Source organism: Curtobacterium sp. MCLR17_051, assembly GCF_003234395.1.
Lineage (GTDB): Bacteria > Actinomycetota > Actinomycetes > Actinomycetales > Microbacteriaceae > Curtobacterium > Curtobacterium flaccumfaciens.
In genome coordinates this window covers 1-54662 of sequence record NZ_QKTA01000023.1, presented here as the reverse complement: position 1 = coordinate 54662, position 54662 = coordinate 1, and the positions used below count along the sequence as shown (strand labels likewise).

Below are 54662 nucleotides of genomic sequence, written 5' to 3'. Positions count from 1 at the left end.
GCCGTGACGTCCTGGTCCGTGGCGCCGCGGGCATGGTCGCCGTCGCCGGGGTCGGTGCCGGTGCCGGTGCCGCCGGCATCGCGGCGTCGCGCAGCAGCTCCGCGAAGCCGATCTCCGCGGCGCCACGGACCAGGACGTCACGGCCGAGTGCCGCCGGGACGATCCGGAGCCGATCGGTCATCGCGGCCATCGTCTGCGCCCGGACGTCGGTCTCGACCCGGTCGCCGACGTGCCCGAGCAGTGCACCGAGGAACCCGCCGAGCACGACGACCTCGGGGTCGACGGTGTGGATGGCGTTCCGCAGTGCGGTCGCGAGTGCGGTGACCTGTCGGTCGACGACCCGCTCGACCTCGGGCCGGCCCTCGGCGAGCGCCGCGGCGAGCGCGTCGAGGTCGTCCGGCGGGGTCCCTGTGACGGCGGTGAGGGCGGAGCGTGAGGCCTCGGTCTCCAGGCAGCCGACCGCACCGCAGTCGCAGCGGATCCCGTTCGCCGCGACGAAGGTGTGCCCGAGCTCGCCCGCGTACCCGTCGGCGCCGCTGAAGGGCCGGCCGGCGCTGACGATCCCGCCGCCGATGCCGCTCGCGCCACCGTTCAGGTAGACGAGGTCGTCGACGCCGCGGGCGCTGCCGTACAGCCGTTCCGCCCAGGCGCCGAGGTTGGCGTCGTTCGCGGCCCGGACCGGCAGCCCCAGGCGTTCCGCGAGCGGTGCGGCGAGGGGTTCGTCACGCCAGCCGAGGTGCGGGGCGTCGCGCACGGTGCCGTCCTCGACCCGGACGATGCCGGGCACGGCGACGCCGACCCCGACGATGCGGGCCGCCGGTCCGGTGCGGGCGAGGAGTGCTGCGAGGACCCGGGCGACGGCGTCGATCGCCTGTGCCGCGGTGGGAACGGTGGTCTGCGGCTCGACCAGCCGGTCGCGGACGGTGCCGTCGAGTCCGACGAGGGCGACCCCGACAGCGTCGATCTCGACCGTGACCGCGGCGGCGAGGACGTCGGCGGACGCCCGGACGACCCCGCTCGGCCGTCCGACTCCGGCACCCGGGGTCCCCGCGGCGGGGGTCTCCTCGTGCACGAGCCCGGCGTCGACGAGTTCCCCGACGAGCGCGAGGATCGTCGAGCGGTTCAGGCCGGTGCGCCGGGTGAGCTCGGCGCGGGTGACGGGGCCGTCCTCGTGGACGAGCCGGAGGACGCGCGCGGCGTTGCCCGGCGTCGCCGTGGGCTGCCGTGCCATGGGTCCTCCTCGGTGGTGGGTGGGGTCTTGGGTCGTGGTCGGCCGGTCAGCGCGACTGCGAGAACGCGGCGTCGAACGAAGCGTCCGGCGGCGCGATGGTACCGAGCTGCCGGACGAACGCCAGCGCCTCGGGCCCGCCGACGAGCCGGTCCATGCCGGCGTCCTCCCACTCGACGCTGGTCGGTCCGGTGTACCCGATGTGGTTCAGCACGCGGAACACCCGCTCCCACGGCACGTCCCCGTGGCCGGCGGTGACGAAGTCCCACCCGCGCCGGGGGTCGCCCCACGGCAGGTGCGAGGACAGCCGACCGTTGCGCCCGTCGAGCTGCTTCACCGACTCCTTGCAGTGCACGTGGTACACCCGGTCGGCGAAGTCGAGCAGGAACGCCGCGGGGTCGAGGTCCTGCCAGACGAAGTGCGACGGGTCGAAGTTGAACCCGAACGCCGGCCGGTCGCGGAACACCTCGAGGGTCCGCGCAGCGGTCCAGTAGTCGTAGGCGATCTCGGACGGGTGCACCTCGAGTGCGAACCGGACCCCGACCTCCTCGAAGACGTCGAGGATCGGTGACCAGCGGTCGTGGAAGTCCTGGTACCCGGCGTCGATCATCCCCGGGGGCACGGGTGGGAACCCGGCGACGGTCTTCCAGATCGACGAGCCGGAGAAGCCGGTGACGGTGTCCACGCCGAGCGCCGCGGCGGCACGGGCGGTCCACTGCAGTTCCTCGGCCGCACGCTGCCGCACGCCCTCGGGGTCGCCGTCGCCCCACACGTGCGGCGGGACGATGTCCTCGTGCCGCTGGTCGATGGGGTCGTCGCACACGGCCTGGCCGACCAGGTGGTTGGCGATCGTCCAGACCTGCAGCCCGTTGCGTTCCAGGATCGCCTTGCGCTCGGCGACGTACGAGGGGTCCGTCGCGGCGCGCCGGACGTCCAGGTGGTCACCCCAGCAGGCGATCTCCAGCCCGTCGTAGCCCCACTCGCCGGCGAGCCGGGCGACCTCCTCGAAGGGCAGGTCGGCCCACTGTCCGGTGAACAGGGTGACCGGCCTGGAGGCCCGGGTCGTCTCCGTCGTGTCGCTCGCGTCCGTCGTCGTCATCGTCGTCGTCCTTCTTCGCGGTGGTCGGGTTCCGTCACCAGGATCCGGGTGCGGACCCGGCGGGGACGGTGGCGGGTCGCTCGACGCGCGAGTGCACGTCGACGACCGAGTGGTCTCGGGCGGCGGCGGAGACCGCCTCCATGACCTCGAGCACGTGGAACGCGAGGTCACCGGAGGCTCGGTGCGGCCGGTCCGTCGCGATCGCGTGGGCCATGTCGGCGAGGCCGTAGCCGCGGCCGGCGTCGGCGTACCCGGCGGCGACCGGCAGGTCGCGCCAGGAGCGGTCGTCGGCGGTGGCGATCGACACGGTGTCCGAGAACCGGTTCGGGTCCGGGACGCCCAGGGTGCCGGCGGTGCCGTACACCTCGAACAGCGGGGCGCGGGTTGCCCAGACCTCGAACGAGACGGTCACGGTGGAGACCACGCCGCCCTCGTGCTCGAGGATCGCGACGACGTGGGTGTCGATGTCGACCGGGATCGACGTGCCGGCGTTCGGCCCGGTGGCGATCGTCCGTGCACGGGTGGAGCGGCTGCCGCTGCCGCTGACCCGGACGACCGGCCCGAAGAACGTGACGAGGCTGGTCAGGTAGTACGGCCCCATGTCGAGGAGCGGTCCGCCGCCCGGCTGGTAGTAGAACGCCGGCGCGGGGTGCCAGAGCTCGTGCCCGGGGGCGCTCCAGGCGACGGCGGCACCGACCGGGGTGCCGATCGCACCGTCGTCGAGGGCGGCCCGTGCGGTCTGGATGCCGGTGCCGAGGACGGTGTCCGGGGCACTGCCGACGCGCAGGCCGGCGGCGCGGGCTGCTTCGAGCACCGGTGCGGCCTCGGCGGTGGACATCGCGAGCGGCTTCTCGCCGTAGACGTGCTTGCCGGCGGCGAGGGCCCGGGTGGCGATGTCGGCGTGCGCGGCCGGGATCGTCAGGTTGAGCACCACGTCGACGTCGTCGGCGGCGAGCAGGTCGTCCACGGTGGTGCCGCGAACACCCTGTGCCGCACCGACCTGCTGGGCACGGGCGACGTCGAGGTCGGCGACCGCCACGAGCGACAGCCCGGGCAGCGCCGGGAAGTGCTCGAAGTACTGCTGGCTGATGACCCCGACGCCGACGACACCGACGCGGAGCACCCCTTCGTTCACCGTGCTGCCCACAGGAGTCCCCGTTCGATGATGGTGCGGAGTGGCTGCGACTCGACGACCTCGAGGCGGTGCCCTGGTGCGGAGACGAACACGCGGCCCTCGCCCCACTGCCGTGTCCAGATCGCCGGTGCGGTGACCGGGCGGTTCCAGGCGTCGAAGTCGCGCGCGTCCTGGGTGGTGGTCGCGAGGACGTCGTTGTACTCGTCGGACAGCACCCAGTACTGCTCGGTGACGAGGTCGAAGTCCTCGATGCCCTGCGTGATCGGGTGTTCGTGCCCGAGGTCGGTGATGTGCACCGTGTAGGGGATGTAGTTGTCGGACTGTTCCCCGACGCGCTCGTCGGGGTGCTTGCCGGCGTGGTGGGCGAACTGGCCACCGACCATGTGCAGGTAGTCGGCGGTGTTCCGGAACGCGTCCGCGATGCCGCCGTGCCAGCCGGCCAGTCCGGCGCCGCCCAGGACCGCGCGCTGCAGCCCGGCGAACTCGTCGTCGGCGATGGTCGACATCGTGACGACCTGCACGATCAGGTCGACCTCGTCCATGACGGCGGCGTCGGCGTAGACGGCCGTCGAGTCCGACACCCGGACCTCGAACCCGTTCTCGCGCAGGAACGGGACGAACAGGTCGGTGGTCTCGACGGGCTGGTGGCCGTCCCACCCGCCACGGACGACGAGCGCCTGGCGGGTCTGCTCGGCGGCGCTCACGACGTCGCCGTCCAGGTGCTGCCGGCGGCGGCGCTGCGTTCGACCGCGTCGAGGACCCGCTGTACGTGCAGGCCGTCGGCGAACGAGGGCGACGGGTCGGTGCCGGCGACGATCGCGTCGACGAAGTCCTTCACCTGGTGACTGAAGGTGTGCTCGTACCCGATGAGGTGCCCGGTCGGCCACCACGCGGCCATGTAGGGGTGCTCGGGTTCGGTGACGAGGATGCGGCGGAACCCCTGCTCCCCCGCTGGGGCGTTCGACTCGTACAGCCGGAGCTCGTTCATCGCCTCGAGGTCGAACTGGATCGCGCCCTCGGACCCGCTGATCTCGAGCGTCAGACCGTTCTTCCGCCCGGTCGCGTAGCGCGTGGCCTCGAACGTGCCGATCGCACCGTCGGCCGCGCCGCCGTCGAGTCGTGCGGTGAAGAACGCGGCGTCGTCGACGGTGACCTGCCCGCGCTCGCTCGACGCGGTGCCGGAGAGCCCGACCCCCTCGGCCATCAGCGGACGCTCCGTCACGAAGGTCTCGAGCGTGCCGGAGACGGTGGCGAGCGACGCGCCCGTGACGTGCTCGACCAGGTCGATGGCGTGCGCGCCGATGTCACCGAGCGCACCGGAGCCGGCGAGCGACTTGTCGAGGCGCCAGGTCATCGGGCCGTCCTCGTCCGCCAACCAGTCCTGCAGGTAGAGCGCGCGGACCTGGCGCACGGTGCCGATCCGGCCGTCCTGCACCAGCTGCCGCGCGAACGCGATGGCCGGCACCCGGCGGTAGCTGAACCCGACCATCGCCCGGACACCCTGCGCACGGGCGGCGTCGGCGGCGGCGGTCATCGCCTCGGCCTCGGCGACGGTGTTCGCGAGCGGCTTCTCGCACAGGACGTGCTTGCCGGCCTGGAGCGCGGCGATCGCGATCTCGACGTGCGAGGACCCCGGGGACACGACGTCGACGACGTCGATGTCCGGATCGGCGACGACGGCGCGCCAGTCGGTGGACGCCGCCTGCCAGCCGTACTGCTGCCGGGCGGCCTCGGTGCGTTCGGGATCACGCCCGACGATCACCGCCATCTCCGGCTCGGCTCCGAGGTCGAAGAACCTGGGGGCGGTCCGCCACGCCTGTGAGTGTGCGGCTCCCATGAAGCCGTGCCCCACCATCGCGACCCGCAGTCGTTGCTGCACCGTCGACTCACTTGCCATCCGCTCGCTCCTTTGCGATCACGTGCTTGCCACAGCCAACACTACCGCTTATGTTGGGCGCGGCAACATTTTGTTTCGACGACGAACGGTGACCACCATGGCAACGACGCCCACCCGTGCAGACAAGTTCTCCTTCGGTCTCTGGACCATCGGCTACAACGGCTCCGACCCCTTCGGCGGGCCGACCCGACCCGCCCTCGACGTGGTCGAGGCGGTCGAGAAGCTCGACGAGCTCGGGGCCTACGGCCTGACCTTCCACGACGACGACCTGTTCGCGTTCGGTTCCACCGACGCCGAACGCCAGACCCAGATCGACCGCCTCAAGGGCGCGCTCGAGTCGACCGGCCTCGTCGTGCCGATGGTCACGACGAACCTGTTCTCCGCCCCGGTCTTCAAGGACGGCGGCTTCACCTCGAACGACCGCCAGGTCCGCCGCTTCGCGCTCCGCAAGGTGCTCCGCAACATCGACCTCGCCGCCGAGCTCGGCGCGTCGACGTTCGTGATGTGGGGTGGCCGCGAAGGCTCCGAGTACGACAGCGCCAAGGACGTGCAGGCAGCGCTCGAGCGGTACCGCGAGGCCGTCAACCTGCTCGCCCAGTACGTCACCGACAAGGGCTACGGCATCCGGTTCGCCATCGAGCCGAAGCCGAACGAGCCCCGCGGCGACATCCTCCTGCCGACCCTCGGCCACGCGATCGCCTTCACCGAGACGCTCGAGCGCCCGGAGATGTTCGGCATCAACCCCGAGGTCGGCCACGAGCAGATGGCGGGCCTGAACTTCACGGCCGGCATCGCCCAGGCGCTCTACCAGGGCAAGCTCTTCCACATCGACCTCAACGGTCAGCGCGGCATCAAGTACGACCAGGACCTGGTGTTCGGCCACGGCGACCTGCAGAACGCGTTCTCGCTCGTCGACCTGCTCGAGCACGGCGCCCCGCAGGGCGGCCCGGCGTACGACGGCCCCCGCCACTTCGACTACAAGCCCAGCCGCACCGAGGACATCACCGGTGTCTGGGACTCCGCATCGGCCAACATGCGCATGTACCTGCTCCTCAAGGAGCGTGCGCAGGCGTTCCGTGCCGACCCCGAGGTGCAGGCAGCGCTCGAGGCCTCCAAGGTCGGCGAGCTGTCGACGCCGACGCTGAACGACGGCGAGTCGTACGACACGTTCCTCGCCGATCGTTCGGCCTACGAGGACTTCGACGCCGACGCGTACTTCGGCGGCAAGGGCTTCGGCTTCGTCCGCCTGCAGCAGCTCGCCATCGAGCACCTGATGGGCGCGCGGAATTGAAGGCAGACGCGCCAGCGGCTGCATTCCGCGCGCTGAGGCGGCCTGCCGCCGAGGGGGCTGACCTGGTCGCCGGCGTCGACTCGTCGACCCAGTCCTGCAAGGTCACCATCCGTGACGCCGCGACCGGTGCGGTCGTCCGCGAGGGACGCGCGTCCCACCCGGACGGCACCGCCGTCGACCCCCGTCACTGGTGGGACGCCCTCGGTGCCGCCGTCGCGGACGCCGGCGGCCTCGACGACGTCGGCGCCGTCGCCATCGCCGGGCAGCAGCACGGCATGGTCGCGCTCGACGCCGACGGGCACGTGGTCCGCGATGCCCTGCTCTGGAACGACGTCCGCAGTGCGGACGCGGCCGCGCAGATGGTCGGCGAGCTCGGCCAGGAGGCGTGGGTCGCCCGGACGGGGCTGGTGCCGGTCGCGTCGTTCACCGGTACCAAGCTGCGGTGGCTCCGCGACGCGGAGCCCGAGAACGCGGCCCGCGTCGCGGCCGTGGCGCTCCCCCACGACTGGCTGTCGTGGCGGCTCCGCGGCCACGGACCGGCGGACGAGAGCCCGCTCGGCCCCGACCTCGACGCCCTGGCGACGGATGCGTCCGACGCCAGCGGCACGGGGTACTGGGACCCGGTGCGCCGCGAGTACGACCCGGAGCTGTTCGAGCTCGCGCTCGGGCGGCCGATGCGGCCGGCGTCGATGGGTGACGACGACGCCGTGGTCGTGCCCCGCGTGGTCGCTCCCGACGAGGCGATGGGCACCCTGTCCACCGACGTCGAACTGCCCGGCGGCGCGGTCGCCCGGTCCGGCCTCGTCATCGGCGCCGGACTCGGCGACAACGCCGGGGCAGCGCTCGGCCTGGGTCTCGGCCCGGGTGACGTCGCGGTGTCCCTCGGCACGAGCGGCACGGTCTTCGGGGTCAGCGACGCCGAGGTGCGTGACCCGAGCGGGACCGTGGCGGGCTTCGCCGACGGGACCGGGTCGCGCCTCCCGATCGTCACGACGCTCAACGCGGCCCGCGTGCTCGAGGTGATCGGCGGCCTGCTCGGCGTCGACCACGACGCACTCGGCGAGCTGGCGCTGCAGGCGCCGGCCGGGGCCGACGGCCTCGTCCTGGTGCCGTACTTCGTCGGCGAGCGCACGCCCAACCGGCCGGACGCGACCGGATCGCTGCTCGGCATGACGCCGGCGACCACCGACCGGGCGCACCTGGCCCGGGCAGCCGTCGAGGGGATGCTCTGCGCCCTCGCCGACGGACTGGCCGCGGTGCAGGACACCGGGGTGACCGTCGAGCGGCTGCTGCTCATCGGCGGCGCTGCGCGGAACCCGGCGGTCCGCGCCGTCGCCGCACAGGTGTTCGGCCGTGACGTCCTGGTGCCGGAGCCCGGCGAGTACGTCGCCGCGGGTGCTGCGAAGCAGGCCGCGTGGGCGCTCACCGGCGCACTGCCGACGTGGGACACCGCGACGACCACCGTGCCGTCCGACCCGCACCCCGAGGTGCTCGAGCAGTACCGCGCCGCGGCGCGCTGACCGACGCACCGGATCCGACACTCCCCGCCCCCGGCGCCCTCCAGCAGGGCGCCGGGGGCATCATCGTCCCCGGAGGACCCCCATGCCACTGACCGACCTGCCCCTCGACGCGCTCCGCACCCACCGCTCGGACGTCCGTCGTCCCGCCGACTTCGACGCCTTCTGGGCGGACACGATCGCCGCCGCCCGGACCGCAGGCGAGGGCGTCGAGGTGACCCTCGTGCCGGCCGAGACCCCGGTGACCGGGCTCGTCGTCGAGGACCTGACGTTCCCCGGGTTCGCCGGTGACCCGGTGCGGGCGTGGGTCAACCGTCCCGTGACCGACGACCCGGGCGCGCTGCCGGTCGTCGTCGAGTTCCTCGGCTACGGCGGTGGCCGTGGTCGCCCGGGCGAGCGCGTGCACTGGGCCCTCGCCGGCTACGTGCACGTCGTGATGGACACCCGCGGCCAGGGCTCCGGGTGGTCCGGCGGCGACACCCCGGACCCGCACGGCTCCGCACCGCACGCCAGCGGCTGGATGACGAGCGGCATCGGCTCGCCCGCCGACCACTACTACCGCCGCGTCTACACCGACGCCGTGCGGCTCGTCGAGGCGGTGCGCACGCTGCCCGGGATCGACCCGGAGCGCATCGCCCTGACCGGCGGCAGCCAGGGCGGCGGCATCACGATCGCCGCAGCGGCCCTGGTCGAGGCACACGTCGGACCGGTCGCCGCGGTGCTGCCCGACGTGGCGTTCCTGGCCGACTGGCGGAACGGCACCGACGTCGCGGTCGGCGGGCCGTACCTGGAGCTCGCGCAGTACCTCGCCGTCCACCGCGACGCGGCCGACACCGTGTGGGCGACCGCCGCGTACCTGGACGGGGTCAACCACGCCGCCGGCATCACCGCCCCGGCGCTGTTCTCGGTCGCGCTGATGGACGACGTCGTGCCGCCGCGCACGACCTTCGCCGCGTTCAACGCCCTCGGCTCCACCGACCGCGAGATCGTCGTGTACCCGTACAACGGACACGAGGGTGGCGGCTTCCGGCACTGGGAGCGTCAGGCGGCGTTCCTGGCGGACCGGCTGCAGCGCTCCGTCAGATGAAGTAGTGGTGCCGGTGGTGGGGGCCGGCGCTCCCGCCACCGACGTCGTAGTGCACGGTGAGGGTCTGCTCCCAGTCGCGTCCGCGGTGATCGCCCCACTCGAACAGGATGCTGTCCGGCACGACGTCCGGCTGGTGGAGCAGGACCCGCTCCGCCAGCCCGATCAGCCGCTGGTGTCGGGTACGCACGGATCGGCGCTCAGGTGCTCGTCTGGAGCGTCTTCTTCGGGTACTCGTCGAAGCGCTGGAAGTACGTGCTCGAGAACCGCCCCATGTGGCGGAAGCCCCATCGGTGCGCGACCTCGGCCACCGTCGTCTGCGCGCAGTCGGCGAGCTGGAGCGCGATCCGGACCCGGTCGAGGCGGACCTGCAGCAGGTACGTCATGGGGCTCACGCCGACGTGCTGCACGAAGTTCTCCTGGAGCGTGCGGGAGCTGACCCCGACGGCCCCGCAGACGTCCGCGAGCTGGAGCTGCCGGTCGCAGTGCTCCGCGAGCCAGGCCTGTGCGAGCTGCACGGTGTTCACCGTCCGGCGCACCGGCCGCGCGTCGGGTTCGGCGTCCGCCCCGCCGAAGGCCCGCAGGACGGACTCGGCCAGCAGCACCTGTGCGGACAGGTGGCCGCCCGGGTTGCGGTCGGGGTGCAGCGCGTTGACGGCGACCGCATCGATGCGGGCGAGCAGCTGGGACACCTCGGCCTCGGTCGGGCGGGATCGCAGTCGGCCGGCGAAGCGGTGGTCGAACACGACCCCGTTCACGGCGTCGAGGAAGCCACCGTCCACCCGCAGCACCTGGACGGTCCCCGCCGGCACGAGCAGCGTGAACGGTCGGTCCGTCGGCAGCAGCACCGGCACGCCGGGCCGGGTGGGCGCGTCGTCGTCGACCCGCAGGCACCCCGCGGTCGACCACGCCAGCACCGGTGTGCCGTCCGGCGTGAACGAGGCGGCGGTGGTCGTCGACACCGCCGACGACAGCAGTGCGACGTTGTGGTGGCGCACCGTCCGGTGGCGGAACGCGAACCGGTCGGTGGGCGCGAACCGGACGTCGCGACCGTCGTACACGGCACGCACCGTCCGGACGGCGTCCGCGGTGGTCCGGCCGCATCGCTCGGCGGTCCGGGGCGCGTTGCCGACGGCGACCCGCGGGACGGTGTCGCTGCTCACTGGCCCGACCCTCGCCGGGCGCGGAGGTCCACGAAGGTGAACCGCTCACGGTCGACGTCGTCCTCGGACTGCACGATCCACCCGCGTCGGGCAGCGCGTGCCCGAGCCCGGTAGGAGGTGATGTGGACCGGGGCGACCCCCGGTGCACGCTCGTAACCACTCATCAGATCCTCCGATCTGTCCCCGTGCCTCCGACCCTGTTCGGAGGGGGACAGTTTGAGTACCTCTTGGACGATAAGCGCCCTCACCGGGGTCCACAATGACCCCCGAACGGGTGCGATCCACATCCGCGCACGCCGGATAACGGCGGCGTCGTGGCGTCGGAGGCCGATCGGCCCGACCGACTCGTACTCTCCACGTATGGACCAGGCACCGACCACGGCGAGTGGTCCCGAGCACGGCGGAGCACGGCTGTCCCGCACCGTGCACGAGGCGCTGCGGTTCGTGCACGCCCACGCCCGCGAAGCGATCTCCGTACCGGACATCGCCGCCGCCGCACACCTGTCGACCCGCGGCCTGCAGAGCGCGTTCCGACGGGAGCTGCAGACCTCACCCGCGTCGTACCTGCGCGGGGTGCGGCTCGAGGGCGTCCGCCGCGACCTGCTGTCGATGACACCGGCCGACCGTCGCACCATCGCGGACGTCGCCAAGCACTGGCACTTCAGCAACGCCGGCCGGATGGCGGCCGAGTACCGCGCCGCCTTCGGCACCGCACCGTCCGCGGCGCTCCGGTCGTTCGACCCGGAGGACCCGGACCCCCGCGCCACGTCGGACCTCGCCGGGTCCCCGGGCGAGGGATCACGCTTCCGGATCGTGCTCGACTGCGAGGTGGAGGTCGACGACGCCGACGCGACTTTCGCCCATGCCCTGCGCCGTGCCCAGGGCGACGACCGCCCGTGGCACGGCTACGACCCCGACGGCAGCACGGCCGACGTCGTCGCGTTCCTGCTGGCGAACGCCGTCCGCGGGGTCGCCGAGGACACCTCCGGCCTCCGGCTGCGTGCGGTCAACCCGATGCTGCGGGCGCCGGACGAGCACGGCGGGTACCCGTCCGCCGAGCTCCCGCCGTGGTCGGCACCGGCCGTCCCGCCGTCGGGCATCGGCCCGGACCGGGACTGATCACGCCGTCGATGGACGGAATGCGCCACGCTTCGTGGATCCGCGGCAGGATGGACCCCGCGGGCCCGGCACGTGCGGCGGGCCCCGGCGAACGGAAGGCAGCGCCATGGGCCAGCTCATCTACGACTCCCAACCCCTCGAACTCCGCCTCGACGACCGTGCCCTCACGCACCTGCAGATCGTCATCGTGAACCTCATCCGCCGCGGGGAGAGCTTCGTGTTCTCGTGGAAGGACGACCCCGCCGTCGGGGGCGGCCGCAGCAGCATCTGGATCCACCCGTACTGCGGACTGCACTTCAAGTTCGCCGGCGGCAAGTCCCCGAGCGTGAACCGCTCGTGGCTCGACGAGCTCTACGCCAGCGCGGCGAGCGGCTCCGGCCTCGTCCTGAGCCCGGAACCGACGGACGCCGAGGGCCCGGTCTCCGCCGACGACGTCGCCGGCGCCCCACCGGCACGACCCACCACGACCATCAGCGCCTCCTGACCGGGGCGCCGACGACGCGCCCCGACCGGGCACGAACGACAGGATGCCCCTCCCCGTGACCACCACCCCGCGTCGACGCCGCTCCGCGCTGCTCGCCGCCACGCTCACCGCCGGACTCGCACTCGCCGGCTGCACGGCCCCGACCGCCGCCCAGGCCGACGGGTTCGACGTGACCGGTTTCCAGCCCGAGAACGCCGACACCGCCCTGGTGGACGCGGACGCCACCGCGATGGACGTGGTCGGCGTCGACGGCCTGCTGGTGAACCGCACCGGCACGAAGGCCACCGTCCCTTCGCGTGCCGCCAAGGCCCAGCGCAACCGGGCGCACGCGAACGGGCTCACCGCGCAGCTGCTCGTCAGCAACTACTCCGAGGCCGACGGGGACTTCAGCGAGCCGATCGCGCGGAAGCTCCTGACCTCGCCCGCGAACCGCGCCCGGGTCGTCCGATCGCTCGCCGCCGACGTGGCCACGGGCGGCTGGGACTCGGTCATGATCGACCTCGAGGCGCTGACCCCGGCCGAGAAGCCCGGCCTCACCGCCTTCGCCCGGGAGCTCCGGGCCGCCGTCGGCGACGACGTCCGGCTCGACATCGCCCTGTCCGCGTCGACCACCGCCGCCGGCTACGCCCGCCTCGGCTACGACGTGCGCGCCCTCCGCGCCCCGCTCGACCACCTGACGCTCATGGCCTACGACCAGCACGGCCCCTGGGAGCCGGACGCACCCGGGGCGGTCGGGTCGCTCGCGTGGTCGTCGAAGGCCGCCCGCGCGCTCGCGACGCTCGCTCCCGCCGACCAGATCGTGCTCGGTGTCGCCGGGTACGGCTACCACTGGAAGGGGAAGCGTCCGGCCGGTCAGCTCTCCGACGCCCAGGCCCGGCTCCGGGTCCGGAAGGCGGGCGCGACCGCCCGCTGGGACGCGACGGTCGGCGAGTGGACCGCGACCCTGCCGAGCGGTGAGGTGCTCTGGTGGTCCGACGCACGCTCGCTGCGCGAACGGGTCGCGCTGGCGGAACGGCTCGGCCTGACAGGCGTCGCCGTCTGGTCACTGGACCTGTCCGACCGGATCGAACCGGTCGGGTGACCGCGACCCGCTGACGGGACAGGAGGCGCGGTGCGAGCCCGCACCGCGCCTCCTGTCCGTCACCCGGTCATGCCCAGGACGCGTGGCCCGTCACCAGGTCAGACGAGCGACCACTCCACCAGACGGGGGTCGTCGAGGGCGACCTCGTGCACCGCGCCCGTCACCGCGACGGTGGCGCGCTCCGTGGCGGTGCCGGGGACGGGGTGTCGGACCGGCCCGTCGCCCGAGGCGACGATCCCACCCGCTGCCACCGGGCCTCCCGGCCGGGACGCCGCCGCGTGCGACGCGACCCAGACCTGCACGTCGCCGGGTTCGACCACCTTGCGCATCCGACGGTCGGTGAACGCGAAGCGCTGCACCGGGACGCGGAAGCGGACCCGCGCGGACTCCCCCGCGGCGAGCGCGACCCGCGCGTACCCGAGGAGCTGCACCTCGGGCCTGGTGACGCTGCCGTGCACGTCGTGTCCGTAGAGCTGGACGACGTCCTCGCCGTCACGGGACCCGGTGTTCCGGACCGTCACCGACGCGGTGAAGACGCCGTCGGAGCGGACGTCCGGGTCGACGACGAGCTCGTCGTGGGCGAAGTCGGTGTAGCCGAGGCCGAAGCCGAACGGCCGCACCGGCGTCGAGTCGGCGGCCGTGACGTCGGACGGACCGCCGAGCCGCGGGTGCAGGTACGTGAACGGCTGCGCACCGGCGGACCGGGGCAGGGACAGCGGCAGGCGGCCCGAGGGCGAGGCCGCGCCGGTGAGCAGGTCGGCGATCGCCAGCCCGCCGCCCTCGCCCGGGAAGAACGCCTGCACGACCGCGGCCGGACGCGGCTGGTCGCCGTCGAGCGCCCAGCCGATCGCGTACGGCCGGCCGGTCAGCAGCACCATCACGGTGGGGGTGCCGGTCGCGACGACGGCCTCGACCAGCTCGCGCTGCACGCCGGGCAGGTCGAGCGACTCGGTGTCGTTGCCCTCGCCGACCGTGCCGCGGCCGAAGAGTCCGGCCTGGTCGCCGACGACGACCACCGCGACGTCCGAGGCGGAGGCCACGGCGACCGCGTCGGCGAAGCCGGCCCGGTCGTCGCCCGTGACGGCGCAGCCCGCGGCGAAGCGGACCGCCGACGGGCCGAGGGCCCGGGTGACGGCTTCGCGGACGGTCGGGATCGCGAAGCCGAGCGGCAGGTCGGGGTGCGAGGCGAGCACGTGGTTGGCGAACGAGTAGCAGCCCTGCAGGGCCTCGGCGCGGTCGGCGTTCGGGCCGATGACGGCGACGGACGCCCCCGGTGCGAGCGGGAGGACGGGGGTGGTGCCGTCGGCGGTGGCGCTGCCGCTGTCGGCGGTGCCGCTGTCGTTCGACAGCAGCACGAGCGACTTCGCCGCCAGCTGGCGTGCGAGTGCCTGGTGCAGCGGGGTGTCGAGGTCGATCCCGGTGGGAGCGTCCTCGGCGAAGGCGTCCGGTTCGAGCAGGCCGAGCCGCTCCTTCTGCCGGAGCACCCGGAGCACGGCACGGTCGACGAGTGCCTCGTCCACCTGCCCGCTGCGGACCCGCTCGACGAGCGGCGCGAGGTACGCGTCACCGGTCGGGAGCTCGACGTCGATGCCGGCCTCGAGCGCCAGCGCCGCGGCCTCGCCACGGTCGGCGGCGATGCCGTGCATGACCTCGAGGAACGCCACCGAGAAGTAGTCCGCGACGACGGTGCCGTCGAAGCCGAGCCGGTCGCGGAGCAGGTCGGTGAGCATCTCGCCGTTCGCCGCGACGGGCACGCCGTCGATCTCGGCGTACGAGTTCATGACGCTCCGGGCGCCGCCGTCGCGCAGCGCCATCTCGAACGGCGGCAGGTAGACGTCGGCGACCTCGCGGGCCCCGGCGTGCACGGGGGCGTGGTTCCGCCCCGCCTGCGACGCCGAGTACCCGAGGAAGTGCTTCAGGGTCGCGTCGACCCCGGCGGACTGCAGCCCGCGCACGTACGCGGTGCCGACCGTGCCGACCAGGTACGGGTCCTCGGCGATGCACTCGTCGACCCGCCCCCAACGCGGGTCGCGGATCACGTCGAGCACCGGTGCGAGCCCCTGGTGGACGCCGAGCTGGCGCATGGAGGCACCGATCGCGGCGCCGACCTGCTCGACGAGCTCCGGGTCGAACGACGCGCCCCACGCCAGCGGGGTCGGGAACGTCGCGGCCTTCCACGCGGCGAGGCCGGTCAGGCACTCCTCGTGGACGAGTGCCGGGATCCCGAGCCGGGTCTCGCGCTGCAGGCGGCGCTGTTCGGCCCAGAGCCAGGCGGCACGTTCGTCGGGTTCGACGGGACGGGTGCCGTAGACGCGGGTGAACTGCCCGATGCCGTCGCGGGTGATGTCCGCCAGGGTGCTGCCCTGCTGCACGGCCGCCATCTCGCCCTGCATGGGGGCGACGACGCCGTTCTGGTCGAGCCAGTAGCCGACGAGCTGGGCGACCTTCTCGTCGAGGGTCATCACGGCGAGCAGGGCGTCGGCGCGGGGTCCGGCGGCGGCCCCGGTCGCGTCCGTCGCGGTCGCGTCGGTCGCGGTCGTCACGTCCGTCGTGCTGTCGGCCTGGAGGCGCGGATCGCGTCCGGCGGTCCGCGTCGCGTCGGTCGCGGTCACCCCTTCACCGCCCCGGTCAGGCCGCCGACGATGCGGCGCTGGAAGATCGTGAAGAACACGAGCGCCGGGATCATCGACATCGAGGTGAACGCGAGCACCTTGGCGGTGTCGACGGAGTACTGCGACGAGAACGACTGGACCCCGAGCGGCAGGGTGTACGCGGCCTCGTTGTTCAGGATGAACAGCGGCAGGATGTAGCTGTTCCAGCTGGCGATGAACGCCAGGATGCCGACCGTGACGACGCCGGGCAGCGACAGCGGCACGACCATCCGGAAGAAGAACCCGAGACGGCTCGCTCCGTCGATCGACGCGGCCTCCTCGAGCTCGTCGGGGATCGCCCGGAGGAACGGCACCAGGATGATGACGGTGGTCGGCAGCGCGAACGCGATCTGCGGCAGGATCACGCCGGCCAGGCTGTTCGTCAGACCGAGGTCCTTGACGAGCAGGTACAGCGGGGTGATCGCGACGGTGATCGGGAACATCAGGCCCGCGGCGAACAGGGCGTAGAGCGCCCCGCGGCCGGCGAACCGGTAGCGGGCGAGCACGAAGCTCACCATCAGCCCGAGCACGACGACCCCGAGGGTGGTCGTGACGGCGCTGATCGTGGAGTTGCCGAGCTGCTGCCAGAAGATGCCGCTGGACAGCACGGACCCGTAGTTACCGAACTCGAACGGTGCCGGCAGCCCGGCGGGGCTCGTGGTGATCTGCGAGTTGGTCCGGAAGCCGCCCAGCACGATGTAGAGCACGGGTGCCAGGTTGGCGGCGACGAACAGGATCGCGACGACGTAGGTCAGCGGGTTCGCGCGTCCGATCGCGGCACTGGACCGGCGCTCCCGCACGGCCCGGCGCCCGGGGGCGACGATGCTCGTGGTGGCCATCAGTTCTTCCTCTCGGTGAGTGCACCCGCGGTGTCGCGGCGGAGCACGAAGCGCTGGTAGATCAGGGCGACCACGAGCGAGATCACGAACATCACGACCGCGACGGCGCTGCCGAAGCCGAAGTTGCCCGAGGTCCGGCCGTTGGCGACCATGTACGTCGCCATCGTCGAGGTGCCCGCGGTCGACGCGATGTACTGCCCCCAGATGATGTAGACGAGGTCGAACAGCTGCAGCGAGCCGATGATCGACAGGAACGCCCAGATGCGGATGGTCGGGCCGAGCAGCGGCAGCGTGATGCGCCGCTGGATCTGCCAGTAGCCGGCGCCGTCGATGGCGGCGGCCTCGAACAGCTCCTCGGGGATGCTCTGCAGGCCGGCGAGGAACAGGATCACCGCGAAGCCGATGTACTTCCACGAGATGATCACGAGCAGCGTCCAGATGGCGATGTCGGGGTTCGACAGCCAGTCCGCACGGAGTCCGCCCAGGCCGATGCTCTGGAACAGGTCGTTCACGGCGCCGTTCGACTGGAGCATCAGGCTCCACCCGGTGCCGACGATCACCTCGGAGATGACGTACGGCACGAAGACGAGCACGCGGACGAGCCCGCGGCCGTGCATCTTCTGGTTGAGCAGCAGCGCGAGCACGATCGCGATCGGCCCCTGCAACACCAGCGAGAGCACGACGATGAAGCCGTTGTGCATCAGGACCGCGTGGAACGCCTTGTCCTGGAAGATGATCAGGTAGTTCTGCAGCCCGACGAAGTCGGTGGGCGGGCCGTAGCCCTGCCACTTGAAGAACCCGTAGTAGGCGGCGAGCGCCACGGGCAGGATCACGAACGTGACGAAGACGATGACCGCGGGTCCGGCGAGGACCGCGATCTCGACGCGCTTCCGCCAGTCCGCGATGCGGCGCTTGGTCCGCCGACCGGCGGGGAGCGGCGAACCGCTCCCCGCCGGGGACGTCCCCGCGGCCGTGTCCGACCCGGTGGTCGGAGTCGTACCGAGCGAGGTGTCGAGGGTCATGCTCAGCCCTTGGCCGCAGCCTGGTTGGTGGTCTCGACGATGTCCTTCGCGCTGCCCTTGTCGGCGAGCAGGTCGACGACGCTGGTGTTCAGCGCGTTGCCGACGTTCTGGCCGTACAGGGTGTCGAGGTACTGCGAGACGAACGGCGCCTCCTGGTAGGCGGCCAGGGCCGACTTCAGGTAGTCCGAGTCGACGACCGACTGGGCCTCCTTGTTGACCGGGATGGCGTTGAAGGCCTTGTAGTAGGCCTCCTGGTTGTCCTTCTGCACGATGAAGTTCAGGAAGTCGGTGCACGCCTTCTTCGGGGCCTGTGCCGAGCAGGAGTTGCCGTCGACACCACCCATCATCGACTTCGGGTCACCCTTGCCACCGTCGATCGCGGGGAACGGGAACCAGCCGAGGTCGGGCAGCGGCTTGGCGTCCGGCGTCAGCGACGCGATCACGCCCGGGTCCCACGCGCCCATGAGCTCCATGGCCGCCTTGTGGTTGGCGAGGAGACCGGCGGAGCTGCCGGCGCCCTGCTGTGCGGCGGTGGTCAGGAAGCCGTTGTTGAAGGGCTTGGTGGCGTTGAAGTCCTCGAGCTGCTCGCCGGCCTTCGTCCAGCAGGCGTTGTCGAACTTCAGCGACTTCGCCGTGTCCTCGAGGGTCTTCTGGCTGCACTCGCGGAGCGCGAAGTTGTAGTACCAGTGGGCGGCCGGCCAGGCGTCCTTCGCGCCGACGGCGACGGGGTCGATGTCCTTGGCCTTGAGCTTCGTGATCGCGTCGTTCAGCTCGTCCATGGTCGTGGGCGTGCCCTCGATGCCGGCTTCCTTGAACAGGTCCTTCGAGTACCAGATGCCCTCGGGGAGCACCGCGCCCGGCATGGCGTAGGTCTTGCCGTCCTTCTCGTACCCGGCGAACGTGCCCGCGCTGATGGACTTCTTCGCGTCGGCGCTGATGGAGTCGGAGATGTCCATGAGCTGCCCGGCAGCGATCATCGCGTCCATCTTGCCGCCGCCGCGCTGCAGGAACACGTCGGGGGCGTCGCCGGAGTTGAGGGCGGTCTGGAGCTTGCCGTCCAGGTCCTCGTTCTGGATCGCCTGGGTCTTGATGGTGACGTTCGGGTACTTCTCCTCGAACGCCTTGACCGTCGAGGCCCAGTAGGCCTTGCCCGGTCCGGTGGTCGAGTTGTGCCAGAAGGTCATCGTGACCTTCCCGCCGTCCTCGGAGGCATCGCTGCCCGCCGAGCACCCACTGGCCACCAGTGCTGTGGCCCCGATCAGCGCGATGGCTGCCGCGGCACGGATCTTCCTCGTCATCGTGGAACTCCTGAAGTGTCGTCGTTGACATGCGCGACATCGACTGCCGCTGCGGAGAGCATGCCTGCTGCTCCTGGCCCATGTCAATCGATATCGATAACGTTTTCTTTACCGTTCGCATGGTGCCGCAGCGGTACGGTGTGCACATGGACTCGGCACTCGGCGCGCGTCCCGGTGCCGGCCGGGTGACGATCGGCGACGTGGCGCGGGTGGCCGGGGTCTCGATCCCGACGGTGTCCAAGGTGATCAACCAGCGCGACGGGGTCGCACCCGCCACGATGCTCCGCGTGCAGCAGGTGGTCGACGACCTGGGGTACGAGACGTCGCTGGTCGCCCGGAGCCTGCGGAGTTCGCGGACCGGGGTCGTCGGCATCCTGGTGCCCGAGTTCGAGCCGTTCTCGACCGAGCTGCTCCGCGGCATCTCGCGGGCGGCCACCGGCACCGGCTACGAGCTCCTCGCCTACGCCGGCCTGATGACCGGCGCCGACCGACCCGGGTGGGAGCGCCGGTCGCTGTCCCGCCTGTCCGGCACCCTGATCGACGGCGCGATCGTCGTCACCCCGACCACGGCACTGTCGAGCTCGTCGATCCCCGTCGTGGCGATCGACCCGCACACCGGGCCGGAGGGGCACGCCACCGTCGACGCGGACAACGAGGCCGGCGCGGTGCAGGCCGTCGAACACCTGCTGTCCCTCGGGCACACCCGCATCGCGCACCTGCAGGGACGCGCCGACCTGGCCTCCGCCCAGCTGCGCGCCGCCGGGTACCGCTCGGCCCTGACCGCCGCGGGCATCACGGTCGACGAGTGCCTGCTGCGTGACGGCGGCTACCAGGAGGACCAGTCCGCAGCCGTCGCCCGCGAGCTCCTGACCCTCGCCGACCGCCCCACCGCGGTGTTCGCCGCGAACGACTCGTCGGCGATCGGTGTGCTCCGCGCCGCGGCCGAGGTCGGGCTCCGCGTCCCCCAGGACCTGTCCGTCGTGGGCTTCGACGACGTGCCGCAGGCGTCCACCACGACCCCGCCGCTCACCACGGTGTCGCAGCCGCTCGCCGAGCTCGGGTCGCACGCCGTGCAGATGCTCCTGACGATGCTCCGTGGCGAACCGACCACGGACCACGTCCGGCTCCCCACGACCCTGCGGGTCCGGGCGAGTACGGGCCCCGCGCCGAGGCCGGCGCCCGGCCGCTGAGCACCCGCCGCCGTCAGCGGCGCAGGGTCTGCTTCGGGTACTCGCCGAACCGGGCCGCGTACGCCGCCGAGAACCGGCCGAGGTGGGCGAACCCCCACCGTCGGGCGACGTCGCCGACGACCCCGGCCTGCGGGTCGAGCTCGAGCAGTTCGCCGCGCACCCGGTCGAGCCGGACCTCGCGCAGGTAGGTCAGCGGCGACACGTCGAAGACCCGGCGGAACGACTCCTGCACAGACCGCACGCTCAGGCCGGCGACCTCGGACAGCTCCTGGACCGTGACCGGCTCGGCAGCGTGCGCGTGGATGTACTCCACCGCTGCCCGCAGCCGGGCGTTCCGGGGCAGGCCGAGCACCGCGGGCAGGTCGTCGGCCTGCGGCGGGAAGGTGTCCAGGAACGCGGTGGCAGCCGACCGCTTGGCCGCGTGCCACGCGTCCGAGTCGGGGCCCTCGGCGCGAAGTGCCCGGGACAACGCCACGAGCGCCCCCTGCCAGCGCTCGGCGGTCTCCGGTTCCGGCATGCGGGTCGGGTCGAACCGCAGCGGTGCCGCTTCGACCTCCAGGTGCTCGAACGCGACGCGGTGCACGTACTCCCGCCCGAAGTGCACCAGGCGCTGGTCGTGGTCCTCGGCCGTGAACACGAAGTCGTCCTCGGGCGGCAGGAGCACGGGGACGTCCCGGCGCAACTCCATCCGGACGCGCCCGGAGTCCAGGTGCGCGGTCCCGCTGGTGATCCACGTCACCACGTAGTCGGCACCGACGGGCACCGAGCCGCGCACGGCACCGCGGAGCTGCGAGCGCCGGATGCTCACGTCGGAGTCGCCGACAGCCGTGTACCGGTACGAGAAGTCCTCGTCGATGCGCCGGACGGACCACCGATCGGCGCCGTGGACGGCGGCGAGGTCGCGCTCGGCCGAGTCGGGGTCCCCGCCGGAGACCTCGAAACGGACCGGTTCCCCGGCGGGTGCAGCGGACTGTGGACTCGGGACGGGGTCAGCCACGGTGCCCCGCTCCCGATGCCGTCACCCGCACCGTTCCACGCTCCGCGTTATGTGGATACGCTGGTGCGGTGACTGCGGCGTATCGTGACCCGGACGAGACCCGTGTAGAGGGGACGTTGTCGTGAGCGATGTCGACCTGAACGCGGCGCTGACCCGGCTCGAGGCCGCGGTCTCCGAACTGCGCGGTCGACTGCGCGACGAGCTCGGCGTCTCCGGCGGTGATCTGACGCTGCTGCAGTTCGTCTCGCGTGCCGAGGAAGCAGGTCGGACGGTGCGCGTGAAGGACCTGTCGAAGCACCTGGGGCTCACCGGCCCGGCGGTCACCGGCATGGTGGACCGCCTCGAGCACAGCGGACACCTCAGTCGTGTCCCGAACCCCGACGACGGCCGCAGCCGGTACATCGAGCTGACCGATGCTGCCCGCCGCGACTACGCGCGCGCGATGGACGGCACGAACAAGCACCTGCACGACCTGATGGCCTCCTTCTCGGAACGGGAGCGGGCCAGGTTCGTGCGGATCATCGACCGCATCGTCGCAGCCGTCGATCTCGGCGCACCGAGCCCCTGACGGCAGGGTACGGGCGGTCAGGACGGCGCTCGGACGAATGTCCAGCATGCGCAGCTAGGTAAGTTCTCTACCTATCTCCGCATGCCGGACACCCGTCACCCCTTGACGGCTCCGGAGGTCAGACCGGACACGATCGAGCGGCGGAACACGAGCACCAGGATGACGATCGGCACCGTCGCAGCGACGCTCGCGGCGAAGATCTGCGCGAACGGCACCGTGAACTGCGTCCCGAAGAGCGCGATGCCGACCGGGATCGTCCGGAACGAGTTCTCGCTGTTGAACGTCAGGGCCATCAGGAACTCGCTCCACGAGGCCGTGAAGGTGAAGACGCCGACCGTGAACAGGCCCGGCTTCGCCATCGGCAGGATCACCGACAGCACGGTCCGCCAGGCCCCGGCGCCGTCGATCTCGGACGCCTCCTCGATCGTCGACGGGATCCCCTGCAGGTAGTTCCGCATGATCCAGATGGCGAACGGCAGGTTGAACGCCACGTACGGCACGATCAGCCCCGGGTACGAGTTGAGCAGCCCGAGGTTGCGCTCGAGCAGGTACAGCGGCGTCAGCACCGCGATCGCCGGGAACACCGACAGCATGAGCAGCGAGGTCATGATCGCCGTCCGCCCCCGGATGAACCGGCCGGCCAGGGCGTACCCGGCGAGGAACGCCAGCGCGAGCACGATCACCGTGGTCGACACCGACACGATGACGCTGTTCACCATGTACTGGCCGAGCGCGTTGTCGCGGAAGGCCACCACGAAGTTGTCGAAGGTGAACGACTGCGGCCAGACGGTGGGCGGCGACTGCCCGATCTCGGACGCCGGCTTGAGCGACGTCGTGACGAGCCAGTAGAGCGGCAGCGCGGTGAGCACCGCGATGACGACACCGCTGACGTTGACGGTGTTGACCCACTTGCGCCAACCCTTGCGCACACGTTGACGGGGCATCAGTCGTCCCCTCCCTTCGCCTGGTTCCGGAACGCCCGGAGGAACAGCAGACACCCGGCCGCGACGATGACCGCGGTGGAGGTCGCGATCGCCGCGCCCGGTCCGATGTTGATGTCCTGGAAGAGCACCTTGTAGCCCATGATCGCGAGCGACTGGGTGGCGGTGCCCGGTCCGCCGTTCGTCAGCACGAACGGCAGGTCGAAGACGCCGAACGCCTGCAGGATGCGGAACAGCACCGCGATCGTCAGGGTCGGGGTGAGCTGCGGCAGCACCACGCGCCAGAACGTCTGCCAGGTGCTCGCACCGTCGAGCTCGGCGGCCTCGTAGTGGTCCTCCGAGATCTGCACGAGCCCGGCGAGCAGGATGATCGCGACGAACGGCGTCGTCTTCCAGATGTCCGCGACCATCAGCCCGGTGATCGCGGGCACCGGTTCGCCGAGGATCACCGGAGCGTCCCCGAACAGGCCGAAGAACCACGTCGCGACGCCGTAGGTGCTGTCGTAGATGTACTTCCACAGCTGCGCGTTGACGATGGTCACGAGCGACCACGGGATGAGCATGAGCGCGAGCATCCAGCCGCGGGTGGCCCCGAGCCGCTCGAGCACCAGTGCGACGAGCATGCCGAGCACGAGCTCGACCGACACCGTCACCACCGTGTAGAGCACCGTGAAGCCGAGCGCCCGGTACCAGTCGGCGCTCTGCAGCAGGGCCACGTAGTTGTCGAACCCGAACGACTGGATCGTGAAGCCCTCGTAGCCGACCTCGACGTCCGCGAAGCTCAGGACGACCGAGTACACGACCGGGAAGATCGTCACCGCTGCGACCACCAGAAGCGCCGGTGCTGCGAAGCCCCACGCGCCCCGCGAGCGGATGCGGTCGAGACGCGACCGCCCCGAAGGCCGGGGCGGCGGATCGACGCGACCCGTGCCTCCAGGCCGTGCCGGTCGTGTCGCCGTGCCGGCGCTCACAGCGCTGCTCCCTGCAGGGCGAGCGAGATGGCGGAGGCCATCGCGCTGGTGCCGCCGTCGACGGACGCCTGCCCGCCGAGGATGCTGTTGCCGTTCTGGTAGACGCCCTGCGAGACCTTCGGGTAGTAGGCCGTCGAGGTCGGGCGGGGCACGAGCGTGATGCCGGCTGCCGTGTCGTAGGTCGGGCGCTCCTGCCGCTTCGCGTCCTCGCTCACGAGCGAGGCGCTTCGGGCCGGCAGGACCCCGCCCTCGCGGGTCAGGAACTGCTGTGCGGTCTCGCTCGACATCCAGCGCGCGAAGGTCAGTGCCGCCGCGGGTTCCTGGGTGTGCGGGTTGATGTAGTTCCCCCACCCGCCGATCGTCGAGTGGTGCTCGTCCATGCCGTCGAACGTCGGCCGGGCGGCGAGCCCCACCTTGCCGGCGACCTTGCTGTCCGGGCCGTTCGCGATCCCCCACGCGTACGACCAGTTGCGGAGGAACGCCGCGCGGCCGCCGGAGAAGGCGTCGTTGGTGTCCTGCTCCTGGTACGTCAGGGTGGCCCGTGGCGACGCTCCCGACGTGACCAGCGACCGCATGAACTCGAACGCGCGCTTGGTCTCGGAGCTCGTCGTCTCGGGCTTCGTGAGGTCGTCGTTGAGCAACGACCCGCCCGCGTCGGCGACGAACTCGGTGACGTTGCAGGTCAGTCCCTCGTACACGTCGCCCTGGAACGCGAACCCGTACGACACGTCGCCGGTGTCCACGAGCTTTGCGGCGGTCTCGCGCACTTCCTCCCACGACCCCGGCACCTGCAGGGAGTGCTTCGCGAGCAGGTCCTTCCGGTACAGGAAGAACGACTCGTCGATGTAGAGCGGGAACATGTAGTACGTGCCGTCGACACTCGCCGCCAGCCGCAGGCCCTCGGGGAACTGGTCGAAGAAGTCCTCGCCGACGAGCTGGTTCACGGGGGTCGCGAGCTTGTTCTTCGCGAACTGCCCGGGCCAGGCGACGTCACCCAGGTAGACGTCTGGCGTGCTGCTGCCGGCCGCGATCTGGGTCGTCAGGCTGGTGCGGTTCGTGTCGGTGTCGCTCGGGGCACTGACGATCCGGACGCGGATGTTCGGGTGCTCCTTCTGGAACTCCGCGATGAGCCGGCGGCGCAGGTCACCGCCGTCCTTCGAGGCGACCTGGCCGGCCCACCAGCTGATCGTCGCCTCGCCCTCGGGCGGTTCGGTGGGCCAGTCCTCGACCCGCGTGCGCTCGGGTCGGGTGGAGCAGCCGGCGAGCAGCAGCACCCCCGCTCCCCCGAGCATGAACGTCCTCCGGTCGATTGCCATCCGTCCTCCTCGACGTGTGGTGCTGCGAACCTGTGCATCCACACAACCAGGCGGAGCCTGGTCTGTCCGCCAGGCGGTGCCGGCTGCGGGGCGCCTGCGCGGTCGCTGTCGCGAAAGCGACACCCTGCCGCGGAACGTCCGCAGGGATCTGTCGCTTTCGCGGGTGGGGGCGTGGGCCCGCGGGGCGGCGGCCTGGAGGCGCGTGGCGGGGCCGACCCGCGCCTCCAGGCCGCCAGGTGGTCGCGAAAGCGACAGAACTCGCACGGCCGAACCCGTCAGTCCTGCGAAAGCGACAGTGTGCCGCGAACCGTTGGCGGAGATCTGTCGCTTTCACAGATGGGGCCGACCCGCGCCTCCAGTCCGGCAGGGGGTCAGGCGGGGGCGGGGGCCGTCGACTCGGCCAGGTGCAGGGCGCACGGGATGAGCGTGTGGGTGCGCTCGGTGCTGCCGCCCTCGAGGCGGTCGACCAGCGACTCGACCGCCAGGCGGCCGAGCTCCGGACCGGGGGCGTTCAGCGTCGTGAGCACCGGTTCGGTCGCGGCGCCGGCGCCGTCGGAGGACACGATCGCGATGACCGAGACGTCCTCGGGCACCCGCCGACCGCCGGCCCGCAACCCGCTGACGAGCCCGAAGTTCGAGTCGTCCTTCATGATGATCGCGGCCGTGACGTCAGGGTCGTGCGCCAGCAGGTCCGCCGCCGCACGACGACCGCCCTCGGCCGAGGCGCCGGCGGCGACCACGGTGCCGGTGAGCCCCCGGCGCTCGATGCCGGCGTGGAACGCCGCCTCGGAGCGGACCTTCGGCCCGTAGTCGGCCATGGTGGTGCCGTCGAGGTCCTCGACGACGAGGCCGATCCGCCGGTGCCCGAGCCCGGTGAGGTGGTCGAGGGCGTCCTCGACCGTGCGCTCGAAGTCGATGTCGACGTACGAGATGCCCGAGGGGTCGGCGGTGCGGCCGATCGCGACGAACGGGACCTCGAGCTCGGTCAGACGGGCGATCCGGGGGTCGTGCATCGTGACCTCCATCACCACGACCCCGTCGGCGAGACCGCCGGAGATGAGCTCCTGCACGTCGTCCGCCGTCGTCACCGCCGGCCAGAGCACCAGGTGGTACCCGAGCTCGGAGGCGCGGCTCGCGGCACTCGTGAAGAACTGCAGCGCGGTCTGACCGAGCCGGTGCTCGAGCACCGGGAACACGAGCGCGAGGATCCGGGTGCGGCGCGACGCCAGCGCCCGAGCGACCACGTTGTTCCGGTAGCCGAGCTCACGCATCGCCGCCGTGACCCGGGCCCGGGTGTCCGCGGACACGCGCTTGTTGCCGTTCACGACGAAGGACACCGTCGCGATCGAGACGCCCGCCCGGTCGGCGACCTGCTGCATCGTCGCCATGCCGCTCCCTCACCCTGTTGCGCTCACTGTAGCGGGGGCGGTGCCCGAAAAAGTTCGTCTAAGCGCTTTACCATCTCACCGCTTCGATGCTAGCTTCGACCCCACTCGGGACGCGACGGAGCGGTTCTGGTCCGGTCGTCCCCGATCCACGAGCGACACGTTCGACTCGTGTCCGGCAACCATCCAGAGAAGAGCGAAGCAATGAAGCCTCGACACCGCAGGATCGCCCCGGTCCTCAGCGCGGTCGCCATGCTGGCGACCGTCCCCCTCGTCCTCGCCGGCTGTTCCGGCGGCTCGTCCGCGAGCTCCGGCGGCAAGGTGGACTCCATCACCGTGCTCGACTACTACAACCAGGGCAACGACAAGAAGGTCATCGGCGAGTACCTCGACAAGTGCGGGGCCGAGAACGACGTCACCATCAAGCGCAGCCTGGTGCCCGGCTCGTCGCTCATCCAGAAGGTCCTGCAGCAGGCGTCGTCGAAGACCCTGCCGGACGTCCTGATGCTCGACAACCCGGATCTGCAGCAGATCGCCGAGACCGGTGCGCTGTCGCCGCTGTCCGACTACGACATCTCGACCGACGGCTACGCCAAGGGCGTGCTGCAGGCCGGGACCTACGAGGACAAGGTCTACGGCCTCGCCCCCACCGTCAACACCATCGCGCTCTTCTACAACAAGAAGGTGCTGTCCGAGGCCGGTGTCACCCCGCCGAAGACGTGGGACGAGCTGCAGTCCGCCGCGGCGAAGCTGACCAAGGGCGACCAGTACGGGTTCGCCGTCGACGCCAACGCCACCTACGAGGGCACCTGGCAGTTCCTGCCGTTCATGTGGTCGAACGGCGGCGACGAGAAGGACATCGCGACCCCGGAGACCGAAGAGGCCTTGTCGCTCTGGAAGGGCCTGGTCGACGACGGCTCGATGTCGAAGAGCGTCGTCAACTGGACCCAGGCCGACGTGAACGACCAGTTCATGGCCGGCAAGGCCGCGATGATGATCAACGGCCCGTGGCAGATCCCCGGTCTGAAGGAATCGAAGGTCGACTACGGGATCGCCCAGATCCCCGTGCAGTCCGCCAGCGACAAGGCCGTGGCCCCGCTCGGTGGCGAGGTCTGGACCGTCCCGAACACCGGTGACAAGGCGAAGCAGGCCGTCGCGGCGAAGATCGTCGACTGCATGAACAGCGACGCGAACCAGCTCGCGATGGCGAAGCTGCGGTACACGATCCCCTCGAAGACCGACGTCGCCCAGCAGTTCGGCAAGGACGTCCCCGAGGAGCAGGTGTTCGTCGACCTCGTCGCCGACGCCCGTGCCCGCACCGGCGAGCTCGGTGCCGACTGGCCCAAGGCCGCGACGAAGATCTACACGGCCGTGCAGTCGGCGCTGACCGGGCAGGACTCCCCGGCCGACGCCCTGCAGAACGCGCAGTCGAGCAACTGAGCATGACGAGCACCGCGACCCCCGTCGCCCCACGGCGGGCCGCCGGGGACGGAGCACCCGCTCCGTCCCGGCGGCCCCGCCCGGGCCGCTCGCTGCGCTTCGAACGGATCGCGCAGCTGCTGTTCCTGCTGCCGGCCGTCCTGTTCCTGCTGCTGTTCTTCGGCTACCCGGTGGTCAAGAACATCGTCATGAGCTTCCAGGCGTACACGACGTCGACGTTCTACACGGGCGAAGCGCCGTGGGTCGGCCTGGCGAACTACGCCTCGGTCGTGTCGTCCCAGCTGTTCGGCACGGCGATGCTCAACACGGCGCTGTTCACGATCGGGTCGATCGTCGGCCAGTTCGTCCTCGGCCTGCTGCTCGCCCTGTTCTTCCGCCGGAACTTCCCGCTGTCCGGTCTCCTGCGATCACTGCTCCTGCTGCCCTGGCTGCTGCCGCTCATCGTCTCGAGCGCGGTCTGGAAGTGGATGCTCGACCAGGACTCGGGCGTCGTCAACCAGTTCCTCGGCACCTTCGGCGTCCCGTCGGTCCCGTGGCTGACGAGTCCCGCCGTGGCGCTCATCACCGTCATCGCGGTGAACATCTGGATCGGGATCCCGTTCAACACCACGATCCTGTACGGCGGTCTGCAGGACATCCCCACCGAGCTGTACGAGGCAGCGGCACTCGACGGCGCGACCGGGTGGAAGGCCTTCTGGGCGATCACCTGGCCGATGCTGCGACCCGTCGTGAGCGTCACGCTCGTGCTCGGCGTCGTCTACACGATCAAGGTGCTCGACATCATCCTCGGGTTGACGAACGGCGGGCCGGCGAACGCCACCCAGACCATCGCGACCCAGTCCTACGACCTGTCGTTCAAGCAGTTCGACTTCGGGCAGGGCGCCGCGCTGAGCAACATCCTCATCGTGATCTCCGCCCTGTTCGCGATCGTCTACCTCCGCCTCAACAGGAAGGCCGTCGATGACTGACGCAGCGTCCACCACCGACGTCCTCCGGACCCGCGCGGTGGTCACCCGTGGCACCCGGCGACCCGTCCGTCCCACGAGCGCGAAGCAGTGGGTGCTGTCCGGCGTCGGGATCCTGATCCTCGCCGTGATGCTGTTCCCCGTCTACTGGATGATCAACATCTCGCTGCAGCCGGCCGGCTCTGCGATCGAGGCCGCCTGGTTCCCGATCAACGCGCAGCTCGGCGGTTACGCGCAGGCCATCGCCGACCAGGGCGGCGCCCTGGTCACGAGCCTGGTGATCGCCCTGGGCAGCGTCGTCGTCAGCCTGCTCATCGCGACGCCGGCGTCCTACGCGCTCGCCCAGTTCAAGGTCAAGGGCATCAACGCGGTGCTGTTCGGCATCCTCATCTCGCAGATGATCCCGGGCATCGTCGTCGCGAACGCCCTGTACGCCGCGTACAACGACCTCGGCCTGCTCAACACCGTGCCGGGGCTGATCCTGGCCGACAGCACCGCCGGCGTACCCTTCGCGATCCTGATCATGCGGGCGTTCATGCAGAACATCCCGCCGTCGATCATCGAGGCCGCCAAGGTCGACGGTGCCGGCAACTTCCGGGCCTTCCGCTCGGTCGTCGTGCCGATCAGCGCCAACGCCCTGATCACCGCCGGGCTGTTCACGTTCCTGTTCACCTGGAGCGACTTCCTGTTCGCCCTGACCCTCACCACCACCGAGGACGTCCGGCCGATCACGCTCGGCATCTACAACTACATCGGCACCTTCACCGCCGACTGGTCGACCGTCATGGCCGCCGCGGTGATGGCCTCGATCCCCGCCATCGTGCTGCTGCTCGTGGCGCAGAAGTTCATCGCCGCCGGGGCCACCGGCGGCGCAGTCAAGTGACCGGGTCTCACCACCCCCGAAAGGCACACACCATGACCAGCACCCCGCTCCGCATCACCGTCTGGGGCGAGAACGTCCACGAACAGGTCGAGCAGCACGTCGCCGAGCGGTACCCCGACGGCATGCACGGCGCGATCGCGGACGGCATCCGCGAGCACCTGCCCGAGGCCGTCGTCCGGACCGCCACCATGCAGGAGCCCGAGCACGGCCTCACCGACGAGGTCCTCGCGAACACCGACGTCCTCACCTGGTGGGGGCACGCCGCACACCAGGACGTCGACGACGCCGTGGTCGACCGCGTGCACAAGCACGTGCTCTCCGGCATGGGGCTGCTCGTCCTGCACTCCGGCCACTGGTCGAAGATCTTCGGCAAGCTGATGGGCACCACCTGCACCCTCCGCTGGCGCAGCGAGCACGACCAGGAGCTCGTCTGGACCGTCAACCCGCAGCACCCGATCACCCGCGGGGTGCCGAACCCGATCGTCATCCCCGAGCAGGAGATGTACGGCGAGTACTTCGACGTCCCGACCCCCGACGAGCTCGTGTTCATCTCGGGCTTCACGGGCGGCGAGGTGTTCCGGAGCGGCATGACCTACCGCCGCGGCCTCGGGAAGATCTTCTACTTCTCCCCCGGTGACCAGGACTTCCCCGTCTACCACCACCCGGACGTCCGCCGCGTGATCGCGAACGGCGCCGAGTGGGCCCGGCCCGAGCGGGAACGGGAGATCCCGACGCTCCGCCGCTACGACCTGGGCGAGTACTTCGACGGGCAGCACTACCGCGGCCCGTTCGACGACGCCGAGCCCGAGACCGCCGAGCCGGCAGCCAGCGAGCCGGCGACCGAGCCCGAGCCCGAGACCGCCGAGCCCGTGGCCGAGCGCGACGGGGCGCAGGCGTGAGCCCCCTCCGCGTCCTGCAGGTCGGCGCCGGTGGGATGGGGCGGGCCTGGCTCGCCACCGTCGCCGCAGACCCCGAGGTCGAGCTGGTCGGCATCGTCGACCTCGACCTCGACGCCGCCCGCGCCGGGGCCGAGCACGCCGGCGACCCGTCGATCCCGGTCGGCACGGACCTGACCGTGCTGGCCGCCGAGACCGGTGCCGAGGCCGTCCTCGACATCACCGTGCCGGTCGCGCACCACCCGGTCACCCTGCAGGCGCTCCGTGCCGGGCTCCCCGTGCTCGGCGAGAAGCCCGCAGCGCAGACCGTCGCCGAAGCGCTGTCGCTCGCCGCCGCCGCCGAGGCCACCGGCAAGCTGTTCATGGTGTCGCAGTCCCGCCGCTACAACGACCAGCTCGTCGCGTTCCGGCAGCACGTCCGTGACATCGGTGCCGTGGGCGGGCTGAGCACCCGGTTCGCGAAGGCGCCGCACTTCGGTGGGTTCCGCGAGGAGATGGACGACGTCCTGCTGCTCGACATGGCCATCCACGCCTTCGACTCCGCCCGGTACGTGCTCGAACGCGACCCGGTGTCGGTGTACTGCGAGTCGTGGAACCCGTCGTGGTCCTGGTACCGGGGCGACGCGGCCGCCGCAGCCGTCTTCACGTTCGAGGACGACGTCCGCTACGTCTACGACGGCTCGTGGTGCGCGCCGGGTGCCGAGACCTCGTGGAACGGCGACTGGCGTGCCTCCGGAGCGGCCGGGACGGCGCTCTGGGACGGCGACCACGACCCGTCGAGCGACCTCGACGGCACCGCCGGTTCCCCTGCCGCGGCGCCGTCGGTCGGGCACGAGATCGCCGGGTCGCTGGCGTCCTTCGTCCGGGCGGTCCGCTCCGGCGAGGTGCCGGACGGCGAGGTGCACGGCAACGTGATGAGCCTCACGATGGTCGACGCGGCCATCACCTCGGCCCGCAGCGGCCGCCGGGTCGTCATCGACGAGGTGCTCGAACAGGCGCACCGGGACGCCCTGGCCGCCGAGCAGGACGACGCGATCCGCGACCGCCTGGCCGGGTGGGAGTCGGTCCGCGGCGCCCTGCGCGAGCGGCTGCCCACGTCCTGAGACGCAACCGCAGGACGGACGGGAGGCCCGTGGCGACACCGCCACGGGCCTCCCGTCCGTCCTGCTCACCATCCGTGCACGCGGTCAGCGCGGGATGACGGAGAACAGGAACTTCTTGCGGACCATGTACCAGGCCAGCAGGATCAGCGCCGTGTGCACCACGAACCCGATCCAGAAGTCGCCCCACGGCACACCGGGGATCGACGCGATCGCCAGGGCGAAGAACACCTGCCAGACGAACACGTACAGGCTCGCCTGCCCGAGCGGGATCCAGAGCCAGCCGATGGCCGCGGCGATGGGCTTCCAGAACACCGTGAGGATCGCGTAGGACACGACCGCGAAGAACGCGATGTCCACCAGGCGGCCCCACTGCAGGTCCACCCGCTGGTACGCCGTGTTGTACAGGGACTCGTACATCGTCGCCGGGAACGGCACCGGGGTGAACCCGAAGTGGTCGCCGGCCCACACGTAGACCAGGAACGCCGCGTACCCGCCGACGGCGATGCCGACCAGGACCTTGCCGAGACGCCCGGTGAGCGCGCCGACGATCTGCCGCCGGTAGTACCCGAGCACGAGCCCGTGGGTGAACACCACCTGCCAGGTGAACAGGGGGAACACTGCCTCGAACTGCGAGTTCAGCGGACGGAAGTCGGGGTTGAGCGCCTGGAACACGTACAGCGCCCAGCTGGCGGCGAGGACCACCCACCAGAACCCGCGGCGGATCACCCAGATCAACGCCGGGATGAACAGGCTCAGCACCACGAACAGGCCCATGATGTTGAACGGCCACGGCCCCATCTCGAGCAGCAGGAACTGCCGGATCGCGTACCAGGGCGGCGGGTAGGCGAGCAGCTGCATCGCGTTCGGGTACAGGTCGTAGACCCGGCCCTCGGCCTCGACGCCGCCGGTGCCCGTGCCGCGGTCGGTGAACGTCGTGATCGCGTCGGTGTTCAGGAACGGGACGAAGCTCAGCGCGAAGACCACCAGGATCACCACGAGCGTGACGACGTACTGCTTGCGCGCGCGCTTCCACGCCCCGATCGCGGCCGCCCACTCGCCGAACTTCTTCACGGCGAACGGGTACGTCATGCCGAGGACCATGCCGGACAGGAACACGAACATCTCGGCGCCGGTGATCGCCCCGACGGCGTGCAGCGTGAGGTACGAGTACGGCCCGCCGATCTCGATGTGGGTGATCACCACGGCGAGGATGATGAACCCACGGAACAGGTCGAGGCGCAGGTCACGGCCGGGCTTGCCGTCGTCGGGGTAGCGCCAGCTCGGCAGGAGCCGTCCGAACACCCCGCTCAGCAGGAACACGATCGCCAGGCCGGCGGCCAGCCAGACGATCCACGCCATCTGGTCGCCGCCGGTCTCGTACTCCTGGGAGATCGCGGCGTTGCCCTGCTGCACGGTCACGCGGTCGGTGACCGGGCCGAAGGCGAAGTCACCGGACCGCTCGAGGTCGGCGCGGAAGGCCTCCGCGACGTCCGGGTCCGCGGTGAGCCGCCAGTCGGCCACGCGGTTGCCGGCCTCGGGCTCGCGTCGCTCCGCCTCGAGCACGGTCATGCCCCGGATCAGCGGACGCTCCTGCACGGCGGCGAGCACCTGCCGCCACCAGCTCCGCTTGACCTGGAGCTCGGTGTCGCCCTGCAGCTCACGGTTGTACAGGGCACCGGTGTCGAGCAGCATCGGACGGTCGTCGGCCGCCGCGAACCGGTCGTAGAACGTGCCCGACTGCGGCTGGTCGTAACCCCAGTCCTCGTCGAACCGCGACTCGACCTCACCGCTGCGGGTGAGCGGCACGGCGCGACCTGCGGCTTCGGTCGGGTCGCCCTTGCCGTACGAGAACATCGAGAGCCCGACCCAGTCGACGGCCTCGGCCCCCGGCCAGTACGGCCCGTACGGGTCGTCGGCACCGGTGAGCTGTCCGTCGCCGTTCGTGTCCGCCTTCGCGACGTCGACCGGGGACAGGTTCCGCAGGCGCCCGGCGGACTCGCCGAACGGGTAGCCGGCACCGTACCCCGGCGACCAGACCATGAGCGCGTCCGACGTGCCCGCGTGCACGGTCGTCCCGAGCGCCCGGAACGCCCGGACGAACTCCGTCGGCTGCTGGCCCCAGCGGACCCACGTGCCGTTCATCTGCGGTGCGAACCGGACGAGTACCTGGGTGTCGTACTGGTCGTGCAGGTCCTCGAACACGGTGTTGACGGCACGGGTGTCCGCGGTGTCGAGCGACCGCAGTTCGCGGTCGGGTTCGAGGCTCACGACGAGCACCGCGCCCTGGGTCGCCGCCGCGCGCGCCGAGCGGAGGAGCTCCTGCTTCGCCGTGCGGTCGAGCGGGTAGTCGACGGAGACCCCGTACATCGACGGCGTCGCGCCGAGCCGTCCCTCGTACCCTTCGGGCGAGTCACTGGCCCAGTCGAGGTCGGGGCCGAACCACGTCGACCCCTCGGCCGGCTGGACGGCGGCCGCCGGGTGCACGGACGCAGCCGACGCCGGCAGCGCACCACCGAGCAGGAGCGTGGCGATCGCGACGAGGAGGGCGACCGCGCGGACCACCGGCTGCTTCACCGGTCGCACGCAAGCGTCCAGACGTTGTGGCCGGTCTCGTGCCGGTGCTCGAGGCGGTCGAGGGCGGCGATGGCGAGCGCCAACCCGCGGCCGCTCTCCTGCTCGACGTCCGCCATCGTCACGGCACTCAGGTCGATGTCGACGGGCATCCCGTTGTCGGTCAGCACCGCGGTCAGGGCCTGATCGGTGGCCTCGAGGCGCACGGAGTACCGGCGCCCGGTCCCCCGGTCGGCACGGACGGTGTGCTCGACGATGTTCGCGGCGACCTCGGCCAACGCGGTCTCGAGTGCGAACCGGAGCCGCACGTCGTCGATGCCCAGGCCGTCCCACCACGCGGCGAAGCGGTCCTGCACCTCGTCGAAGGAGTCGGGCGTCGCGGCGACCTCGAACGTGGTCTCGGTGCTCACAGGGGTCCTCCGGCGGTGCTCGACTCGTGTTCGGACTGGGCTGGGGTGGCCGGGCCGCGGTACCGGACTGCCCGGATCACGATGCTGAAGATGAACAGGTCGAAGACGACCCACGCGGTGTTCACGAGCGGTGCGATCCCCTCGGCCTGGCCGGTCAGGTAGCGGATGCCGATCATGACCAGGGCGGCGACCAGGGCACCCATGGCGTACAGCTGCGGCTTGACCAGGTCCCACCGCGGCTTCTGCTCGGTCTCGTCGCGCACCTTCGGGGTGACGCGGAACCCGAGCGGCTTGCCCCGGTAGACGTTCTGGAAGGCGCTGGTCACCGACTCGATCCAGACCGGGAACAGGGCGAGCGAGTACTGCTGCCCGCGCCAGGTCGGTCTGCCGGCGGCCACCACCCAGAACAGCAGCTGGTTGCACACCAGGAACGGGATGAGCCGGGCGAAGAAGTCGACGCTGTAGGCCTGCACCGGGATGACCCCGAACGACAGGCAGAGCACCGGGGCAGCGATGTAGACGATCGCGGCGAACCCCGACAGGTAGCTCCACATCGTCGAGAAGTACATGAGCCGCTGCCCCCACGACAGCCCCTTCTGCACCAGGGGGTTCTCGCGGAAGAACACCTGCATGGTGCCCTGCGCCCAGCGGAGTCGCTGCACGAGCATCGTCGGCAGGTCCTCGGGGGCCAGGCCCTTCGCCAGGATCTCGTCGTGGTACGCCGACTTCCAGCCGAGGCCGTGTAGGCGCATCGCCGTGGCCATGTCCTCGGTCACCGAGATCGTCGCCAGCGGCATGATCGGCTGCGCCTCGTCGTCACGGTTCACGTCGAGGGCACGGGCGAGCACCGCGATGGACTCGATGGCGGCGACCGGTGAGGCCTCGCGCCGGCCGAGCACGTCGAGCGCGGCGTCGTCGAGACCAGCGAAGGTGTTGGCGTCGGTGGACATCGCCGCGAGCTCCTGCAGGTCGTTCCGCACGGACTCGAGGTCGGCGGCGGCGAACCGGAAGGCGATGGCGTCGATCCCCCGCTGGAACCCGTACGTCACGTCACCGAGGGGCTCACCGGCGCGGACCTGTTCGCGCGCCTGGTCCACCACGGCCTCGGCGTCGTCGAGGGCGGCGAGCACGCGCGGGTCGGTCTCGGTCTCACGGGAGCGGGCGAGGAGCTTGCGCGAAGTCGCGAGGGTGCGCTGCACGGACGCCTCGACCTCGGCCACGTAGCGCGAGATGCCGAGCTGCATGAGCGCCTCGCGTCGCAGGATGGCGTTCGACCCGCAGAAGAACGCGGCGTTCCAGCCGTCCTTCGACTGCTGGATCGGACCGTAGAACAGCGGCGCCTGGCTGCCGAGGGGGTCGTCGTCCGGCACGTTCTCGAACCACTGTGGCGTCTGCACGAGCGCCATCTCCGGGTCCTTGAAGTAGCCGAGGGTGCGGTCGAGGATCGCCGGATCGGGCACCTGGTCGGCGTCGAGGATGAGCAGGAACTCGCCCTGGGTCGCGAGCAGGGCGTTGTTGAGGTTGCCGGCCTTGGCGTGCCGGGGTCGGTCCACCCAGTCGGCGCCGCGGGTGATGACGCCGATGCCGAGCGCGTCGGCCGCCGCACGCATCTCGGGGCGGTTGCCGTCGTCGAGGATCCAGGTGGTGTGCGGGTGCGTGATCGCCTTCGCGGCCCGGGCGGTGCGCTCGACCAGGTCGATCGGCTCGTTGTAGGTCGTGATGAAGACGTCGACGGTGACGTCGGTGGACGGCTTCGCCGGTGGTTCGCCGCGCTCCCGGAGCCGCCAGGCCCCGAGGGCGAAGAGCAGGGAGTCGATGACGCTGTAGGTCTCGGCGAGGATCAGCGGCACCGCGATCCACCAGGAGTGCCAGTTCACCGAGGCCGCCCAGCGCCACACGATGTAGTTGACCCCGGCGAGGGACGCCAGGAGCGCCACCGTCCGCACGGCCACCAGGCGTCGGCGGGCGGTGCCGGTGCTCAGGCGGCGGCGGTCCTGTCGGCTGACGTCGAGCGCGGTCACCGGGTCTCCCCGTCCGCGGCGTCGCCGGACGTGCTGCGTCGCAAGCGTTCCTCCTGATCCCCGCGCGGGCCCCGGCCGCGTCGCACACGCCCGAGTGTGGTTCCGTCCGGCAGCTGACCCGGAGGGCACCGTGCCGGTCGTCCGCTCCGGTCATCGGGCACGACCTCGGCGTGACGACCTGTCTACCGCACGGGCGGGCGCTCTGTCAGGCTGCGCACCCGATCTGGGGACAGCACGCGCGTCAGAACGTGGCGGTGAACCCCAGGTCATCCGCCAGGCGCACGATGACCTGGTCGAAGTAGGCGGCCGGGTCGGACACGGAACCGACGAAGTGCCCGAAGAGCTCGAACGAGATCGTCCCGAACACCGTCGTCCAGGCCATCAGGGTGCGGACCAGGACCTCGTCGGGCAGGGTGATGCCGAACGAGCGCAGGGTGGCGACCCCGTCCGCGACGGCGGGACCGGCCACCCCGGGAGCCGCCGGAGGAGCGGTGGGTGATCCGGGCCTCCCGGCCGCCCCCGGCGTCGACGTGACGGACGAGCCCGCCGCACTGGACGCACCAGGAGCACCGGACGTACCGGGCGCACCGGACCCGACGGCGTCCGCGACCACGCGCACCAGCGCCAGCGCCGTCCGCGACGCGGGCACGACGGTCTCGCGCGGCGCCGCGTAGCCGGGCACGGGCGAACCGAACAGCAGCGCGAAGTCCCCCGGATGCGCGATCGACCAGTCGCGGATCGCCCGGCACATCGCGACCCAGCGTGCACCGGGAGCCGGTCCGGCCGCGGCACCGGCGGCCTCGACCGCAGCGCCGAGTTCGTCGTAGTCGGTGATGAGCAGGGCCGTCAGCAGGTCGTCGCGGCTCGGGAAGTACCGGTACACGGCCGACGAGACCATCCCGACGTCACGGGCGACGGCACGCAGGCTGAGGGCGGCCGGACCCTCTTCGGTCAGGCGGGTGCGTGCCGCGGCCAGGATGTCCGCGGTGACCGTCTGCCGTGCCAGTGCTCGGGCGGTGGGTGCCATCCGACGATCCTGGCACGAGAGAGCAGCGCACACAAAGGAGAGCACTGCTCTTGCTTTTGCGTCGACGAACCGCCATGCTCGATTCCGAGAGCAGTGCTCTCGCAACGACCAACAAGCGATCAACAAGCGATCAACCAGGAAGCAGGAGACCATGCCCCACCACCACCTCATCGTCGGCGCCGGCCCCGTCGGCCGGCACGTCGCGGAGCTGTTGACCGGCCGGGGCGACCGCGTCACCGTCGTCTCCCGCTCCGGTCGTCGCACGGGCATCGCCGGTGTCGAGCACCTCGCGCTCGACGCCTCCGATGCCGACGCCCTCTCCCGCGCCACCGAGGGAGCAGCGACCCTCTACAACTGCGCGAACCCCGGCGACTACACGCAGTGGGAGCGCACCTGGCCCCCGCTCGCCGCAGCACTGCTCACCGCGGCCGAACGCACCGGGGCGACCTACGCCATCACCGGGAACCTGTACCCGTACGGCCCGGTCGACGGGCCGATGCACGAGGGGCTGCCGGACGCCGCCACCGACCACAAGGGGGTGCTCCGGGCGACGCTGTGGGCGGATGCCCTCGCCGTGCACGACGCCGGCCGTGTCCGGGCCGTCGAGGTCCGCGCCTCGGACTACCTCGGCCCCGGGATCGGCGCGAACGGGCACGTCACGCGCGTGCTGCCGGCGGCGCTGCGCGGACGAGCGGTGTCGATGGTCGGTCGCACGGACCTGCCGCACACCTTCACGGACGTGCTCGACGTCGCTCGGACCCTCGTCGCCGCTGCCGAGGACCAGGGCGCGCACGGCCGCACGTGGATGGTGCCGAGCAACGCGCCGCGGACGCAGCGGCAGGCGCTCACCGACGTGCTCGCCGCGGCGGGGAAGCCTGCGGTGCCGGTGCGGCGGATGCCCGCGTCACTGTTCCGCGTCGGCGGGCTCGTGTCGCCGATGCTCCGCGAGCTGGCCGAGATGTCCTACCAGTGGACCGCGCCGTACGTGGTCGACGACCGCGAGAGCCGGGCGCACTTCGGCATCGAACCGACCCCGTGGGACGAGGTGTGCCGCCGGACGGCCGCCGGCGCGGCCTGAACCACCGCCGCCGACACCGCCACCGCCACCGCCACCGCCACAACCCGCCGCCGCCACACACGGAAGGGGGTGGGGCGCGCCGTTGCGTCCCACCCCCTTCCGCCTCGCACCGCCGGTCAGATCACCAGCAGCCTCGAGTACTGCGCCGCGTCGAGCTGCTGCGCAGCTCCACCCGCGGCGGGGACCTTCCACAGCCCGACCGAGGGGCCACTGTCGACGGAGACGAACACGTCCCCGTCGGCCGAGGCGGCACCCAGGTGCTCGCCACGCGACCCGGCGGTCAGCCCGGTCACCGGCACGGTCGACGTCCCGCCGCTGCCCACCACGAGCTTGTCCGGGATGCCGCGGTCGATCGTGCACCCGCCCGGCCGGTACTCCGACGGGGCGGGGCAGAACTGCGCCGACTGCAGGAGCGAGAAGCCGTCGGCGTTCGCGGCGGCGTACTCGAACGCGTACCGCGGTTCGATCTGCGTCAGTTGGGTCGCCCCGGGCTTGAGCTGGTACCAGACCCACGACCCGGCGCCACCGGTCGATCGGATGTCGACGTAGACGTTGCCGTGCGAGTCGGCGAGCACGCCGGCGGGGTAGCCGACGATCGTGCCGGTCGGCCCGATGAACGTGCGGGGCGCGATGCCGGTGCCCTTGACGTACGGCTGGCTGACGGTTCCGCCGAGCACGACGACCTTGCCGTCCGGGGTGACGGTCCAGAAACGCTGATCGCTCCCGACGGCCTTGCCACCCAGGTCCAGCACGACCTTCGGGGTCGAGGTGCCGACCGACAGCTTCTGCACCGCACCGGTCACCGAGTCCACCCAGTACAGGTTGCCGTCGGCGTCGGAACGCAGGTCCGGGGTCAGGTGCAGGCCGGACGCGATGATCGAGACCCCGCTGCCGTCGGCCGGGTCCCGCAGGATCTCGGTGCCGTCCGCCGACGGGGTGAACACGTCACCGTCGGCGTTCGCGGTGAAGCCTTCGCCGTCCGTCGCGACGACGGTCTTCGCACCGCTGCCGGAGTCCGCGAACCGCACGACGTCACCGTTGCCGTCGAGCGCGAACAGCGACTGCGTCGTCTCCGGCTCGGGCACCGACGGTGACGTCCAGCGCAGCGTGATCGTGCGTCCGGTCCCCCGGTGCCCGAGGGCACGCACCGAGAAGCGGTACGTGGTCGCGGGCGAGAGCTCGTCGAAGCGGTCGGAGCGGGCACGCGGGTGGAGTCGGTCGACCTGGCGGTCGTGGCGGTTCGCGACGGCGGCGACCGCGACCTTCCAGCCCGTCACCTTCGCGCCGTGCTTCGGGCCGCGCCACGTCAGCGTGGCACTGTCCGCGTCGCCGGTGACGCGGACGGCGGTCGGTGCTCCCGGCACCGACGGAGAGGTGTGCGCCGTCGCCGGCACCGCACCTCCGAAGACGAGCGCCGCGGCGGCGACCGCGGTGATGAGTGCTCGGTACACGATGGTTCCCCTGCCTTCCCCGCGGCTCCCTGCGTCACGGCTCCACGTATCACAGCACCGCGCTGACCCCAGGGGAACGCTTGCGGTTCGGATCTGCGGTTCCCCGCACCGCAAGATGCCGCAGGGCTGGACCGGCAGACGCCGTCGTGTTCCCGAGACGCCGCTGAATCCGACGGCGTCTCGCCGACTCGGCGGCGTGGAGCCGACACGACGGCGTCTCGCGGGCACGGGACCCGCACCGACGACTGACGGGAGGCCCGGTGCCAGCTGGCACCGGGCCTCCCGTCAGAAGGTGGTCGCGTCTCGGACGCGGCGCGTCTCAGTAGCGCGGCTTGCGCTCCGGACGGTCGTCGCGGTCGTCGCGGCGGCCGCCGCCACGGCGGTCCGCACGGATCTCGATGAGCTTGCCGCTGATCCGGGTGTCGGTCAGGCGGTCGAGCACACCGGGGTCCATGTCGGCCGGCAGTTCGACGATCGAGAAGTCCGGACGGATCTGGATCGCACCGAAGTCGTCGCGGCGCAGGCCACCCTCGTTGGCCAGGGCACCGACGATCTGGCGCGGCTCGACGCGGTGACGACGGCCGACCTCGATGCGGTACGGGGACATCGGCTGCGAACGGCGCGGGCCACGGTCGCCGCGGTCACCACGGTCGCGGTCGCCACCACGGTCGCCGCGGTCGTTGCGGCCGCCACGGTCGTCGCGGGCACCGCGCTCGTCGCGCTCGCTGCGGCGGGCGTCGCGCTCCATCTGGCTGCGGAGGGCGTCGTCGGCGGCGGTGAGGAGCAGCGGCGAGTCGCCCTGCGCCACGACGGCCAGGGCAGCGGCGACGTCGTCCGAGGGGACGTCGTGGTGCTCGACGTAGTGCGCGATGACGTCGCGGAAGGCCGCGATCCGGCCCTGGTCCTCGAGCGCCGCGGTGATCGCGTCGTCGAAGCGGGTCAGGCGCGTCTCGTTGACGTCGTCGATGGTCGGCAGCTGCATCTGCGTGAGCGGCTGCTTGGTGTGGCGCTCGATCGCGGACAGCAGGCGACGCTCACGCGGGGTGACGAAGCTGATCGAGTCACCCGAGCGGCCGGCACGGCCGGTACGACCGATGCGGTGCACGTAGGACTCGATGTCGACCGGGATGTCGAAGTTCACGACGTGCGTGATGCGATCGACGTCGAGGCCACGGGCGGCGACGTCGGTGGCGACCAGGATGTCGAGCTTGCCCGACTTCAGCTGGTTGACCGTGCGCTCACGCTGGGCCTGGGCGACGTCCCCGCTGATCGCGGCGGCGGCGTACCCGCGGGCACGGAGCTTCTCGGCCAGGGTCTCGGTCTCGCTCTTGGTGCGGACGAAGATGATCATGCCCTCGAAGTCCTCGACCTCGAGGATGCGGGTGAGCGCGTCGACCTTCTGCGGGTACGAGACCATCAGGTAGCGCTGCGTGATGTTCGCGGCGGTCTTCGTCTTGGTCTTGACGGTGATCTCGGCCGGGTCGGTCAGGTACTGCTGCGAGATGCGGCGGATCTGCGCGGGCATCGTCGCCGAGAAGAGCGCGACCTGCTTGTCGTCCGGGGTGTCGGCGAGGATCGTCTCGACGTCCTCGGCGAAGCCCATCTTGAGCATCTCGTCGGCCTCGTCGAGCACCAGGTACTTCAGCTCGGACAGGTCGAGCGTGCCCTTCGCCAGGTGGTCCATGATGCGACCGGGGGTGCCGACGATGACGTCGACGCCGCGGCGCAGGGCGGAGAGCTGCACGCCGTACGCCTGGCCGCCGTAGACCGGCAGGACGTGGACGTTCTTCATGTGGGACGCGAACTGCTCGAACGCCTCGCACACCTGCAGGGCGAGCTCGCGCGTCGGGGACAGCACGAGCGCCTGGGGCTTCTTGCTGCCGGACTCCATGCGGGACAGGATCGGCAGCGCGAAGGCCGCGGTCTTGCCGGTACCGGTCTGTGCCAGGCCGACGACGTCGCGCCCGGCGAGGAGGGTGGGGATGGTGGCTTCCTGGATGGCGGAAGGGGTCTCGTAACCGATGTCCTTGACGGCCTTGAGCACAGCGTCGCTCAGGCCGAGATCGGCGAACGTCACCACGGGCCCGTCGTCGAGGGTCTCAGTGGTGGGGGTGGTGTCCGTGCTCATACCACCAACGGTATCTCGAATGCGCGCTCCGCAGGGACGGGAGGCCCGTGGCGGCGCCGCCACGGGCCTCCCGTCCGTCCCGCTGGTCACGTCAGGAGCGCGTGGTGCCGATCCCCAGGACCGCGTCCGCCCGGTCGTTCAGTCGCGTCAGCATCTCGGCGAGGGAGCGCAGCTCGTCCGAGGCGAACTCCTCCGTCAGGTCGTCGAACACCTCGGCGCCGGCGGCGTCCAGCTCGTCGAGCAGCCGTCGGCCGGCGGGGGCGAGCGTGACGAGCGTGGCGCGGCCGTCCGCGGGGTCCGGCGATCCGATCAGGTGTTCGGCCTCGATCAGCGAGGCGACCCGGCGGCTGATCACCGGGCGCGACAGCCCGGTCGCGTCGGCGATCGCGGTCGCCCGGACCGGGCCGTGCCCGGCGACGGCCCGCAGGATCACGCGGGCCGTCGGGTCGAGGCCGCCCCGGGACTCGATGAGCGAGGAGCGCAGGGTCTGCCGGACCCACAGCCGGTCGAGCTGGGATCGCAGGAGTCGCTCGGCGGCACGCCGGTCGTCGGTCACGCGCTCAGCGTAGCGGGCACATTTAGTTGCTTGCCGGAAGCAACAGATGTATCGTTGCGCGGTCTGCAAAGTTTCACAGCCAGAAAAAGGAGTTCGATGACCGCCACCGCACCCGTCTCGGTGCAGCACGGTCGGCACACCGCCGAGGCCCCCGCGGCCTCCGGAGGCGCCGGCCAGCAGCCGCTGATGACCCACCGTCAGATCCTCCTGGTGATCTACGGCCTGATGGCGGGGATGTTCCTGTCCTCGCTCGGCCAGACGGTGTTCGGCACGGCGATCCGCACGATCGGCGACGACCTGCACGGGCTCGACCAGCAGGCCTGGGTGACGACCGCGTACCTCATCACCTCGACGATCGCGACGCCGATCTACGGCAAGCTCTCCGACATCTTCGGCCGCCGCCCGCTGTACATCTTCGGCATCGTCGTCTTCATACTCGGGGCCGTCCTGTCGTCGATGTCCACCTCGATGCTCATGCTCGCCGCCTTCCGTGCGGTGCAGGGCATCGGTGCCGGCGCGCTGATGTCGCTGCCGCTCGCGATCATGGGCGACATCCTCGCCCCGCGTGAGCGCGCGAAGTACCAGGGGTACTTCCTCGCCGTGTTCGGCATCTCGTCCGTGATCGGCCCGCTCATCGGTGGTCTGCTCGCCGGTTCCTCCGAGATCCTGTGGATCACGGGCTGGCGCTGGGTGCTCCTGATCAACGTGCCGATCGGTGTCGCGGCGCTCCTCATGGTCATCGTGTTCCTGCACCTGCCGAAGGTGCACGGCGCCGGCGACGCGAAGCCGAAGGTCGACTGGTGGGGCGCGACCGCCGTCATCGTCACCCTCGTGCCGCTCCTGCTCGTCGCCGAACAGGGCCGCATCTGGGGCTGGGGCTCCCCCGCCGCCATCGCCTGCTACGTCGTCGGTGTCGTCGGCCTGATCGGTCTGCTGCTCATCGAGTCGAAGATGGGCGACGCGGCGATCATCCCGCTCAAGCTGTTCCGCTCGGGCACGTTCTCGATGGCGACCGTCATCGGGTTCCTGGTCGGCTTCGCGATGTTCGGCGCGATGCTCACGATCCCGCTCTACCTGCAGATCGTCGTCGGGCTCACCCCGACCGAGTCCGGGTTCGCGACCCTGCCGCTCGTCGGCGGTCTGATGATCGCCTCGATCACGAGCGGTCAGATCGTCGCCCGCGTCGGCCGGTACCGGATCTTCCCGGTCATCGGCACCGCGCTCGTCTCCGCCGGCTACGTCGTCCTGACCTTCATGTCGATCGACAAGCCGCTCTGGTTCCTGATGATCGGCATGTTCCTCATCGGTCTCGGCCTCGGCTCGGTCATGCAGTCGCTGACCCTGGCGTCGCAGGGCTCCGTCGAGGCCCGTGACATGGGCGTCGCCACGTCGTCCGCCACGTTCTTCCGCCAGATCGGTGGCACGCTCGGCACCGCCGTGCTGCTGTCCATCCTGTTCTCGGTGATGCCGGCGAACATCCTGACCGCGACCGCGAACCAGAAGGACCTCGGTCCGGCACTCGACGCCGCGCTCAACCCGACCGTCGCCAGCGCGAAGGCGAACCAGGGCGCCATGGAGAAGATCTGGACGCCCGTCGTCACCCCGCTGACGAAGACCGTGCAGTCGCAGCTCGACGCAGCCTCGGCCAAGGCGAAGCAGGCCGCCGACGCCGCGGTCACCGAGCAGGTCACCGCGGCCGTACAGCAGCAGGTCGCGGCCGGTGCCGTGCCCGCCGCAGCAGCGCAGACCGTCATCGACCAGCAGGTCGCCGCGGCCACGCCGGCCGCCGAGCAGTCCGCACTCGAGCAGGTCGCCGACCAGGCGCACGCCAGCGTGCAGGACGGCACCGTGTCCGTCGACTGGTCGAACGCCTCGCAGCGCTCGTACTGGGTCGACGAGCTCACCCCGGAGTTGGCGAAGAAGATCGACGACGGCAACACCACGAGCGACAGCGCCACCAGCACGAACGACACCTCGTTCCTGACCGGTGCGGACAGCCGCCTGACCCGGCCGTTCATGGCGGGCTTCAACGCCTCGTCCGTGACGATCTACTGGGTCGGTCTCGGCGTCATCCTGCTCGCGTTCGTGCTGACCTGGTTCTTCCGGGTGCCGCCGCTGCGCCAGCGTTCCGCCCTGCAGGAGCAGGCCGACATGTCCGCCGAGGCGCAGCTCGAGGCCGAGGCGGGCGCCGCTGCAGCCGAGGCCGGCTCGTTCACGGGCCCGATGACCGGGTCCGTGCCGACCGGCTCCACGCCGACGCACCGTCGGTGACCGACCGGGGCGTCCGTCCGTGCCCCCTTTCCGGGCGGGCGCCCCTCCCACACACTGCAAACCACCAGGAGTCCACGTGATCACCACCCCGGCAGCGGCTGCGGCAACGGAGCCGTGCACGCTGCGTGAACGGAAGAAGCAGCAGACCCGGCAGGCACTGCACGACGCAGCGCTCACGCTGGTGTCCGCGCACGGGCTCGACGGCGTCACGGTCGAGCAGATCTGCGCCGACGCCGACGTCTCACCCCGCACCTTCTTCAACTACTTCTCGTCGAAGGCGCACGCGGCGCTCGGGCTCGACTCCGTCGAGGTCCCGGAGCGCTCAGCAGCCTGGTTCGCCGAGGCCGACGGTGCCCTGGTCGACGACCTGTGCGCCCTGGTCGCGGCCACCGTCCCGCTCTCGCAGGACCGCCGCCGCATGAAGGAGCTGCTCGTGCTCCGGCCGGAGATGTCCTCGATGGTGATGCAGTGGATGGCCGAGTCGCGCCAGTCCCTGCTCAGCGTCGTCGGCACCCGCACGGACGCGCAGACCGCCCGCACCGCGGTGACCCTGGTGATGTCGGCGCTCAGCGAGGTGGCGCACCGCGAGACCGTGCGGAGCAACGACGAGCTCGCGGACCGGCTCCGTGCCGTCGTGCGCGAGATGGCGGCGCTCGTCTCCTGAGGCGGGGGTAGCGGGGCGCGGGGTCGAATCGGGCGTACCTGGTCGAATCGGGCGTACCCGGCAGGAACTTCCTGCCCGGTACGCCCGATTCCACTTTCCAGTGCGCGCGCAATGGGAAGGAACCGCGCGTCGTCGACGTGCGCGAAGGGCGGACGGGAGGCCCGTGGCGGCGTCGCCACGGGCCTCCCGTCCGTCAGGTGGTGGCGCCCTGACGCCGCCGCGCCGGTCGGTGCCACACGAGTGCATCACGCGAGCGGTGGCGGGCGAACCGGAGCACGCGCAGCACGACGATGTCGTGGTCGCCCGCTCGACCAGCGCGTCAGACCGACCGCGCGGCCGCCTCGAGTGCCTCAGCGGCTTCGCCGGCGCGCACGATGTCACCGTCACTGACCGACTTCGCGTTGTACTCGGCCTTGGTCTTCACCGCCAACAGCACCTCGAGGTGCTTCGCGACCGCTGGCCCGGCAGCTGCGCGGAGCACGGGCACCGCCTCGTGGTGCGCTCCCGATCGCGAGTAGTTGCCGGTCCGAGCCACGCAGATCGCGTCAGCCGCAGCGATGCCGCTGAGAACGCACTGTGTGACGAACGCGTTCGCGAACTGTGAACCGGCGCTGAACACCCCTCCGTCACCACCCAACGCGCGGAGGACGTCAGCGGCGTCGAGGAACTTCGCCGCCTTGGCGAGCCGGCCCCTCCGGAACGAATCGTCGCCCGGTGCGGTGGTGCCGGTTCGCGGGGTCATCCGTTCAGCGTACGGAGCTTCCGGGACAGCCAACGACCGTCACCTGCGATGGGAATCCCGTCCCGAGCAACCGACGCGAGGAGCGGATCGGTGCCCTCGATCTCGTCCTCGTCGAAGACGACCGGCCGCACGGCGTTGCCGGTCCAACGACCGGCTGCGCGGCACAAGGCGTGGATCTGGTCCTCGGCGTCCGGGCGTCGGCCGCGAGTGACGACGAAGCAGAGATCGAGATCGCTGTCCGGCCGCATCGCACCGCGGGCCCCGGATCCGAAGAGCGCGGCGTACCGGAGGGGGATCGACCGACAGCCGGAGCGGAGTCGTTCGAGCAGGGCACGCCGGAGGTCGGCCAGCGCGGTGACCGCATCGGCGGCGAGGTGCTCTCGGTTCAGGGTGAAGGACTTCGTCCGTCCGGTCCGATGCCCGTCGACGAGGCCCTGCTCGACCAGCCGATCCGCACTGTTCCGGACCCCGGCGTACGACCGGTCGGGCACCAGGCTGCAGATTCCCGCGATCGTCAGGGGTCCGGGGGCCAGTGCCAACACCGCGAGGACATCGCCGTCCACGGAGGTGGTGACCGTCGCGAGGGGAGATTGCAACTGCATGGAGATGTCCGATCAGATCGAGTAGAAATCTACCACTCCAGGTAGATTTCTACTCGTATCTGAGCAAATCCATCAGACCACGGACCAGCCACCGTCGCTCGGCAGCACCGCACCGTTGACGTTCGCCGAGTCGTCACTCAGCAGCCAGGTGATGGCGGCGGCGAGCTGCCCGGGCTGGGCGACCGGCGGGATGGTGGTCTGCATGATGGGACCGACCCGGCGGGCCGCGTACTCGCTGCGCATCGGTGCCTCGATGTTCGTGGCGACCGCCCCCGGCGCCACGGCGTTCGCCCGGATGCCCTGCGGCCCGTGGAAGAACGCGACGCTCTTGGTGTACCCGGCGATGGCGTGCTTCGACGAGGTGTAGGCAGCACCGGCGGCCGAGGCCTTCAACGCAGCCTCGGACGCGACGTTCACGACCGACCCCTTGCCGGCGGCGATCATCAGCGGCAGCACCGCGCGGGTCAGGCGCATCGGGCCGGTGACGTTGACGCTGAAGACACGCTCCCAGGTGGCGTCGTCGACCTCGTCCGGCGGCAGGAACGCGTCCATGATGCCGGCGACGTTGGCGAGCCCGTCCACCCGGTCGCCGGCGGCGGCGATGAGTGCGTCGATGGTCTCGCTCGCGGCGACGTCACCGACGACGGTCTCCACGGCGAAGCCCTCGAGCTCCGTGCGGAGTGCGTCGAGCCGTTCGGCCACGACGTCGGTCGCGATGACCCGCCCGCCCTCGTTCGCGATGCGTGTCGCCGTGGCGCGTCCGATGCCGGAACCCGCTCCGGTGACGATGATGGTCCTGCCGGTGAACCGTCCGGCGGTGGTGTCGGTCATGTGGTCTCCTCGATGCGGGGCGCTCACTGCGCCACACCGGTTATAGCACTCAGTGCCGAAAGGTCTCCATGAGCTCGACGAACGACCGTCCGACGGGGCGCCCGCGCACCATCGACCCCGACGCCGTGTCCCTCGTCGCACTCCGGCTGTTCGACGACCAGGGCTTCGACGCGGTGTCGATGGACGACGTCGCCGCGGCGGCCGGGGTGAGCCGTCGGTCCCTCTTCCGGCTGTTCCCGAACAAGGCGGCGCTGGTGTGGGGCGGTCTCGACGAGTTCGCCGCACGGTTCCGCGAGGCCCTGCGGTCACGGCCGGCCGACGAACCCTCGGCGGTGGCACTCCGGGCGGCCTACCGGATCGGAGCGACGTTCCCGGACGACGCCGTCGAGGTCACCCGACACCGGCTCCGGGTCATCCGCGCGAACCCGTCGCTCGAGCACGTCGGCGCCGCCACGGTCACGGCCCTGACCGACGAGATCCTGCGGTACGTGGCCGAGCGGGACGGGGTCACCGCCGACGACCTCGCCGTCGCCGTGCACGCCCACACGCTGGCCGCCGCCGCGAGCGCCGCACTCACCTGGTGGGCACTGCACGGCGACGGCCGTCCGGAGGACGTCCTGGAGCGGGCACTCGCGCTGCTCGACTGACGAGCCCGGGGTTCCCACGCCGCACGCCGCACGCCGGAGTACCTTCCGGGCATGCACACGACCGGACCCGCGCCGTACTTCCAGTTCGCCGGCACCGCCAGGCAGGCCCTCGAGCACTGGCAGCGGGTGTTCGGCGGCGAGGTGCAGATCGCGACCTACGCGGACTTCTCCCGCACGGACGGCCCGGCCGACGCCGTCGCGCACGGCCAGCTCACCGGCGAGCTGCAGCTGTTCGCCGCGGACGCGAGCGAGGGCGACACCCCGTTCTCGGCGACCGGGCTGCTCTTCTCACTGCTCGGCGCCGCGGAACCGGACGTCCTGCGTCGGTGGTTCGACCAGCTCGCCGAGGGCGGCATGGTGATCGACCCGCTGCAGCAGCGCCCGTGGGGCGACTGGGACGGCACCGTCCGTGACGCGTACGGGGTCACCTGGCTGATCGGGTTCGAGGACTCCGCTCGCTGAGTCCCGCGCGCTGCAGCGCCTACTGCTGGTCGGACGGCAGCAGCGGTGCCCAGAAGGCGTCGGGACCGTCGGCCTGCACCGCGTCGCGCTCGAACCGGAACCCGTAGTCGCGCACGAAGTCGAGGGCCGCGGCCTGCTCGTCCTCGGCGTCGTCGTGCTCCGCGTCGAACAGGTACACGCCGTGCCCCATCGCGACACCGGCGTCGCTGATGACGGAGAGGTCCCAGCGCCCCTGCTCGGAACGCTCGATCCGGACGACGGCGGCCTGGGATGCGGTGAAGTCAGCCATGCCGCGAGCCTACGGACGCCCCGCGGCCGGCGTTCAGGATGCTCCGCGGCCACTACGCTGTGCACGGTCACAGGTCAGACGAGTGGAGAACGCATTGTCAGTCGGATTGCTCGCCGTGGTGGACGACATCCTCTCCGCAGCCCTCAAGGCCAGCGCGAAGACCGCCGGGGTCGTCATCGACGACGCCGCCGTCACGCCCCAGTACGTGCAGGGCCTCGAGCCCGCTCGTGAACTCCCCGTCGTCGGGCGCATCGCCCTCGGCAGCCTGTTCAACAAGTTCATCATCATCATCCCGCTGGCCTTGCTGCTCACGGCCTTCGCACCCGGGGTGCTGCCGTGGCTGCTGCTGCTCGGCGGCACGTACCTGTGCTTCGAGGGCGCCGAGAAGGTCACCGAGTGGTTCGGCGTGCACCACGAGGGCGGGTCCGACGAGGCCGTCACCGAACCGAAGCTCGTCTTCGGCGCCATCCGCACCGACCTCATCCTGAGCACCGAGATCATGCTCATCGCGCTGGCGGGCCTCGACCCCGACCTGGGGCTCTGGCCGACGCTCGGCGCCCTGATCGTGATCGGTCTGGTCATGACGGCCGTCGTCTACGGTGCCGTGGCACTGCTCGTGAAGGTCGACGACATCGGCCTGCAGATGATGAAGAACTCGGTCCGCCGCACCCGTCGGATCGGTGCCCGCATCGTCCGCGCGATGCCGATGGTCTTCCGGGTCATCAGCGTCATCGGCACGGTCGCGATGCTCTGGGTCGGCGGACACCTGGTCATCGCGAACCTCGCCGAGACCGTCTGGCACGGACCGTACGACCTGCTGCACGTGATCGAGCACGCACTCGAGGCCGCAGGCCCCGTCGTCGTCTGGATCGCCGATACCGCCGTCTCGGCCGTGGCCGGCCTCGCGCTGGGCATGGTCGTCGTCGGCATCGTGCTGGGCATCGGCCGCCTGCGCGGCAAGCAGCACTGACGCGGCTGCGCGACGGACGGGAGGCCCGTGGCGGCCTGGCACCGTGCCTCCCGTCCGGCGCACCGTGCGCCCACCGCTGACGGTGCGGCCATGCTCAGCGCTGCACGTTCTCGAGGTCCTCGAGCAGGCTCGGGTGCGTCGGCACCCAGCCGAGCGCTTCGCGCGTGTGGGCACTCGACGACGGCTGGTCCATCGCGAAGATCGGCGCGAACGCGCCGAACGTCTCGTCGGCCACCCGCTCGACCGGCAGGCCGAGCCGCCGACCGATGACCTCGGCCAGGTCACGCACCCGGTCCCCCTCGTCGGCGACCGCGTGCCAGACGGTCCCCGCCGGAGCACCTTCGAGCGCGAGCCGGAACAGCACCGCGGCGTCCGCGGCGTGCACGGCGGGCCACCGCTGCTCGCCGTCGCCGGGGTAGCCCGCCACCCCTGCCTGTCGGGCCGTCTCCGTCAGGATACCGGCGAACCCGCCCGTGCCGTCCGCGTGCACGGTGCGCGGCAGCCGGATCGCCGAGACCCGAACGCCCCGTGCCGCCAGGTCGAGGGCGGCGAGGACCGATCGGGCTCGACCCGCGACCGGCCCCTCGAGCGGGAGCGGGTCGGTCTCGACCGAGGCCCGACCGGGCTCCCACGGCGTGCCGGAGACGACGACGAACGGGCGGTCGGTGCCGACGAGTGCCTCGCCGAGTGCGGCCATGGCGGCGCCTTCCTCGGCGATCCCCCGCTCGAGCGCCTCCGCCGAACTGAAGTCGTTCGAGAACGCGAGGCTGATGACCCCGTCGGCGGCGCGTGCGCCCTCGCGCAGCACGTCGAGGTCGGTGAGTGCACCGCGGGCGGGGGTCGCCCCCGCGGCGACGAGGGCAGCGGCCGACCGGTCCGACCGGGCCAGGGCCGTGACGGCGTGCCCGGCGGTGATGAGTTCGGTGACGACGGCGGTGCCGATGGTGCCGGTGCCGCCGGTGACGAAGACGTGCATGGGTGCTCCTCAGAAGTGATGGGACTTTTGTACCGTCACCGTACACCCGCGATGGGACAATTGTCCCGTCGCGTATGATCGTCCCATGGTGCGATGGGAACCCGGGGCCCGGGAACGACTGGTCCTGGCCGCGGTCGACCTGTTCTCCGAGCAGGGCTACGACGAGACGACCGTCGCGCAGATCACCGAACGCGCCGGTGTCACCAAGAGCACGCTCTTCCGGCACTTCCCGGACAAGCGCGAACTGCTCGTCGCCGGGCAGGAGACCCTGAGCCGGCTGCTCGCCGAGGGCATCACCGACGCACCGGCCGACGCCACCCCGCTCGACGCCGTCGCCGCGGGTCTGGAACGGGCCTCCGACGAGATGGGACCGCTGAACCGCGAGCTCGGACCACGACTGCGAGCGGCGGTCGCCGCCAGTGCCGAACTGCAGGAGCGCGACGCCCTGAAGAGCGTCGGGATGGCCGCGGCCATGACCGACGCCCTGGTCGGCCGCGGTGTCCCCGACGCGCCCGCTCGACTGGCCGCCGAGATGGGTGTCCTCGCCTTCAAGCAGGGCTTCGAGCGGTGGTCGGGTGTGGGGCGCGCCGACGACGACCGACTGGCCGACCACGCCACGGCCGCGCTCGCCGAGCTCCGAGCCGCCGCCACCCAGCTCGGCTGAGCGGACGCGGGCGGACGCGGGGCGGACGCGGGGCGAACGCCGGGCGGACGCCGGTCGTGCATCGTCGTATCCTCGGCGCCATGGCAACGGTGCGACAGGTCCAGGTGACGTTCGACTGCGCCGAGCCGGAGCGTGTCGCCCGGTTCTGGTGCGAGGTCCTCGGGTACGTGGTGCCACCGCCCCCACCGGGGTTCGCCGACTGGGACGCGTTCGACCGGTCGCTGCCGCCGGAGCACCAGGGCTCGGCCTTCGCGTGCGTCGACCCGACCGGTGCCGGCCCCCGCCTGTTCTTCCAGCGCGTCCCCGAGGGCAAGACGGTCAAGAACCGGGTGCACCTGGACGTCCGGGTCGGAACCGGGATGGCCGGTGCCGAACGGCTCGCGGCCCTCGACGCCGAGAGCGCCCGACTGGTCGGGCTCGGCGCCACCCAGGTCCGTCGGATGACGGCGGACCAGGTGAACGAGTCGTGCATCGTCATGCAGGACCTCGAGGGCAACGAGTTCTGCCTGGACTGACCGGCGTATCGTCGACGGACCCGAACCGCACCGCCGCGCCCCGGAAGGACCCCCACCCCGCATGACCGTCACCGCCGCATCCGCCACCGCAGCCGACGCCACCGCCCTCGAACACCTGCTGGGGTCCGACCAGGTCCTCCGCGACCCGGAGTCGCTCGATCGCTACCGCCACGACGACGCCGAGTGGGCCGACTCCACGGCACCGCTCGCCGTGGTCCTGGCACGCAGCACCGACGACGTCGTCACCGCCGTCCGCTGGGCAGCCGCCGCCGGCCTCCGGGTCGTCCCCCGCGGTGCCGGCACCGGCCTGTCCGGCGGCGCCAACGCGATGGCCGACTCGATCGTCGTGTCGCTCGAGCGGATGGACCGGGTGCTCGAGGTGAACACCGACGAGCGCTACGCGGTCACCGAACCCGGCGTCATCAACGACGCACTCCGCGCCGCGGTCGCCGAGCACGGCCTCTGGTACCCGCCGGACCCCGCGAGCTCGGCGATCTCGACGATCGGCGGCAACGTCGCGACGAACGCCGGCGGCATCTGCTGCGTCAAGTACGGGGTCACCCGCGACTACGTCCTCGGTATGACCGTCGTGCTGGCCGACGGATCGGTGGTCGAGCTCGGCCGCCGGACGGCGAAGGGCGTCGCCGGGTACGACCTCACGGGGCTGATGGTCGGTTCCGAGGGCACGCTCGGCATCGTCGTGTCGGTCACCGTGCAGCTGCTCCCCCTGACCGGCCGTGACGAACGGGCGGTGATCGGGTACTTCCCCTCGCTGACCGCCGCGGGCGACGCCGTGGCCGCGATCTCGCGGGCGGGGATCATCCCCGCGGCCCTCGAGATCGTCGACCGCACCTGCCTGCGCGCCGTCGACGACTGGATGCACCTCGGGCTGCCGGCGGACGTCGACACCCTGCTGCTCGCCCGGGTCGACGAGCGCGGTGCCGCCGGGGACGCAATCGCCGACCACGTCGCGGACGTCTTCGCCGAGGCCGGTGGGACGGACGTCGAGCGGGCCACCGACCCCGGGGACATCGACCGGCTGTTCCAGGCCCGCCGGCTCGCCTACCCGGCGCTCGAACGGCTCGGCCCGGTGCTGACCGAGGACATCTGCGTGCCGCGGAGCGCGGTGCCCGAGATGCTCCGGCGGATCCAGGTGACCGCGGACGCGCAGGACGTCACGATCGCCAACATCGCGCACGCCGGCGACGGCAACCTGCACCCGCTGATCATCGCGCCCGAGGGCGACGACGCCGGGAAGGCCCGCGCGAAGACCGCGTTCGACCAGATCGTGGCGGACTGCCTGGCGCTCGGCGGGACCGTGACCGGCGAGCACGGCGTCGGGCTGCTGAAGCTGCCGGGCCTGCGCGTCGAGCTCGGTGACCGTGTGCTCGCGATGCACCGCTCCGTCAAGGACGCGCTCGACCCGGCGGGGACCCTGAACCCGGGCAAGGCGTTCTGACCCGAGCGGACGACGGACGGGAGGCCCGGTGCCAGCTGGCACCGGGCCTCCCGTCCGTCAGGTGGTCGCGTTCAGCGACCGGTGTGCGTCACGCAGGAGCGCACCCGCACGCACGCGCGCTCAGTGGCGACGGAAGTACCCGTTCGCGCCGCCGACGTACATCAGGATCGTCGCGATGAGCACCGCGATGCCACCGATGAACCCGAAGGCGTTGCCACCCGAGGCCGCGCCGACGCCGACACCGATGAGCTGCAGGACCGCGAGGACCGTCAGCACGATGCGGGCCCAGTTGCGGCCGTCGCGCATCTTGAAGACGATGATGAGCTCGATCACGGCGAGGATGAACGCGAAGATCGCGCCGCCCACGAGCGGGGCGGTGCCGACACTGTCAGCGACGTCGGCGGAGGAGCCCGACGTGAGGTTGATGATGCCCTGCAGGATGTTCGCCAGGACCACCACCAGCCAGATGACGAACGCGACGGTGACGGACGTGGGACGACTGGACGTCGATGCCATGGGGAGTGCCTTTCTCGATGGACCACGCTCAGCGGCCTCTCAGAGAACGTACTTGCGGGCGTGACCGCTGTCCGGATGTGCCCAAAGGTCACAGAGCGGTAACGACGGCAGATCCGTCCAAACCCTTCGCCGGAGGGTGCCGAATCACCTGCAACGACCGGGAAACACCCGGAGCGCTCACCAGCCGCACATCGCTGGTTCTCCACCCCACCAAGGGTGTGTTCGGCGCGCACACAGCAACCGCGCCGA

52 protein-coding genes are annotated in these 54662 nt (G+C 71.4%); 22 read left to right on the top strand and 30 right to left on the bottom strand.

Annotated features, from left to right (window positions below):
- The 5 genes from DEJ06_RS16160 to DEJ06_RS16140 form a co-directional block, all read right to left on the bottom strand.
- The coding region (locus DEJ06_RS16160; RefSeq protein ID WP_111039986.1) for an ROK family transcriptional regulator at window positions 1-1231 on the bottom strand (1231 nt) is incomplete at its 3' end.
- A gap of 46 nt (window positions 1232-1277) precedes the next feature.
- Entirely contained in the window at window positions 1278-2327 is a 1050-nt protein-coding gene (locus DEJ06_RS16155; protein WP_071405218.1) for a sugar phosphate isomerase/epimerase, read from the bottom strand.
- 34 nt (window positions 2328-2361) lie between these two features.
- Window positions 2362-3474, bottom strand: coding sequence for a Gfo/Idh/MocA family protein (locus DEJ06_RS16150; protein WP_111039985.1), 1113 nt, complete (start codon window positions 3472-3474; stop codon window positions 2362-2364).
- Window positions 3459-4166, bottom strand: a complete 708-nt coding sequence (locus DEJ06_RS16145) for a ThuA domain-containing protein (protein WP_111039984.1) — start codon at window positions 4164-4166, stop codon at window positions 3459-3461. The genes DEJ06_RS16150 and DEJ06_RS16145 overlap by 16 nt, the downstream gene beginning before the upstream one ends.
- The gene (locus tag DEJ06_RS16140) at window positions 4163-5359 is read right to left on the bottom strand and encodes a Gfo/Idh/MocA family protein (protein ID WP_258372522.1); all 1197 of its coding nucleotides are present in this window, start codon (window positions 5357-5359) and stop codon (window positions 4163-4165) included. Before DEJ06_RS16140 ends, DEJ06_RS16145 begins: the two co-directional genes overlap by 4 nt.
- A 97-nt stretch (window positions 5360-5456) precedes the next feature.
- Here DEJ06_RS16140 and xylA point away from each other — a divergent pair, with 97 nt between their 5' ends.
- The 3 genes from xylA to DEJ06_RS16125 all read left to right on the top strand — a co-directional run bounded on the left by xylA (window position 5457) and on the right by DEJ06_RS16125 (window position 9254).
- Complete coding sequence (gene xylA, locus DEJ06_RS16135) at window positions 5457-6650, top strand: xylose isomerase (protein ID WP_110865068.1); 1194 nt, start codon at window positions 5457-5459, stop codon at window positions 6648-6650.
- Window positions 6651-6712: 62 nt separating this feature from the next.
- Window positions 6713-8170: a xylulokinase gene (xylB, locus tag DEJ06_RS16130; protein ID WP_111039991.1), complete on the top strand. Its 1458-nt coding sequence runs from the start codon at window positions 6713-6715 to the stop codon at window positions 8168-8170.
- Between the two features lie 82 nt (window positions 8171-8252).
- Window positions 8253-9254, top strand: a complete 1002-nt coding sequence (locus DEJ06_RS16125; RefSeq protein ID WP_111039982.1) for an acetylxylan esterase — start codon at window positions 8253-8255, stop codon at window positions 9252-9254.
- On the opposite strand, the gene DEJ06_RS16120 is transcribed toward DEJ06_RS16125, so the two are convergent.
- From DEJ06_RS16120 to DEJ06_RS18420, 3 genes are read right to left on the bottom strand one after another with little or no spacing between them, the layout of a single operon-like run.
- Window positions 9247-9441, bottom strand: a complete 195-nt coding sequence (locus tag DEJ06_RS16120) for a hypothetical protein (RefSeq protein WP_111039981.1) — start codon at window positions 9439-9441, stop codon at window positions 9247-9249. The genes DEJ06_RS16125 and DEJ06_RS16120 overlap by 8 nt on opposite strands.
- A gap of 10 nt (window positions 9442-9451) precedes the next feature.
- A complete protein-coding gene (locus tag DEJ06_RS16115) occupies window positions 9452-10414 on the bottom strand; it encodes an AraC family transcriptional regulator (protein WP_111039980.1) in 963 nt (320 codons plus the stop codon).
- The gene (locus DEJ06_RS18420; protein ID WP_181436880.1) at window positions 10411-10578 is read right to left on the bottom strand and encodes a hypothetical protein; all 168 of its coding nucleotides are present in this window, start codon (window positions 10576-10578) and stop codon (window positions 10411-10413) included. Before DEJ06_RS18420 ends, DEJ06_RS16115 begins: the two co-directional genes overlap by 4 nt.
- A 196-nt stretch (window positions 10579-10774) precedes the next feature.
- On the opposite strand from DEJ06_RS18420, the gene DEJ06_RS16110 reads away from it, so the two are divergent.
- From DEJ06_RS16110 to DEJ06_RS16100, 3 genes are all read left to right on the top strand, one after another.
- Window positions 10775-11533, top strand: a complete 759-nt coding sequence (locus tag DEJ06_RS16110; RefSeq protein WP_111039979.1) for an AraC family transcriptional regulator — start codon at window positions 10775-10777, stop codon at window positions 11531-11533.
- 106 nt (window positions 11534-11639) lie between these two features.
- Window positions 11640-12017: an ATP-dependent DNA ligase gene (locus DEJ06_RS16105; RefSeq protein WP_071245963.1), complete on the top strand. Its 378-nt coding sequence runs from the start codon at window positions 11640-11642 to the stop codon at window positions 12015-12017.
- Between the two features lie 55 nt (window positions 12018-12072).
- Window positions 12073-13098, top strand: a complete 1026-nt coding sequence (locus DEJ06_RS16100) for a glycosyl hydrolase family 18 protein (RefSeq protein WP_111113945.1) — start codon at window positions 12073-12075, stop codon at window positions 13096-13098.
- Window positions 13099-13196: 98 nt separating this feature from the next.
- On the opposite strand, the gene DEJ06_RS16095 is transcribed toward DEJ06_RS16100, so the two are convergent.
- The 4 genes from DEJ06_RS16095 to DEJ06_RS16080 are packed head-to-tail and all read right to left on the bottom strand — an operon-like array spanning window position 13197 to window position 18908.
- Complete coding sequence (locus tag DEJ06_RS16095; protein ID WP_220036522.1) at window positions 13197-15710, bottom strand: glycoside hydrolase family 3 N-terminal domain-containing protein; 2514 nt, start codon at window positions 15708-15710, stop codon at window positions 13197-13199.
- The gene (locus DEJ06_RS16090; protein ID WP_017886791.1) at window positions 15707-16588 is read right to left on the bottom strand and encodes a carbohydrate ABC transporter permease; all 882 of its coding nucleotides are present in this window, start codon (window positions 16586-16588) and stop codon (window positions 15707-15709) included. Before DEJ06_RS16090 ends, DEJ06_RS16095 begins: the two co-directional genes overlap by 4 nt.
- Window positions 16588-17610 (bottom strand): carbohydrate ABC transporter permease, encoded by a 1023-nt coding sequence (locus DEJ06_RS16085; RefSeq protein ID WP_027464452.1) that lies wholly within the window; start codon window positions 17608-17610, stop codon window positions 16588-16590. The genes DEJ06_RS16090 and DEJ06_RS16085 overlap by 1 nt, the downstream gene beginning before the upstream one ends.
- Window positions 17611-17612: 2 nt before the next feature.
- A complete protein-coding gene (locus tag DEJ06_RS16080; protein ID WP_071405208.1) occupies window positions 17613-18908 on the bottom strand; it encodes an ABC transporter substrate-binding protein in 1296 nt (431 codons plus the stop codon).
- Window positions 18909-19054: 146 nt separating this feature from the next.
- On the opposite strand from DEJ06_RS16080, the gene DEJ06_RS16075 reads away from it, so the two are divergent.
- Entirely contained in the window at window positions 19055-20098 is a 1044-nt protein-coding gene (locus DEJ06_RS16075) for a LacI family DNA-binding transcriptional regulator (RefSeq protein ID WP_071405247.1), read from the top strand.
- A 13-nt stretch (window positions 20099-20111) separates the two neighbouring features.
- Here DEJ06_RS16075 and DEJ06_RS16070 read toward each other — a convergent pair whose 3' ends face one another.
- Window positions 20112-21095, bottom strand: coding sequence for a helix-turn-helix domain-containing protein (locus DEJ06_RS16070; RefSeq protein ID WP_111039977.1), 984 nt, complete (start codon window positions 21093-21095; stop codon window positions 20112-20114).
- Between the two features lie 121 nt (window positions 21096-21216).
- Between DEJ06_RS16070 and DEJ06_RS16065 the strand changes: the two genes are divergently transcribed.
- The gene (locus DEJ06_RS16065; protein ID WP_111029629.1) at window positions 21217-21663 is read left to right on the top strand and encodes a MarR family winged helix-turn-helix transcriptional regulator; all 447 of its coding nucleotides are present in this window, start codon (window positions 21217-21219) and stop codon (window positions 21661-21663) included.
- A gap of 95 nt (window positions 21664-21758) precedes the next feature.
- Here the strand turns inward: DEJ06_RS16065 and DEJ06_RS16060 are convergent, their stop codons facing one another.
- The 4 genes from DEJ06_RS16060 to DEJ06_RS16045 form a co-directional block, all read right to left on the bottom strand.
- Entirely contained in the window at window positions 21759-22607 is an 849-nt protein-coding gene (locus DEJ06_RS16060) for a carbohydrate ABC transporter permease (RefSeq protein ID WP_027464448.1), read from the bottom strand.
- Complete coding sequence (locus tag DEJ06_RS16055) at window positions 22607-23422, bottom strand: carbohydrate ABC transporter permease (protein WP_258372523.1); 816 nt, start codon at window positions 23420-23422, stop codon at window positions 22607-22609. Before DEJ06_RS16055 ends, DEJ06_RS16060 begins: the two co-directional genes overlap by 1 nt.
- A 149-nt stretch (window positions 23423-23571) precedes the next feature.
- Window positions 23572-24891, bottom strand: a complete 1320-nt coding sequence (locus tag DEJ06_RS16050) for an ABC transporter substrate-binding protein (protein WP_111039976.1) — start codon at window positions 24889-24891, stop codon at window positions 23572-23574.
- 371 nt (window positions 24892-25262) lie between these two features.
- The gene (locus tag DEJ06_RS16045) at window positions 25263-26279 is read right to left on the bottom strand and encodes a LacI family DNA-binding transcriptional regulator (RefSeq protein WP_258372524.1); all 1017 of its coding nucleotides are present in this window, start codon (window positions 26277-26279) and stop codon (window positions 25263-25265) included.
- Window positions 26280-26480: 201 nt separating this feature from the next.
- Between DEJ06_RS16045 and DEJ06_RS16040 the strand changes: the two genes are divergently transcribed.
- The 5 genes from DEJ06_RS16040 to DEJ06_RS16020 are packed head-to-tail and all read left to right on the top strand — an operon-like array spanning window position 26481 to window position 31563.
- Window positions 26481-27716 carry an ABC transporter substrate-binding protein gene (locus tag DEJ06_RS16040; protein WP_071405204.1) on the top strand — a complete coding sequence of 412 codons (1236 nt, stop codon included), beginning with the start codon at window positions 26481-26483 and terminating at the stop codon, window positions 27714-27716.
- A gap of 2 nt (window positions 27717-27718) precedes the next feature.
- The gene (locus tag DEJ06_RS16035) at window positions 27719-28684 is read left to right on the top strand and encodes a carbohydrate ABC transporter permease (RefSeq protein WP_111039975.1); all 966 of its coding nucleotides are present in this window, start codon (window positions 27719-27721) and stop codon (window positions 28682-28684) included.
- The gene (locus DEJ06_RS16030) at window positions 28677-29564 is read left to right on the top strand and encodes a carbohydrate ABC transporter permease (RefSeq protein ID WP_111039974.1); all 888 of its coding nucleotides are present in this window, start codon (window positions 28677-28679) and stop codon (window positions 29562-29564) included. The genes DEJ06_RS16035 and DEJ06_RS16030 overlap by 8 nt, the downstream gene beginning before the upstream one ends.
- Window positions 29565-29596: 32 nt before the next feature.
- Window positions 29597-30463 carry a ThuA domain-containing protein gene (locus tag DEJ06_RS16025; RefSeq protein ID WP_111039973.1) on the top strand — a complete coding sequence of 289 codons (867 nt, stop codon included), beginning with the start codon at window positions 29597-29599 and terminating at the stop codon, window positions 30461-30463.
- The gene (locus DEJ06_RS16020) at window positions 30460-31563 is read left to right on the top strand and encodes a Gfo/Idh/MocA family protein (RefSeq protein ID WP_111039972.1); all 1104 of its coding nucleotides are present in this window, start codon (window positions 30460-30462) and stop codon (window positions 31561-31563) included. The genes DEJ06_RS16025 and DEJ06_RS16020 overlap by 4 nt, the downstream gene beginning before the upstream one ends.
- Before the next feature lie 84 nt (window positions 31564-31647).
- Here the strand turns inward: DEJ06_RS16020 and opgC are convergent, their stop codons facing one another.
- The 4 genes from opgC to DEJ06_RS16000 form a co-directional block, all read right to left on the bottom strand.
- A complete protein-coding gene (gene opgC / locus DEJ06_RS16015; RefSeq protein WP_146245891.1) occupies window positions 31648-34137 on the bottom strand; it encodes an OpgC domain-containing protein in 2490 nt (829 codons plus the stop codon).
- Window positions 34134-34544, bottom strand: coding sequence for an ATP-binding protein (locus DEJ06_RS16010; protein WP_111039970.1), 411 nt, complete (start codon window positions 34542-34544; stop codon window positions 34134-34136). The genes opgC and DEJ06_RS16010 overlap by 4 nt, the downstream gene beginning before the upstream one ends.
- Entirely contained in the window at window positions 34541-36496 is a 1956-nt protein-coding gene (locus DEJ06_RS16005; RefSeq protein WP_258372526.1) for a glycosyltransferase, read from the bottom strand. Before DEJ06_RS16005 ends, DEJ06_RS16010 begins: the two co-directional genes overlap by 4 nt.
- Window positions 36497-36806: 310 nt before the next feature.
- Window positions 36807-37592 carry a WHG domain-containing protein gene (locus DEJ06_RS16000; RefSeq protein ID WP_111039969.1) on the bottom strand — a complete coding sequence of 262 codons (786 nt, stop codon included), beginning with the start codon at window positions 37590-37592 and terminating at the stop codon, window positions 36807-36809.
- A gap of 151 nt (window positions 37593-37743) precedes the next feature.
- On the opposite strand from DEJ06_RS16000, the gene DEJ06_RS15995 reads away from it, so the two are divergent.
- Window positions 37744-38670, top strand: coding sequence for an NAD-dependent epimerase/dehydratase family protein (locus tag DEJ06_RS15995; RefSeq protein ID WP_111039968.1), 927 nt, complete (start codon window positions 37744-37746; stop codon window positions 38668-38670).
- 116 nt (window positions 38671-38786) lie between these two features.
- Here the strand turns inward: DEJ06_RS15995 and DEJ06_RS15990 are convergent, their stop codons facing one another.
- From DEJ06_RS15990 to DEJ06_RS18415, 3 genes are all read right to left on the bottom strand, one after another.
- Window positions 38787-40121, bottom strand: coding sequence for a fibronectin type III domain-containing protein (locus DEJ06_RS15990; RefSeq protein ID WP_146245889.1), 1335 nt, complete (start codon window positions 40119-40121; stop codon window positions 38787-38789).
- 319 nt (window positions 40122-40440) lie between these two features.
- Complete coding sequence (locus tag DEJ06_RS15985) at window positions 40441-42249, bottom strand: DEAD/DEAH box helicase (protein WP_071245939.1); 1809 nt, start codon at window positions 42247-42249, stop codon at window positions 40441-40443.
- 91 nt (window positions 42250-42340) lie between these two features.
- The gene (locus tag DEJ06_RS18415) at window positions 42341-42805 is read right to left on the bottom strand and encodes a MarR family winged helix-turn-helix transcriptional regulator (RefSeq protein ID WP_163343313.1); all 465 of its coding nucleotides are present in this window, start codon (window positions 42803-42805) and stop codon (window positions 42341-42343) included.
- Between the two features lie 96 nt (window positions 42806-42901).
- Between DEJ06_RS18415 and DEJ06_RS15975 the strand changes: the two genes are divergently transcribed.
- Together DEJ06_RS15975 and DEJ06_RS15970 are read left to right on the top strand one after the other, a co-directional pair.
- Window positions 42902-45076 (top strand): MDR family MFS transporter, encoded by a 2175-nt coding sequence (locus DEJ06_RS15975; protein WP_111039966.1) that lies wholly within the window; start codon window positions 42902-42904, stop codon window positions 45074-45076.
- 76 nt (window positions 45077-45152) lie between these two features.
- Entirely contained in the window at window positions 45153-45740 is a 588-nt protein-coding gene (locus DEJ06_RS15970; protein ID WP_051596480.1) for a TetR/AcrR family transcriptional regulator, read from the top strand.
- 319 nt (window positions 45741-46059) lie between these two features.
- Here the strand turns inward: DEJ06_RS15970 and DEJ06_RS15965 are convergent, their stop codons facing one another.
- From DEJ06_RS15965 to DEJ06_RS15955, 3 genes are all read right to left on the bottom strand, one after another.
- Window positions 46060-46482 carry a hypothetical protein gene (locus DEJ06_RS15965; protein WP_111039965.1) on the bottom strand — a complete coding sequence of 141 codons (423 nt, stop codon included), beginning with the start codon at window positions 46480-46482 and terminating at the stop codon, window positions 46060-46062.
- The gene (locus DEJ06_RS15960; RefSeq protein WP_111039964.1) at window positions 46479-47084 is read right to left on the bottom strand and encodes a nucleotidyltransferase domain-containing protein; all 606 of its coding nucleotides are present in this window, start codon (window positions 47082-47084) and stop codon (window positions 46479-46481) included. Before DEJ06_RS15960 ends, DEJ06_RS15965 begins: the two co-directional genes overlap by 4 nt.
- A gap of 72 nt (window positions 47085-47156) precedes the next feature.
- Window positions 47157-47915 carry an SDR family NAD(P)-dependent oxidoreductase gene (locus DEJ06_RS15955; RefSeq protein ID WP_111039963.1) on the bottom strand — a complete coding sequence of 253 codons (759 nt, stop codon included), beginning with the start codon at window positions 47913-47915 and terminating at the stop codon, window positions 47157-47159.
- Window positions 47916-47983: 68 nt separating this feature from the next.
- Between DEJ06_RS15955 and DEJ06_RS15950 the strand changes: the two genes are divergently transcribed.
- Both DEJ06_RS15950 and DEJ06_RS15945 read left to right on the top strand, forming a co-directional pair.
- On the top strand, window positions 47984-48562 hold the full coding sequence (locus tag DEJ06_RS15950) for a TetR family transcriptional regulator (RefSeq protein ID WP_111039962.1): 579 nt from the start codon (window positions 47984-47986) through the stop codon (window positions 48560-48562).
- 51 nt (window positions 48563-48613) lie between these two features.
- Complete coding sequence (locus DEJ06_RS15945) at window positions 48614-49024, top strand: VOC family protein (protein WP_111039961.1); 411 nt, start codon at window positions 48614-48616, stop codon at window positions 49022-49024.
- 19 nt (window positions 49025-49043) lie between these two features.
- On the opposite strand, the gene DEJ06_RS15940 is transcribed toward DEJ06_RS15945, so the two are convergent.
- Window positions 49044-49313: a hypothetical protein gene (locus DEJ06_RS15940; protein ID WP_111033636.1), complete on the bottom strand. Its 270-nt coding sequence runs from the start codon at window positions 49311-49313 to the stop codon at window positions 49044-49046.
- A gap of 94 nt (window positions 49314-49407) precedes the next feature.
- On the opposite strand from DEJ06_RS15940, the gene DEJ06_RS15935 reads away from it, so the two are divergent.
- The gene (locus tag DEJ06_RS15935; protein WP_071405237.1) at window positions 49408-50283 is read left to right on the top strand and encodes a DUF808 domain-containing protein; all 876 of its coding nucleotides are present in this window, start codon (window positions 49408-49410) and stop codon (window positions 50281-50283) included.
- 94 nt (window positions 50284-50377) lie between these two features.
- On the opposite strand, the gene DEJ06_RS15930 is transcribed toward DEJ06_RS15935, so the two are convergent.
- A complete protein-coding gene (locus tag DEJ06_RS15930) occupies window positions 50378-51259 on the bottom strand; it encodes an SDR family oxidoreductase (protein WP_111039960.1) in 882 nt (293 codons plus the stop codon).
- 85 nt (window positions 51260-51344) lie between these two features.
- Here DEJ06_RS15930 and DEJ06_RS15925 point away from each other — a divergent pair, with 85 nt between their 5' ends.
- The 3 genes from DEJ06_RS15925 (at window position 51345) to DEJ06_RS15915 (ending at window position 53897) form a co-directional block, all read left to right on the top strand.
- Window positions 51345-51923 (top strand): TetR/AcrR family transcriptional regulator, encoded by a 579-nt coding sequence (locus tag DEJ06_RS15925; RefSeq protein WP_111039959.1) that lies wholly within the window; start codon window positions 51345-51347, stop codon window positions 51921-51923.
- Window positions 51924-52003: 80 nt separating this feature from the next.
- Window positions 52004-52438 (top strand): VOC family protein, encoded by a 435-nt coding sequence (locus tag DEJ06_RS15920; RefSeq protein ID WP_111039958.1) that lies wholly within the window; start codon window positions 52004-52006, stop codon window positions 52436-52438.
- 61 nt (window positions 52439-52499) lie between these two features.
- Entirely contained in the window at window positions 52500-53897 is a 1398-nt protein-coding gene (locus tag DEJ06_RS15915) for an FAD-binding oxidoreductase (RefSeq protein ID WP_111039957.1), read from the top strand.
- Between the two features lie 120 nt (window positions 53898-54017).
- Here DEJ06_RS15915 and DEJ06_RS15910 read toward each other — a convergent pair whose 3' ends face one another.
- Entirely contained in the window at window positions 54018-54413 is a 396-nt protein-coding gene (locus tag DEJ06_RS15910; RefSeq protein ID WP_071405987.1) for a hypothetical protein, read from the bottom strand.
- Window positions 54414-54662 lie beyond the last annotated feature (249 nt).

Bases quoted from the DNA above. Each gene is read 5' to 3' on its own strand.
- DEJ06_RS16155 (WP_071405218.1), bottom strand. From the start codon at position 2,327: ATGACGACGACGGACGCGAGCGACACGACGGAGACGACCCGGGCCTCC.
- DEJ06_RS16140 (WP_258372522.1), bottom strand. From the start codon at position 5,359: ATGGCAAGTGAGTCGACGGTGCAGCAACGACTGCGGGTCGCGATGGTG.
- xylA (WP_110865068.1), top strand. From the start codon at position 5,457: ATGGCAACGACGCCCACCCGTGCAGACAAGTTCTCCTTCGGTCTCTGG.
- DEJ06_RS16125 (WP_111039982.1), top strand. From the start codon at position 8,253: ATGCCACTGACCGACCTGCCCCTCGACGCGCTCCGCACCCACCGCTCG.
- DEJ06_RS18420 (WP_181436880.1), bottom strand. From the start codon at position 10,578: ATGAGTGGTTACGAGCGTGCACCGGGGGTCGCCCCGGTCCACATCACC.
- DEJ06_RS16110 (WP_111039979.1), top strand. From the start codon at position 10,775: ATGGACCAGGCACCGACCACGGCGAGTGGTCCCGAGCACGGCGGAGCA.
- DEJ06_RS16105 (WP_071245963.1), top strand. From the start codon at position 11,640: ATGGGCCAGCTCATCTACGACTCCCAACCCCTCGAACTCCGCCTCGAC.
- DEJ06_RS16090 (WP_017886791.1), bottom strand. From the start codon at position 16,588: ATGGCCACCACGAGCATCGTCGCCCCCGGGCGCCGGGCCGTGCGGGAG.
- DEJ06_RS16085 (WP_027464452.1), bottom strand. From the start codon at position 17,610: ATGACCCTCGACACCTCGCTCGGTACGACTCCGACCACCGGGTCGGAC.
- DEJ06_RS16080 (WP_071405208.1), bottom strand. From the start codon at position 18,908: ATGACGAGGAAGATCCGTGCCGCGGCAGCCATCGCGCTGATCGGGGCC.
- DEJ06_RS16075 (WP_071405247.1), top strand. From the start codon at position 19,055: ATGGACTCGGCACTCGGCGCGCGTCCCGGTGCCGGCCGGGTGACGATC.
- DEJ06_RS16060 (WP_027464448.1), bottom strand. From the start codon at position 22,607: ATGCCCCGTCAACGTGTGCGCAAGGGTTGGCGCAAGTGGGTCAACACC.
- DEJ06_RS16050 (WP_111039976.1), bottom strand. From the start codon at position 24,891: ATGGCAATCGACCGGAGGACGTTCATGCTCGGGGGAGCGGGGGTGCTG.
- DEJ06_RS16045 (WP_258372524.1), bottom strand. From the start codon at position 26,279: ATGGCGACGATGCAGCAGGTCGCCGACCGGGCGGGCGTCTCGATCGCG.
- DEJ06_RS16040 (WP_071405204.1), top strand. From the start codon at position 26,481: ATGAAGCCTCGACACCGCAGGATCGCCCCGGTCCTCAGCGCGGTCGCC.
- DEJ06_RS16035 (WP_111039975.1), top strand. From the start codon at position 27,719: ATGACGAGCACCGCGACCCCCGTCGCCCCACGGCGGGCCGCCGGGGAC.
- DEJ06_RS16030 (WP_111039974.1), top strand. From the start codon at position 28,677: ATGACTGACGCAGCGTCCACCACCGACGTCCTCCGGACCCGCGCGGTG.
- DEJ06_RS16025 (WP_111039973.1), top strand. From the start codon at position 29,597: ATGACCAGCACCCCGCTCCGCATCACCGTCTGGGGCGAGAACGTCCAC.
- DEJ06_RS16000 (WP_111039969.1), bottom strand. From the start codon at position 37,592: ATGGCACCCACCGCCCGAGCACTGGCACGGCAGACGGTCACCGCGGAC.
- DEJ06_RS15995 (WP_111039968.1), top strand. From the start codon at position 37,744: ATGCCCCACCACCACCTCATCGTCGGCGCCGGCCCCGTCGGCCGGCAC.
- DEJ06_RS15985 (WP_071245939.1), bottom strand. From the start codon at position 42,249: ATGAGCACGGACACCACCCCCACCACTGAGACCCTCGACGACGGGCCC.
- DEJ06_RS15975 (WP_111039966.1), top strand. From the start codon at position 42,902: ATGACCGCCACCGCACCCGTCTCGGTGCAGCACGGTCGGCACACCGCC.
- DEJ06_RS15965 (WP_111039965.1), bottom strand. From the start codon at position 46,482: ATGACCCCGCGAACCGGCACCACCGCACCGGGCGACGATTCGTTCCGG.
- DEJ06_RS15960 (WP_111039964.1), bottom strand. From the start codon at position 47,084: ATGCAGTTGCAATCTCCCCTCGCGACGGTCACCACCTCCGTGGACGGC.
- DEJ06_RS15955 (WP_111039963.1), bottom strand. From the start codon at position 47,915: ATGACCGACACCACCGCCGGACGGTTCACCGGCAGGACCATCATCGTC.
- DEJ06_RS15950 (WP_111039962.1), top strand. From the start codon at position 47,984: ATGAGCTCGACGAACGACCGTCCGACGGGGCGCCCGCGCACCATCGAC.
- DEJ06_RS15945 (WP_111039961.1), top strand. From the start codon at position 48,614: ATGCACACGACCGGACCCGCGCCGTACTTCCAGTTCGCCGGCACCGCC.
- DEJ06_RS15940 (WP_111033636.1), bottom strand. From the start codon at position 49,313: ATGGCTGACTTCACCGCATCCCAGGCCGCCGTCGTCCGGATCGAGCGT.
- DEJ06_RS15930 (WP_111039960.1), bottom strand. From the start codon at position 51,259: ATGCACGTCTTCGTCACCGGCGGCACCGGCACCATCGGCACCGCCGTC.
- DEJ06_RS15925 (WP_111039959.1), top strand. From the start codon at position 51,345: ATGGTGCGATGGGAACCCGGGGCCCGGGAACGACTGGTCCTGGCCGCG.
- DEJ06_RS15920 (WP_111039958.1), top strand. From the start codon at position 52,004: ATGGCAACGGTGCGACAGGTCCAGGTGACGTTCGACTGCGCCGAGCCG.
- DEJ06_RS15915 (WP_111039957.1), top strand. From the start codon at position 52,500: ATGACCGTCACCGCCGCATCCGCCACCGCAGCCGACGCCACCGCCCTC.
- DEJ06_RS15910 (WP_071405987.1), bottom strand. From the start codon at position 54,413: ATGGCATCGACGTCCAGTCGTCCCACGTCCGTCACCGTCGCGTTCGTC.